The sequence below is a fragment of the Enterobacter sp. KB-221C9 genome, assembly GCF_041320715.1.
GTDB classification, from domain to species: domain Bacteria; phylum Pseudomonadota; class Gammaproteobacteria; order Enterobacterales; family Enterobacteriaceae; genus Enterobacter; species Enterobacter asburiae_D.
Genome location: NZ_JBGIWG010000012.1, coordinates 56,596 through 114,266, shown reverse-complemented (window position 1 = coordinate 114,266; position 57,671 = coordinate 56,596). Strand labels below are relative to the sequence as shown.

At 56.2% G+C, this 57,671-nt stretch carries 47 protein-coding genes and 2 pseudogenes (2 of these 49 only partly in view); 10 read left to right on the top strand and 39 right to left on the bottom strand.

The window, feature by feature from the left end:
- The 8 genes from iolC to AB8846_RS17575 form a co-directional block, all read right to left on the bottom strand.
- Positions 1-344, bottom strand: the beginning of a protein-coding gene (gene iolC, locus AB8846_RS17610; RefSeq protein ID WP_370733291.1) for a 5-dehydro-2-deoxygluconokinase. The gene continues 1,561 nt to the left of window position 1, outside the view; 344 of the gene's 1,905 nt are visible here — the first part of the coding sequence; the start codon lies at positions 342-344; its stop codon lies off the left edge, out of view.
- 12 nt (positions 345-356) lie between these two features.
- Positions 357-1,490: a Gfo/Idh/MocA family protein gene (locus tag AB8846_RS17605; RefSeq protein WP_370733290.1), complete on the bottom strand. Its 1,134-nt coding sequence runs from the start codon at positions 1,488-1,490 to the stop codon at positions 357-359.
- 8 nt (positions 1,491-1,498) lie between these two features.
- Entirely contained in the window at positions 1,499-2,527 is a 1,029-nt protein-coding gene (locus AB8846_RS17600) for an ABC transporter permease (RefSeq protein WP_028014045.1), read from the bottom strand.
- Between the two features lie 11 nt (positions 2,528-2,538).
- The gene (locus AB8846_RS17595; protein ID WP_370733289.1) at positions 2,539-4,086 is read right to left on the bottom strand and encodes a sugar ABC transporter ATP-binding protein; all 1,548 of its coding nucleotides are present in this window, start codon (positions 4,084-4,086) and stop codon (positions 2,539-2,541) included.
- Positions 4,087-4,134: 48 nt separating this feature from the next.
- Entirely contained in the window at positions 4,135-5,064 is a 930-nt protein-coding gene (locus AB8846_RS17590; RefSeq protein WP_023333011.1) for a sugar ABC transporter substrate-binding protein, read from the bottom strand.
- A 31-nt stretch (positions 5,065-5,095) separates the two neighbouring features.
- Positions 5,096-6,082, bottom strand: a complete 987-nt coding sequence (iolG, locus tag AB8846_RS17585) for an inositol 2-dehydrogenase (protein ID WP_370733288.1) — start codon at positions 6,080-6,082, stop codon at positions 5,096-5,098.
- 290 nt (positions 6,083-6,372) lie between these two features.
- The gene (gene iolD / locus AB8846_RS17580; protein ID WP_370733287.1) at positions 6,373-8,298 is read right to left on the bottom strand and encodes a 3D-(3,5/4)-trihydroxycyclohexane-1,2-dione acylhydrolase (decyclizing); all 1,926 of its coding nucleotides are present in this window, start codon (positions 8,296-8,298) and stop codon (positions 6,373-6,375) included.
- An 11-nt stretch (positions 8,299-8,309) separates the two neighbouring features.
- A complete protein-coding gene (locus tag AB8846_RS17575; RefSeq protein ID WP_370733286.1) occupies positions 8,310-9,815 on the bottom strand; it encodes a CoA-acylating methylmalonate-semialdehyde dehydrogenase in 1,506 nt (501 codons plus the stop codon).
- A gap of 292 nt (positions 9,816-10,107) precedes the next feature.
- On the opposite strand from AB8846_RS17575, the gene AB8846_RS17570 reads away from it, so the two are divergent.
- Complete coding sequence (locus tag AB8846_RS17570) at positions 10,108-10,941, top strand: MurR/RpiR family transcriptional regulator (RefSeq protein ID WP_023338648.1); 834 nt, start codon at positions 10,108-10,110, stop codon at positions 10,939-10,941.
- A 71-nt stretch (positions 10,942-11,012) separates the two neighbouring features.
- On the opposite strand, the gene AB8846_RS17565 is transcribed toward AB8846_RS17570, so the two are convergent.
- The 5 genes and pseudogenes from AB8846_RS17565 to AB8846_RS17545 all read right to left on the bottom strand — a co-directional run bounded on the left by AB8846_RS17565 (position 11,013) and on the right by AB8846_RS17545 (position 14,731).
- Positions 11,013-11,393, bottom strand: coding sequence for a DUF1641 domain-containing protein (locus tag AB8846_RS17565; RefSeq protein ID WP_370733285.1), 381 nt, complete (start codon positions 11,391-11,393; stop codon positions 11,013-11,015).
- Complete coding sequence (locus AB8846_RS17560) at positions 11,393-12,589, bottom strand: NAD(P)/FAD-dependent oxidoreductase (RefSeq protein WP_370733284.1); 1,197 nt, start codon at positions 12,587-12,589, stop codon at positions 11,393-11,395. Before AB8846_RS17560 ends, AB8846_RS17565 begins: the two co-directional genes overlap by 1 nt.
- 217 nt (positions 12,590-12,806) lie before the next feature.
- Entirely contained in the window at positions 12,807-13,169 is a 363-nt protein-coding gene (locus AB8846_RS17555) for a YcgJ family protein (RefSeq protein WP_370733283.1), read from the bottom strand.
- Between the two features lie 341 nt (positions 13,170-13,510).
- Positions 13,511-14,269, bottom strand: a complete 759-nt coding sequence (locus AB8846_RS17550) for a hypothetical protein (RefSeq protein ID WP_370733281.1) — start codon at positions 14,267-14,269, stop codon at positions 13,511-13,513.
- A 106-nt stretch (positions 14,270-14,375) separates the two neighbouring features.
- Positions 14,376-14,731 (bottom strand): annotated as a pseudogene (locus tag AB8846_RS17545) (type II toxin-antitoxin system VapC family toxin).
- A 19-nt stretch (positions 14,732-14,750) separates the two neighbouring features.
- On the opposite strand from AB8846_RS17545, the pseudogene AB8846_RS17540 reads away from it, so the two are divergent.
- Positions 14,751-14,912: pseudogene (locus AB8846_RS17540) on the top strand (IS110 family transposase); the annotation flags it as partial.
- Here AB8846_RS17540 and AB8846_RS17535 read toward each other — a convergent pair.
- The 4 genes from AB8846_RS17535 to AB8846_RS17520 form a co-directional block, all read right to left on the bottom strand.
- The gene (locus AB8846_RS17535) at positions 14,912-15,280 is read right to left on the bottom strand and encodes a hypothetical protein (protein ID WP_370733279.1); all 369 of its coding nucleotides are present in this window, start codon (positions 15,278-15,280) and stop codon (positions 14,912-14,914) included. The pseudogene AB8846_RS17540 and the gene AB8846_RS17535 overlap by 1 nt on opposite strands.
- Before the next feature lie 177 nt (positions 15,281-15,457).
- Complete coding sequence (locus tag AB8846_RS17530; protein WP_370733278.1) at positions 15,458-16,096, bottom strand: hypothetical protein; 639 nt, start codon at positions 16,094-16,096, stop codon at positions 15,458-15,460.
- A gap of 883 nt (positions 16,097-16,979) precedes the next feature.
- Positions 16,980-17,588, bottom strand: a complete 609-nt coding sequence (locus AB8846_RS17525; protein WP_370733277.1) for a hypothetical protein — start codon at positions 17,586-17,588, stop codon at positions 16,980-16,982.
- Positions 17,588-18,871, bottom strand: a complete 1,284-nt coding sequence (locus tag AB8846_RS17520) for an AAA family ATPase (RefSeq protein ID WP_370733276.1) — start codon at positions 18,869-18,871, stop codon at positions 17,588-17,590. Before AB8846_RS17520 ends, AB8846_RS17525 begins: the two co-directional genes overlap by 1 nt.
- A 384-nt stretch (positions 18,872-19,255) precedes the next feature.
- On the opposite strand from AB8846_RS17520, the gene AB8846_RS17515 reads away from it, so the two are divergent.
- Positions 19,256-19,474 carry a hypothetical protein gene (locus AB8846_RS17515; protein ID WP_370733275.1) on the top strand — a complete coding sequence of 73 codons (219 nt, stop codon included), beginning with the start codon at positions 19,256-19,258 and terminating at the stop codon, positions 19,472-19,474.
- 145 nt (positions 19,475-19,619) lie between these two features.
- Here the strand turns inward: AB8846_RS17515 and guaA are convergent, their stop codons facing one another.
- Together guaA and guaB are read right to left on the bottom strand one after the other, a co-directional pair.
- Entirely contained in the window at positions 19,620-21,197 is a 1,578-nt protein-coding gene (gene guaA / locus AB8846_RS17510; RefSeq protein WP_370733274.1) for a glutamine-hydrolyzing GMP synthase, read from the bottom strand.
- A gap of 68 nt (positions 21,198-21,265) precedes the next feature.
- Positions 21,266-22,732, bottom strand: a complete 1,467-nt coding sequence (guaB, locus tag AB8846_RS17505) for an IMP dehydrogenase (protein WP_063143434.1) — start codon at positions 22,730-22,732, stop codon at positions 21,266-21,268.
- Positions 22,733-22,891: 159 nt separating this feature from the next.
- Between guaB and xseA the strand changes: the two genes are divergently transcribed.
- The 3 genes from xseA to AB8846_RS17490 are packed head-to-tail and all read left to right on the top strand — an operon-like array spanning position 22,892 to position 25,694.
- Positions 22,892-24,265 carry an exodeoxyribonuclease VII large subunit gene (xseA, locus tag AB8846_RS17500; RefSeq protein ID WP_370733273.1) on the top strand — a complete coding sequence of 458 codons (1,374 nt, stop codon included), beginning with the start codon at positions 22,892-22,894 and terminating at the stop codon, positions 24,263-24,265.
- A 58-nt stretch (positions 24,266-24,323) separates the two neighbouring features.
- Positions 24,324-25,343: a M4 family metallopeptidase gene (locus AB8846_RS17495; protein ID WP_318591979.1), complete on the top strand. Its 1,020-nt coding sequence runs from the start codon at positions 24,324-24,326 to the stop codon at positions 25,341-25,343.
- On the top strand, positions 25,344-25,694 hold the full coding sequence (locus tag AB8846_RS17490) for a protealysin inhibitor emfourin (RefSeq protein WP_024908659.1): 351 nt from the start codon (positions 25,344-25,346) through the stop codon (positions 25,692-25,694).
- On the opposite strand, the gene AB8846_RS17485 is transcribed toward AB8846_RS17490, so the two are convergent.
- From AB8846_RS17485 to AB8846_RS17390, 20 genes are all read right to left on the bottom strand, one after another.
- Positions 25,691-25,912 (bottom strand): zinc ribbon domain-containing protein, encoded by a 222-nt coding sequence (locus AB8846_RS17485; protein WP_370733272.1) that lies wholly within the window; start codon positions 25,910-25,912, stop codon positions 25,691-25,693. The genes AB8846_RS17490 and AB8846_RS17485 overlap by 4 nt on opposite strands.
- A gap of 50 nt (positions 25,913-25,962) precedes the next feature.
- Entirely contained in the window at positions 25,963-26,997 is a 1,035-nt protein-coding gene (locus tag AB8846_RS17480; protein ID WP_370733271.1) for a Gfo/Idh/MocA family oxidoreductase, read from the bottom strand.
- Positions 26,998-27,055: 58 nt separating this feature from the next.
- Positions 27,056-28,600 carry a peptide MFS transporter gene (locus AB8846_RS17475; RefSeq protein ID WP_370733270.1) on the bottom strand — a complete coding sequence of 515 codons (1,545 nt, stop codon included), beginning with the start codon at positions 28,598-28,600 and terminating at the stop codon, positions 27,056-27,058.
- 516 nt (positions 28,601-29,116) lie between these two features.
- Entirely contained in the window at positions 29,117-29,584 is a 468-nt protein-coding gene (locus AB8846_RS17470) for a DUF6392 family protein (protein ID WP_370733269.1), read from the bottom strand.
- Positions 29,581-31,254: an S-type pyocin domain-containing protein gene (locus tag AB8846_RS17465; RefSeq protein ID WP_370733268.1), complete on the bottom strand. Its 1,674-nt coding sequence runs from the start codon at positions 31,252-31,254 to the stop codon at positions 29,581-29,583. Before AB8846_RS17465 ends, AB8846_RS17470 begins: the two co-directional genes overlap by 4 nt.
- 36 nt (positions 31,255-31,290) lie before the next feature.
- A complete protein-coding gene (locus AB8846_RS17460) occupies positions 31,291-31,776 on the bottom strand; it encodes a hypothetical protein (RefSeq protein ID WP_370733267.1) in 486 nt (161 codons plus the stop codon).
- Between the two features lie 596 nt (positions 31,777-32,372).
- Positions 32,373-33,845 carry a ribosome biogenesis GTPase Der gene (der, locus tag AB8846_RS17455; RefSeq protein ID WP_023308811.1) on the bottom strand — a complete coding sequence of 491 codons (1,473 nt, stop codon included), beginning with the start codon at positions 33,843-33,845 and terminating at the stop codon, positions 32,373-32,375.
- A gap of 112 nt (positions 33,846-33,957) precedes the next feature.
- Positions 33,958-35,136 carry an outer membrane protein assembly factor BamB gene (bamB, locus tag AB8846_RS17450; protein WP_063143429.1) on the bottom strand — a complete coding sequence of 393 codons (1,179 nt, stop codon included), beginning with the start codon at positions 35,134-35,136 and terminating at the stop codon, positions 33,958-33,960.
- A 10-nt stretch (positions 35,137-35,146) separates the two neighbouring features.
- On the bottom strand, positions 35,147-35,767 hold the full coding sequence (locus AB8846_RS17445) for a YfgM family protein (protein ID WP_370733266.1): 621 nt from the start codon (positions 35,765-35,767) through the stop codon (positions 35,147-35,149).
- Between the two features lie 13 nt (positions 35,768-35,780).
- Positions 35,781-37,055 carry a histidine--tRNA ligase gene (hisS, locus tag AB8846_RS17440; RefSeq protein WP_023333028.1) on the bottom strand — a complete coding sequence of 425 codons (1,275 nt, stop codon included), beginning with the start codon at positions 37,053-37,055 and terminating at the stop codon, positions 35,781-35,783.
- 80 nt (positions 37,056-37,135) lie between these two features.
- Positions 37,136-38,254, bottom strand: a complete 1,119-nt coding sequence (gene ispG, locus AB8846_RS17435; RefSeq protein ID WP_023308814.1) for a flavodoxin-dependent (E)-4-hydroxy-3-methylbut-2-enyl-diphosphate synthase — start codon at positions 38,252-38,254, stop codon at positions 37,136-37,138.
- 26 nt (positions 38,255-38,280) lie between these two features.
- A complete protein-coding gene (rodZ, locus tag AB8846_RS17430; RefSeq protein ID WP_063143427.1) occupies positions 38,281-39,294 on the bottom strand; it encodes a cytoskeleton protein RodZ in 1,014 nt (337 codons plus the stop codon).
- A 293-nt stretch (positions 39,295-39,587) separates the two neighbouring features.
- Positions 39,588-40,754 (bottom strand): bifunctional tRNA (adenosine(37)-C2)-methyltransferase TrmG/ribosomal RNA large subunit methyltransferase RlmN, encoded by a 1,167-nt coding sequence (locus tag AB8846_RS17425; protein WP_063143426.1) that lies wholly within the window; start codon positions 40,752-40,754, stop codon positions 39,588-39,590.
- Positions 40,755-40,923: 169 nt separating this feature from the next.
- Positions 40,924-41,355: a nucleoside-diphosphate kinase gene (gene ndk / locus AB8846_RS17420; protein ID WP_003860625.1), complete on the bottom strand. Its 432-nt coding sequence runs from the start codon at positions 41,353-41,355 to the stop codon at positions 40,924-40,926.
- Positions 41,356-41,476: 121 nt separating this feature from the next.
- Positions 41,477-42,352, bottom strand: coding sequence for a 4Fe-4S binding protein (locus AB8846_RS17415; RefSeq protein ID WP_370733265.1), 876 nt, complete (start codon positions 42,350-42,352; stop codon positions 41,477-41,479).
- Positions 42,352-43,140 carry a dimethyl sulfoxide reductase anchor subunit family protein gene (locus AB8846_RS17410; RefSeq protein WP_370733264.1) on the bottom strand — a complete coding sequence of 263 codons (789 nt, stop codon included), beginning with the start codon at positions 43,138-43,140 and terminating at the stop codon, positions 42,352-42,354. Before AB8846_RS17410 ends, AB8846_RS17415 begins: the two co-directional genes overlap by 1 nt.
- Positions 43,133-43,762 (bottom strand): DMSO/selenate family reductase complex B subunit, encoded by a 630-nt coding sequence (locus tag AB8846_RS17405; RefSeq protein ID WP_120157703.1) that lies wholly within the window; start codon positions 43,760-43,762, stop codon positions 43,133-43,135. Before AB8846_RS17405 ends, AB8846_RS17410 begins: the two co-directional genes overlap by 8 nt.
- A complete protein-coding gene (locus tag AB8846_RS17400) occupies positions 43,759-46,137 on the bottom strand; it encodes a DMSO/selenate family reductase complex A subunit (protein WP_370733263.1) in 2,379 nt (792 codons plus the stop codon). The genes AB8846_RS17405 and AB8846_RS17400 overlap by 4 nt, the downstream gene beginning before the upstream one ends.
- A gap of 85 nt (positions 46,138-46,222) precedes the next feature.
- Positions 46,223-48,550, bottom strand: coding sequence for a peptidoglycan glycosyltransferase PbpC (gene pbpC, locus AB8846_RS17395; RefSeq protein WP_370733262.1), 2,328 nt, complete (start codon positions 48,548-48,550; stop codon positions 46,223-46,225).
- A gap of 1 nt (position 48,551) precedes the next feature.
- Positions 48,552-53,504, bottom strand: coding sequence for an alpha-2-macroglobulin (locus AB8846_RS17390; RefSeq protein ID WP_370733261.1), 4,953 nt, complete (start codon positions 53,502-53,504; stop codon positions 48,552-48,554).
- A 286-nt stretch (positions 53,505-53,790) separates the two neighbouring features.
- Here AB8846_RS17390 and AB8846_RS17385 point away from each other — a divergent pair, with 286 nt between their 5' ends.
- The 4 genes from AB8846_RS17385 to AB8846_RS17370 form a co-directional block, all read left to right on the top strand.
- Positions 53,791-55,335: a PTS transporter subunit EIIC gene (locus tag AB8846_RS17385; RefSeq protein WP_370733260.1), complete on the top strand. Its 1,545-nt coding sequence runs from the start codon at positions 53,791-53,793 to the stop codon at positions 55,333-55,335.
- A gap of 12 nt (positions 55,336-55,347) precedes the next feature.
- Positions 55,348-56,715: a 6-phospho-alpha-glucosidase gene (locus AB8846_RS17380; protein ID WP_370733259.1), complete on the top strand. Its 1,368-nt coding sequence runs from the start codon at positions 55,348-55,350 to the stop codon at positions 56,713-56,715.
- A 90-nt stretch (positions 56,716-56,805) separates the two neighbouring features.
- Positions 56,806-57,651: a 3-mercaptopyruvate sulfurtransferase gene (gene sseA, locus AB8846_RS17375; RefSeq protein WP_370733258.1), complete on the top strand. Its 846-nt coding sequence runs from the start codon at positions 56,806-56,808 to the stop codon at positions 57,649-57,651.
- Positions 57,651-57,671, top strand: partial view of a MurR/RpiR family transcriptional regulator gene (locus AB8846_RS17370; RefSeq protein ID WP_047652683.1) — the start only. 750 nt of this gene lie beyond the right edge of the window; the window shows 21 of its 771 coding nt (coding positions 1-21); it begins with the start codon at positions 57,651-57,653; its stop codon lies off the right edge, out of view. Before sseA ends, AB8846_RS17370 begins: the two co-directional genes overlap by 1 nt.

Genomic DNA, 57,671 nt, shown 5'->3' with positions numbered 1-57,671 from the left:
TCCGCGCAGTTATCGCGATAAAAAATCAGTGGAAAGGTGTCCCGGTCTTTAATGCCGAGTAGCACCAGCGCCGTGAGGCGTTGTTTATCGGTAATCAGATGGCTGGTATCGCAGCCCACCTGGTTGAGTTCTTCCCGCAGGAAGTGACCCATATGTTCATCGCCGACGCGCGCCAGCATCGACGAGCGCAGGCCCTGACGTGCGGTGCCGTACGCCACGTTGCCGGACGACCCGCCGAGATATTTGGCGAAGCTCGACGCGTCCTCCAGACGGGCACCAATCTGCTGGCTGTAGAGGTCTACCGCCACGCGGCCCATGCATATCACATCAAACTGCTTTTCCACGTTGATACCTCATCAGACAATGTCGTTCACGTTCAGCCAGCGGCCTTCCCGGTGCGAAAGTGCAATCGCGTCCAGCACGCGCGACACCTTCCAGCCCTCTTCGAAGTCCGGCCACATCGGCGCGTCGGCGGCAATCCCGTCCACCAGGTCGCGCACCTCCACCGTTTTTTGATCGTTAAAGCCAATCCCGTGTCCCGCGCCCATGCAGAACGCGGCGTAGTCCGGGTGTGACGGGCCAACGAGCAGCGTGCGGAACCCCTGACGGTTCACCGGATCGTCATGCAGATAGAGCTTCAGCTCCGCCATGCGCTCCTGGGTAAAACTGATGGCGCCCTTCGTTCCGGTAATGACATACGACAGCCCCATCTTGCGGCCGCAGGCAACGCGGGAGGTTTCAATCACGCCCTGCGCACCGCCCGCAAAACGCACCATCGCGTGTGCCTGATCCTCGTTTTCGACGGCAATCATCTCCGACGATCCGGCCTTCGCCGGGCGCTCCGGGACCACGATCTTCAGGTCGCCGCAGACCTGCTCGATATCCCCCACCAGGTACTGAGCCATATTGACGATATGCGCCGCGAGGTCGCCCAGCGCCCCCAGCCCGGCGGTCTCTTTAAAGCAGTGCCAGTGAATGGGCGACAGCGGGTCGGCCATATAGTCTTCGTTGTGGGTGCCGTAGAAGTGGATCACCTCGCCAATCTCGCCGCGGGCGATAATCTCCTTCGCCAGCTGCGCGGTCGGGTTCTTCATGTAGTTGAACCCCACCAGCGTTTTCACCCCGGCCCGCTTCGCGGCGTCGACCATCTCGCGCGCGTCGTGGGCGTTAAGCGCCAGCGGCTTCTCGGAGTAGACGTGCTTGCCGTGGCGGATCGCCTCCAGCGCCATCTCCTTATGCAGGTGGTTGGGTGAACAAATATCCACCACGTCAATGGCCGGGTCGGCCACCAGCGCCCGCCAGTCCCCGGTGGAGCGGTTGAAGCCAAACGCCTGCGCGCGCTCTGCCGCCAGCTCCGGCGTGACTTCCGCCACCATCTCGCGCACCAGCCTGCCGCGCAGGTTGAACACCGTCGGGGCCTGGGCATAGGCGATAGCGTGCGCCTTGCCGATATACCCGGTGCCAATTAATCCAATACGAACCTCTTTCATCGTGATCCTCACAGTGCGCCGCGACGGCTTTTGGCATAGGTATCGAATGCCACCGCCAGAACGATAATTAATCCGGTGATAATTTGCTGGTAGTAGGCCGAGACGTTCATCAGCACCAGGCCGTTAATCAGAATGCCCATAATGATGGAGCCGATAATGGTGCCGCCGATGCGCCCGTAGCCGCCCATCAGCGAGGTGCCGCCGATCACCACCGAGGCGATGACGCGCAGCTCAAAGGAGATCCCGGCCACCGCCTCGGCGCTTCCCAGTCGCGCGCTCAGGATGAAGCCCGCCAGCCCCGCCAGACAGCCGATCAGCACGTAGACGCTGACCAGCACGCGCTTGACGTTGACCCCCGCCAGGCGCGCCGCCTCCGGGTTGCCGCCGATGGCGTAGACGAAGCGGCCCCAGCGGGTTTTATGCAGCGCCAGATAGCCGCCGACGGCGACGATGGCGAAGATCCAGATAGGAATAGAGATGCCGAGCAGCTCCCCGCGCCCCCACCAGCGGTAGCCAGGGTCGAAACCGGCAATCGGCGCGCCGTCGTTAATCACCAGCGTCAGGCCGCGCCAGATGGTCATCCCGCCGAGGGTAACGATGAACGGCGGCAGGCGCAGGCGGGTGACGCCCAGTCCGTGCAGGAAGCCAATCGCCGTGCCCATGGCCAGACAAATCCCCAGCCCGATCAGCCAGCTCATGCCGCCCCAGGCGTTCGGGTCGACGGTGGTGAAGTTGTCGCCTTTGATCACGTACGCCGCGGTCATGGCGCACACCGCCAGAATGGAGCCGACGGAGAGGTCAATCCCGGCGGTCAGAATGACGAAGGTCATCCCCACGGCCATGATCCCGTAGATGGAGACTTCGGTCAGGATGTTGAAAATATTGCGTTCAGAGAAAAAATTGCTGTTCTGCGACTGGAAGAAGATCAGCAGCAGGATCATGAAAATCAGCACTCCGAAGCGCTCGAAGAAGGCGATGGGATCGATGCGTCCGGCGCGTTTGACCGGGGCCTGCGTTTTAGAAATCATCTGCGTCATGAGAAACTCCGTTATGCCGCGTTCAGGGCGTTGTGGTTGATGGCCATCATCGTCATCAGCCGTTCTTCGTTAGCGTCGTCACCGTGGATCTCGCCGGTCACCCGGCCTTCGCTGAGGGTGATGATCCGGTCAGACACCGCCATCACTTCAGGCAGATCGGAGGAGATCACGATCACCGCCACGCCCTTTTTCGCCATGTCAAACAGCACCTGGTGCACTTCCGATTTGGTCCCCACGTCGATGCCGCGCGTCGGCTCATCGACGATCAGCACCCGCGGGTTAAGCGCCATGCAGCGCGCGAGGATCACCTTTTGCTGGTTGCCGCCGGAGAGCTTTCGCACCTCCTGCTCGCTGTTGACCATTTTGATCTGCAGCGCCTGGCGGTAGGACTCAATCAGGTCGTCCTCTTTGCGGGTGTTCACGAACCAGCGCCACTGCAGCAGCGAGGAGAGGCAGGAGAGCGACAGGTTGTCGCGGATCGACAGCCCCAGCACCGCCCCCTCTTTTTTGCGATCTTCCGGCACCAGCGCCAGGCCCTGATCGAGGGCATACAGCGGGTCGCGCGGCTGGTACGGCACGCCGTCCAGCTCAAAGCTCCCGGAGGTAAAGGCATCAGCGCCAAACAGGCAGCGGGCGACTTCGGTACGTCCCGCGCCCACCAGCCCGGCAATGCCCAGAACTTCCCCGGCGTGGACGTGGAAGCTGATGTCGTGCAGGGCAATACCGTGCGGATCGAGCGGCGGCTTTTCGCGGCTCAGCCCCTTCACCGCCAGGCGGACGGGTTTGTCCTCATGATGGGTTTCGCTTGCAGGGCGACGGTTAAAGGCCACGTCGCGTCCGACCATCAGGCGAATCAGCTGTTCGACGTTGGTCTCCGCCACCGCGCCGGTGCCGGTGAAACGGCCGTCCTGGAAAACGGTAAAGCGATCGCAGAGCTGGAAAACCTCGTGCAGACGGTGGGTAACATAAATAATGCTCACGCCGCGGTTTTTAAGCTCCCGCACCACGCGGTGCAGGCTTTCCACCTCGCTGTCGCTCAGCGCGGCGGAAGGTTCGTCCATAATGATTAACCGGGCGTTGAGGGTCAGCGCCCGGGCGATCTCCACCATCTGCTGTTGGGCCACGCTCAGACGGGCGACCGGCGTGGTCGGGGCGACGTTCAGCTGCAGGTAATCGAGAATGACCTGCGCCTCCTGGTTAACCGCCCTTTCGTCGACGATCAGGTTACGCCTGCGCGGCTCGCGCCCGAGAAACATGTTTTCCGCGACGGTCATGTTGGGCAGCAGGTTGAATTCCTGATAGATGGTGATAATGCCCTTGTTCTGGCGCGCCACCGGGGAGTCGTCCACCGGCAGCGTTTCGCCGTTGAACCAGATATCCCCGCGCGTTTGCGGCTGTGCGCCCGCGAGCGCCTTCAGCAGCGTGGATTTTCCCGCCCCGTTTTCCCCCAGCAGGGCGTGAATTTCTCCGCTGCCGACGGTCAGCTGAGCGCTGCTCAGCGCCCAGACGCCGGAAAAGCTTTTTGCCAGGTCGGTCACTTTCAGTAAGGGTTGCGACATCAGTCTGCTCCTCCTCATGATGAGCCGCCAGAGGCGGCTCGGGACATATTAGTTACCGGCCTCACCGATACGCTCAGCCTGCTGCAGGTTCTCTTTGGTGATCAGCGTCGGCGGGTAGTCGGCCCCGGTGATGGCTTTCTTCTCGCGAACGTTGGCCACCAGCTGGCTCATTGCCGTCTGCACCGCAAAGCCCGGACGCTGATCCGCCGTTACCGCCAGCCAGCCGTCGCGCACGCGGGCCAGCGCTTCCGGCACCGCATCAAAGCCGGTTACGAGGATTTCACCCGGCTTCACGCCCTGGCTCTGCAGCGCTTCAATCGCCCCCAGCGCCATATCGTCGTTGGCGGAGAGGATCACCTGCGGGCGCTTCGGCAGCGAAGGCAGCACGCTTTCAACGATGCGCATCCCTTCCGAACGCATCCAGTTGCCGGTCTGATCGGCGACGATCTTGTATTTGTCCCCGCCCGCCTTCAGGCTGTCGCGGATCCCTTTGGTGCGTTCAATATTGGAAGAGGAGCCCGGCTGGCCGGTGAGGAGAATGATGTCCGCGCCGTTGGGGAATTTGGTTTTGACGAAGTCGCCAACCGCCTGGCCGCCCTTGTAGTTGTTGGCGCCAAAGTGCGGCACTTTCTTCTGGCTGTCGACGGAGCGGTCAAGGGTGACGATCGGCAGCTTCGCATCCTGAATTTCATCCACCGCGCTGGAGACCGCATTGACGTCGTTCGGGGAGACGATAAAGCCCTGCGCCCCGCGAGTAATGGCGTTTTCCAGGTCAGCCACCTGCTTCGGCGAGCTGCCCTGTCCGTCCAGCACCTGAAGCTTCACGCCCATCTCTTTTGCGGCCTTCACCGCCGTGCGCTGCATGTGAACTTCAAACGGCATGGCCAGGTTTGGCGTACTGAAAACAATTTGCTCGTTTTCGGCGAGGGCGGCCCCGGACGTCATGGCGATGAGGGCGGCTACGATCAGTTTTTTCATTATTATGTCTCTCTGTGTAGGGTTGTTGTGTTTAGAGGACGATCTCGCGCTGGCTACGCAGTGACTCCAGCGCTTTATCCGCAAGGTACAGCGCACGTTCACCATCATCGCCGCTGCAGTCTGGTACCGCTTCGCCGCGCAGGACCGCAACAAAGTGTTCCCATTCCGCGGCGTAAGCGGATTTGTAACGCTGCAGGAAGAAGTGTTCCGGCAGCGCGCTGGCGCAGCCCTGTTTGCCGTAGTGCTGCACCTGGTTTTCAAGAATATTGCCCGCGCACAGCAGCCCTTCGGAGCCGTGCAGCTCCAGTCGCTGGTCGTAGCCGTAAGATGAGCGGCGGCTGTTGACGATGGTCGCCATCGCGCCGGAGGCATATTTCAGAACGATAAACGCGGTATCGATATCCCCCGCCTCGCCAATCGCCGGATCCACCAGGTTGCTGCCCTGGGCATACACCGACACCGGCTCTTCGCCCATGATGAAGCGGGCCATGTCAAAGTCATGAATGGTCATATCGCGGAACATGCCGCCGGAGACGCGCACGTACTCCGCAGGCGGCGGAGACGGATCGCGGGAGATGATGAGCAGCGATTCCGGTTTGCCGATGCGCCCGGCCTGCACGTCGGTTTTCACGCGGCGGAACTGCGGGTCAAAGCGGCGGTTAAAGCCGATGAACAGCGGCACGTCGTACTCTTTGACCACCTTCAGGCAGTCGCGCACGCGGGCGAGGTCAAGGTGTACCGGCTTTTCGCAGAAGATGGTCTTGCCGTGGCGGGCGGCCATTTCAATCAGATCCGCGTGGGTATCGGTTGCGGAGGCAATCAGCACGGCGTGAACGTTAGGGTCGGCCATCGCCTCATCCAGGCTCTGCTGGCGGGCCTGATACTGCGCGGCGAGGCGGGTGGCAAATTCCTTATTCGGGTCAACCACGGACCAGAGCGTGGTCGCGCCGTGGCTGGCGATGTTAGCTGCATGTACCTGGCCAATTCGGCCAGCGCCCAGTAAAGCAATGTTAAACATAACGGCTCCCGGTGTTGGTGAATGCGGTGAACTAACGACCCTATAAATAAAACATTTATTTCATTTTTATAAATAGTGAAAATTATGTTTTTGAGTGCGGGTTAACACTTTTGAGATGAATGAGATAAATTTTGTTATCAATCTCACAACATGGCGGGAGGGATGCCCCTCCATTACACAGGGGCGAGGGAGAAAAAACCGCACCGATCCGTCCCCCTCTCCCTGAGGGAGAGGGTTAGGGTGAGGGGAAAAACAAAAATGAAATGAAAATTTCGTTACGGCAGGAAAACTCAATACTGGCGGGCTTTTTTCACCTGCGCCTGCGTTTGCTCAGCGGCCTCACGCACGGCAGACGACGTCGCCACCTGCGCATCACCGGTTCGCCACCATGAGGCGTAGTCGTGGGTCATGGTCTTCGGCAGCACCTTGATGTCCAGCAGCGTCGGGCCCGGATGCGCCCGAGACGCCTCAAGCGCCGCCAGCAGGCTTTTCTCATCGTTCACCCGCCACGCGCGGCAGCCGTAGCTTTCCGCGTTTTGCGCAAAATCGACTTTCACCAGCGGTCCGTCAAGCCGCCCGGTTTCCGGGTTGCGATGGCGGTTTTCCGTGCCAAAGCTGCCCATGCCGTGCCCCATCTGCAGGTTGTTAATGCAGCCGAAGCTGGCGTTATCAAACAGCAGAACGGCGATCTTAATGCCCTCCTGAACGGCGGTTTGCAGCTCGGAGTGCAGCATCATGTAGGAGCCATCCCCCACCATGGCGTACACCGGCAGTTCGGGTCTGGCGAGCTTCGCGCCGAGGGCCGCCGCAATCTCGTAGCCCATGCAGGAGTAGCCGTACTCCAGGTGATAGCTGTCCGGCGTTTTGACCTGCCAGAGGCGCTGTAAATCGCCCGGCAGCGAACCGGCCGCGCCCACCACAACGGCGTTATCTTCAATATGCTGGTTGATCAGCCCCAGCACCCGCGTCTGGGTCAGGCGGGTGTTGAGCGTCTCACCGTATTCCGCCAGCTGCGCGTCCAGGTGCCCCGCCACTTCGGGCGCGTCGTCAGGGCGCCACTGGCGTTCCCAAAGCCGACGGCACTCGTCGCGCCAGGCGGATTTCGCCTCGGCGATCGCCTCTCCCCAGCCGCTGCGATAATCCCCGAGCGCGTGGGTTAAGGCCTGCAGCCCGGTTCGGGCATCGGCAACCAGCGCGGTCGCGTCCAGCTTCAGGGCATCAAACTCGGCCACGTTCAGCAGCAGGAATTCGACGTCCGGATGGGAAAAGAGCGCCTTGGAGCCGGTGGTAAAATCGGTCAGGCGCGTGCCGATGCCAATCACTAAATCGGCCTGTGGCGCGAGCTGGTTGGCGGCCATTCCCCCCGTCACCCCTACGCCGCCCAGGTTAAGTGGGTGGTCACTTACCAGCGCCCCCTTTCCGGCCTGGGTTTCGGCAAACGGCAGCCGCAGCGTCTCGACAAACTCGCGAAACGCCTCATGCGCGCCGGAATAGCGCACGCCGCCGCCGCACACCACCAGCGGGCGACGCTTGCGGGCGATCAGCGCCCGCGCCTGCGCCAGACGCTGCGGGTCAGGCGGACGACGCTCGATGTGATGCACGCGACGCGCGAAGAAGCTCAGCGGGTAATCCCAGGCCTCCCCCTGCACGTCCTGCGGCAGGCAGATGGTCACCGCCCCGGTATTGGCGGGGTCAGTAAGCGTTCGCATCGCGCTTAGCATGGCGCTCATCAGCTGCTCGGGGCGGTTAATGCGGTCCCAGTAGCGGGAGACCGGACGGAAGCAGTCGTTAGTGCTGATGCTGAGATCGTGATACTGCTCGATCTGCTGCAGCACCGGGTCCGGCTGGCGGCTGGCGTAGATATCGCCCGGCAGCAGCAGCAGCGGGATGCGGTTCGCCGTGGCGGTGGCCGCGGCGGTCACCATATTGGCGGCGCCCGGCCCGACGGAGGAGGTGACGGCAAAAATGCGCTGACGGCGGTGCTGTTTGGCGAATCCCGTCGCCATATGGGCGATGCCCTGCTCGTTGCAGCCCTGCATCACCTGCAGATGGCCCGGGTCCTGCTCCAGCGCCTGGCCGATACCCAGCACGTTGCCGTGTCCAAAGATAGTGGCCACGCCCTCCACGAAGGGCGTTTCATTGCCATCCACGCTGACGTACTGTTGATTAAGGAACCGGACCAGCGCCTGGGCCATGGTCATACGTTCGGTTTGCATAAAACCTCCTGTCAGCCCAGCGTTGGCATGGAGAACGCAGCGCCTGTCTCCTGCTGCATTTCCGGCCAGCGCGCGGTAATGGTTTTCATTCGGGTATAGAAGCGCACGCCGTCGCTGCCGTGAACGTTGAGCGCGCCAAAAATCGAGCGCTTCCAGCCGCCGAAGCTGTGGAACGCCATCGGCACCGGGATCGGCACGTTGACCCCCACCATGCCCGCCTGCACCTCTTCGCAGAAGCGGCGCGCGCAGCCGCCGTCACGGGTGAAGATTGCCGAGCCATTACCATATTCATGACGGTTAATCAGATCCACCGCGCTGGCGTAATCTGCTACGCGCACCACAGAAAGCACCGGGCCAAAAATCTCTTCTTTATAGATGGTCATCTCCGGGGTGACGTTATCGAACAGCGTCGGTCCGACGAAGTAGCCCTGCTCGTGGCCCTTCACCCTGAAGCCGCGACCGTCCACGCGAAGTTTCGCTCCCTGTGCTTCCCCGCTGTCGATGTAGCCCAGCACCTTGCTGCGGTGTGCGGAGGAGATAAGCGGCCCCATTTCGTTTTCCGGCGACTGGTCCAGGCCCGGCCCGACGCGCAGCGCGGCAATCTGTTTTTCCAGCCTGGCGCAGAGGTCATCGGCGGTTTTATCCCCCACCGCCAGCACCACCGAGAGCGCCATGCAGCGTTCCCCCGCCGCGCCGTAGGCCGCGCCCATGATGGCGTTGGTCGCCATCTCCATGTCGGCGTCCGGCATCAGGATGCAGTGGTTTTTCGCGCCGCCCAGCGCCTGACAGCGCTTGCCGTGGGCGGACGCGGTCTGGTAAATGTATTCCGCAATCGGCGTGGAGCCGACAAAGCTCACCGCCTGCACGCGCGGGTCGGTCAGGAGCACGTCAACGGACTCTTTATCGCCCTGCACCACGTTGAACACGCCGTCCGGCAGGCCGGCCTCTTTCAGCAGCTGCGCCAGCGCGAGCGCCAGAGAAGGATCTTTTTCCGACGGCTTCAGCACGAAGGTATTGCCGGTCGCCAGCGCAATCGGGAACATCCACATCGGCACCATCGCCGGAAAGTTAAACGGCGTGATCCCTGCGCAGACCCCGAGCGGCTGCATCAGCGAGTGGCTGTCGACGCCGGTGCCGACGTTCGCAGAGTGTTCACCCTTTTGCAGATGCGGGATGCCGCAGGCAAACTCCACCACTTCCAGGCCGCGGGTCAGTTCCCCCACCGCGTCGGAGAAGACCTTGCCGTGCTCTTCGCTGATGATGCGGGCCAGTCGCTCCATGTTCTCTTCCAGCAGCGCCTTGAAGCGGAACATCACGCGCGCGCGCTTAAGCGGAGCATGGCGCGCCCACGCCGGAAACGCCTGCTGCGCGGCGGCAATCGCCTGTTCGGTTTCCCGCGCCGTACTCATCACCACCTGGCGGATCTGCTCGCCGGTGGCCGGGTTGAAGATCGCCTGAACGCGCTGGCCTGAACCGGTGACACATTCGCCGTGAATAAAATTCGCTACCGTCTCCATCCTTAACCTCTCGCTGTTGATACGTGACTGTTACCTGAACACTGTGTACTGAACACTATATATGAAACAAATATTCCATTTTAAGTTGAAATAAAATAAATGATGATTATTGTGATCAAGGATGGATTTTTATGTTAACAGCCAACAACACTGACGCAGCGTGCGCTATTAAGGGATTTCGGGCGAGGAAATGACTGAAGTTTCTGTTTCATTTTTGCTGCCAGATGGATGGCCGACATTTAAAAGACGCGGTTTTGCGTTTAGAATCATAAGACTGTACTTGGGGGATAAGATGACGACAGCAACCAGCCTGAACGAACTGCAGCAGCAAATCCGCGATCGCTACGATAGCCTGAGCAAGAGGCTGCAGCAGGTCTCCCGCTACGTGCTGGATAACACCAACAGCGTGGCCTTTGATACGGTTGCCGTCATTGCCGAGCGCGCCGACGTGCCGCCCTCGACGCTGATCCGCTTTGCCAACGCCTTTGACTTCACCGGCTTCAATGAAATGAAACAGCTGTTTCGCATGAACCTGGTGGAGGAGACCGCCAGCTACAGCGACCGCGCCCGGCTGTTCCGCGAAATGGAGAGCGAGGCCGTGCCGGAAACGCCGCTCGATATCCTGCAGGAGTTCGCCCGTTCAAACGCGCAGGCGCTGCAGCAGCTGGCCGCCCGCGCCGAGCCGGAGATGCTGGAGCGTGCGGTACAGCTGCTGGCAGATGCCGACACCATCTACATCGCCGGACTGCGCCGCTCCTTTAGCGTCGCCGCGTATCTGACCTACGCCCTGAGCCACCTCGAGTGTCGCCCTATCCTGCTCGACGGCATGGGCGGGATGCTGCGCGAGCAGATCAGCCGCATTAAGGCGCGCGACATCGTGGTATCGATCAGCTTCTCGCCGTACGCGGAAGAGACGGTGATGGTGAGCGAAACCGCTGCCAGCGTCGGCGCGCGGCAGATCGTGATTACGGACAGCCAGATCAGCCCGCTGGCGACGTTCAGCGATCTCTGCTTTGTGGTGAAAGAGGCGCAAGTGGATGCGTTCCGGTCACAGTCGGCAACGCTGTGCCTGGTGCAGTCGCTGGTGGTGGCGCTGGCGTATCGGTTGGGTGGCGGGGAGAAATAGCCCCAGTGCAGCTTGGTGGGCCGGGTAAGGTATAGCCGATACCCGGCCGCCTGAAGAGCATCAGCCAGACATTAACGGCTCCTTATCTCGGGGCAATCAGAATAACTGACGGAAGAGAGGGAATTCAGACGTTGCCCCGTAATCTGTAACACCCGCAGCAAAAGCATGATGCCGCGGCGGGTATCAGGATCGTTGAGCATGGCAAACACCTGCCGGAGCGAGGTATCCCCTTCCCGGTTAATTTGCTCTCCCCACGCCATGCGTAGCGCGGTTCCCCCTTCCCAACCGACGGTTACCACATCTTCAAACACGCCAGCCAGTTTTTCGACCATCGCGCTGTCGGTCATTTCCAGCATGTCTGCTGCTAAGGCCAGCAGATCAACCAGATTATTCAGGCGATTGCCTGCCATCAGCGGGGCAAGGCTTTTAAGTAACTGTTCCTGTTCACTCATCAGAACATCCCCCTCACGACACCCCAATAGAGACCACGGTTAAAACCGTTTCGCAGCATGCCGCCGAGTTTCGTCGCAGGCATGGGCGTCACGTCATTGCGATAGTCATACACCAACGGCATACCGGCCCAGAGCCCCATCTGCGCAACGGCCTGAACCCGTCCATCATAATGGTTACCGCTTCCGGGTGGTCTGCCGTACAGCTCCGCCACAATGTTATCGGCAACGATCGGCGCCTGGTTGTGGCACGATCCCCCGGCTTTACTGATCGGGAGGTCAACGGTATCGCCGATCACATACACCCCTTCCAGGCCGTAGACGCCCAGCGTTTGGTGATCCGTCGGCAGCCAGCCTTCACCGTTATGAACCTCACTGAGTCCCGTATTACGCACCGCTTCGACCGCCCTGATGGGAGGGGTTGCCATCAGGATGTCGAAGTTTTGTGAATCGCCCTCGGCGGAATAGGCAATTTTGCTGTCAGGATCGACATGGCTTAAGGTAAAGCCGCGCTGGTGTTGTATTCCTTTGGCAGCAAAAATATCGCCCAGCGCCTCCCCAACCGGACGCTGCAGGAACAGGCAGTTTCGCAGCAGCTGCGCGACGGTCGGATAGGTGTAAACGATCTCAACCTGATTACGTACGCCGCGCTGGCGAAGATAGTCGTCAACCATAAGCGTGGTTTCAATGGGGGCGATGCCGCACTGATGGGGAACATTAGGCGTTTCCGGGAAAGAGACGGTAATAAATATTCGCCCCTTTTTAATGGTGGAGAGCTTATGCGCTAATTGTCTTGCCGCCGCGTATTGATAAAAATGGTCACCCGCTTCGGCAAGGCCAGGGATTTTTTGCGGGAAAGGCGTGCAGCCGGTTGCGATAACCAGCAGATCCCAGTCGTAATGTTGCTTACTGGCACCGTACAGTCGACGCTGTTTAAAATCGAACGACTCAATCTTATCGGTAATAAATCGAATTTCCGGACTCAGTAACTGCCGTTCAGGCCGGGCCAGCTCATGATGATGGAAGAGGTTAAACGCGACGTACATAAACGCGGGTTTGTAGTAATGCACCGGTGATTCGGAAATCAGTACCAGCTCTACCTGACCGGCAGCAATTTCACGTCGTAATTTTCTGGCCAGCAGGTTGGCAACAATGGTTCCTCCCGTGCCGCCGCCGACAATCATTATGCGGTTTTTCATTCCTTTATTCGCTCATGGTAGTGAATGGGAATTCACGTAACCAGACCGCTTCACTGTTACGCTCAGCTAAAGGGTAGTAACAGAGCAATATTCCGCAATACAACTTTTAACGAGAAATTTAATTTTGACAATTACATCATCATTTATAATGTACGCTACAAAATATAATTTATATCCCTATAACGTAGCCTCTTCCTGTGGTCTCTTTTCATCACCATTATTCGGCAAAGAGCAGCTTTGTATACTTTTTAGATACAGCCCCGGAGCGCTGCCCGTTCGCGCCATAATAGCGATCTTCGCGGCACAGTCGTTCCTTCACATCGCAGAAAATACCGTTGGCAAAGGTGAATTCGGTCAGATCGACATTGCTCGACGTGAACACCTCGTTTGCAGCAGCCTTCTTACCGAGATACGTCTCTGTCAAATCGCGGGATAATCCCTTGTCATTGGCGCAAACATATCGGTCGCAGAGCACGCCCGATACTGGCGACTTGAGCCTGCCGGGGGTCCTGGCCTGAGCGGACATGGCGGACACGGCCAGCAGCGCGGCCACAGAGTATGAGAGGATTGCCTTGTTCAAAATGATAATCTCCGTTGGTGAATGCGTGTCGACTTTGCAGCGGCGCGGTGGAACCATTCATAAGGGGTGTAATATCCTGGATGGTTCTGAGTTTCAGCAGGAAACGCCCAGTTTAGCTTTTTGGTGACCTAACAGTTGTCGCAAGTTCGGCTCGGAGGCAATTGTAAGGGTCCTATCCAGGTGAGTCATGCGATTTTAGAGACCCGAACGACTATGCTCTACACGGAGTGGGCTTGTGGGGCGGGTTAGGTCCGGTGTGAGCGATGAGCGGAAGTTCGCAATTATTCTAACAATTGTGAATGCATGGCTAACATTGAGCTATCTTAATCAACGGGAGCAGGTCAAGGACTGCTTAGAGATTTTAAGTGAGTGCAACTCATCTGCGCTTGATAAGTGCGAACTGCAGTGTCCAGTTCATTAACATAGCGCTCAAATTCACCGACGGCATACATCAGAAACCGATCATCCATAAGTACGTTATTAGATATGGTAATTGACACACCGGCGTTCTCATCCATAGCACGAGGAATTGCACGCAGGAGGCGTTTTTCATATTCAGTTTTTTTTGTTTTTTTACAGGAAAGAGTCTTATAGTCGTCTGCAAAACCATCGCTATGGGCCATGATGTTTCGGATCACTGCTAGGTGATCGACATCCTTGATGCTTTTACCGCCAAAATTGCGTTTGAGACGCTTGTGGCAATCCTCAACCGTCTTGTGCGTTTTGTCTGTAGTCATGCACGAAAGGTCGTCCATAAGTTCGAGACAATCAACCATACGGTGTTCGAACAGACCAAAAATGGTAAGAAATACGGAGCGGCGGGTCAGCTGCGCGATCAGATGTTTGTATTCAGACCTAACTTCTTCCTCATCATAGCCAATGCTCGAGCCGCATGAATAGTAAGTGCATTGAAACGTTGTAATTCGGCCATCTTCGTGATGATATTCATCCGGATATTCTCCTGACTCAACTGCTTCTGGCTTATGAGCATCAATTAGAGCACGGGATATATTCGCTTCTGCCTGCTCCGCAAGCATTTTCATGACGGGTATCGAAGAGATTGCTCCCCATAACTTTAAGCTAAAAAATAATTTTGCCACGTCCTGATTTTCCCTTTTAAATAAATCGATTAGCTCAGATTTTAGCAATAACCTAATTTTATCCCAATTTAAAGTAATCAAGATGATAATTAAATAAAATGATACGCTATTGATAGTGTAAATTCCTCATCCAGCCCACCACCCGCTCAAATTCCCGCGTATTATTCGTCACTAGAATGGCTCCGGCTGCAATGGCATGCCCAGCAATGACCGTGTCGTTTGGACCGATTGGTGTCCCGGCTGCGGCCAGTGTGGCATTAACCTCCATGGTGGCATCCACCGCAGCCCGGTCCCATGGCAGAACGGTATCAAGGCGGGCGCAGAACGCATCAACCAGCTCCCCGTGGCGTGGCGAGGCTTTCTTTCTGACAGCCCCGAACTGCATCTCGGCATAGGTGATGGTCGAGACCACGATACGATGGTTGCGCTGCGTTTAATCACTGTTTCCGGATGCTCACGCATGATGAGCGAGCAGATATCCTGTATTATCGGGATGGTGGCATGTTCCTGTGCACATTACTGTGCAAGGCTTTTCAGGCAGTATGCTCATGGACCTCGTCTGATGGCTGAAAAGTTTGTATCGCCTTACCGCATGGCAGGTAAATCAGAAAAGAATGATGCTGCCGATGCTCAGGCTATCTGTTAGTTAAAACCGAATGAATTAAGTTCCATTTTAAATTTATCGACCATTTTTTCAACTTCGGCCACAATTCCGTCAAGCACATCTTTTCTGTTCGGGTTAGAACTGAGTTCTAAATAGGCTTTATTTAAAGCATAACTAGACAGACTATTTCTAATATCTTCACCGAATCTACTGGTGTAACCATTGGTTAATACGATACTGGTATGTCGAGGGTTGAAAGGATGTTTGTAGTAGAGCTTTGTTAGCCGTTTTAGCTGCTTTTCATCCTTGATCACTCTCGCTTTGTTACCTGTAATGTTAAGTTCCCAGCCGACAAAACCAAGCAACGAGGAATTGAACTTAGCCACTTCCTCGGCTGCTTTTTCCATGTTCAGCCCAATGCTGTCGGCAGGGGTTATTGTAAGACCACAGAACTGCGAATGTAAGCCTATGATGCCTGTATATATTATTGATATTATGTGTTAAACCATCAATAACCATTTGATCAACACAAAACTCTACGCCTTTTCGGTATTCGTTATTAAATATATCAGCGACATAAGAGTCTAGGTAATGAACTTTCGATATGGCATCTTCAAAAAAAATTCATGTTCGAAGAAGTTGTATTTGTTTAGGTGGCTGTAAAGTTTCTTTGCGTCGTAGGTTTTGTTATTGTCGACATTAAGACCGAAAATAGCGATCAGCAGACTTACTTTTGGGGTGATATTGTTGCGCAACTGTTCTATGTAAGATCTCTTTTCATTATCAGCCGATGACGGCAGATAGAAGTCTTTATCTAAATAATTCAGCATTAAAATAATGTGGTTAACATACTTAATATAAGTAGGTTTTTTAGTTGTATGGTAATAAATGCCCTTGATGGTATTAATACCCAATTTGACATTGTACTGACTGTCATCCAGTAAGGTCTTGTTAACATCCTCAAGTAATTTATTGTGCTGTTCAAGTAATATACCGTACCATTCCTTAAAAGAGGCTTTTTTCATTTCAAGAAGTGAAGCCGCCGTCAGCCTAGTCGCCTCCATTGCAGCCTTTGCACTATGTCTTGCCTCGTAAGCGGCCCATGCAGTGGCTAAAAAGGCTAGCGACGTGGCGAGCGTACCTATAACCTCTACATTTTCCTTGACTGCATCCCAGAAAATAATCATCACTGTCCCAAGGATGGGGATTAACAAAACAGGCATATTATCAGTGTCTTTGGTTAATTTTGGAATTGAATTATACCTAATCGACCATGCCAATTCAGCTAGTTTAGGGGGTTATGGCCAACCATACAGTAAGAGGGATATTTCCCGATTCGTCGACAAGAACGTCTGTTAAATGCCAATTTTCGTTTAAAATGACACTATTTTGAGGGGATTTTGCAATGGCTATTATGTGTTGATATATCAGAAATTTACTTCGTTAGCGTACGTTTTCGTTCATTGGCCTTCGGGCCCCGATACCGGAAATCCGTACCAAGAAAGCCGTAGGCCAGATAGCCGATATCCGTCGGGACGGAAAACACTCCGTGCGCAAAGCTTATTTTTAATGAGACATGACAGGCAGCTTTGAGCGAAGAGTGAACATTGGCCTTAGATAATACCTGAACTGTTCACTGAAAATACTCTAAAAATGAATGGCTTGGTTAAGCGGGATGCTTACACTTTACTTCTGTATTCACTTATCTACTGCTTTTTGTACTTATACTGCTGTGTTGCCGCGGCTTAACGTACTTACAGTTGTGCAGGATCAAAAACCGGAGTGGCCAGACCTAGCTGACTCCCTCGGGCCCCCGGAGTACCGGGTTGTCAGCCCGACTGCGCTTACCGGCAGGCCGGTAAGCTCTGCCGAACCGCGCGAGCGCGTTTCGGGCATTGTTGTTAAGGTCTGTTGGCGAATAGATAAAATATTTAAATCAAGTAAAGATTTGTGACAGCAAGAAGCAGATTCCTGAAAACTTTCATGCCTGAGACGTTTTAAACGGTCCTGAGTGAATCTCAGGAGAGCAGCGGTGCGTTATCGTTCTTCCTGAGTTGTGCCTAGGAAAACGGGACGCTGGCAACGTCCCGCTTCTTCCGTCATACCTTAGGCAGCACCTTGATTTTGTCTTTCCCTTTTCTCGACCGCTTCTGCAATCAGCGGTGCCATAAGATAAAGACCGTCAAGTGTCAGTTTTCCTTCCTCATACATCTTTAACCACGTCCTACGTTGACGTAAAACCCGCTCGTCATCGCGCAAATGCAACCGTGTGATTGTTGTCTCTGCAATAGACTGAAAAGCGGGCGGAATATTCGCGGAAATTGCTACAAGCTGCAGTGAAGGTAACAAAATTTCATACCAACCATTTTCCACAAGGAAAGGATCCAGAACGTCAGGCGTTTTGTTTTTGCTGCTGTTTATCCACGAAGATAAATACCTGTAATTTGTCCATTCATAGGCCAGGCTTTCATTTTCATTAACTGAAATGAAATGGTCTACGGTTCCGACTGGTTCGTACATAGCGCAATACGCGCACAAATCCTTAGAAGCATCGGACAAATCGCCTTTGAAAGGTGACCAGAAATCCTTTGGACGGTTGTTGGCGGGGTTTCTTTGTGCTTTAGGATGTTTTTCAAGCCATTGCTGGCCTTTGACTCGACAATCCTGATCGAATTTTGCAGGTTCAACGAAAGCTGACTGATCTATTTTTTTCATTACGCCTCCGGTAATGCTCCTGGAACCTGCTTCGTGCTCACCAGCCATCTTGGCCAGAAGTCATCATGACCGGCTAAAACACGTTTTAACTCTTTATGAATATCTTCCTTCGACTTAAGCCCATCAGGAAGGGCGTCGGTATCTCCCCTCATCAATGCCTCAGCCGCTTCAATCGCTTTTTCAGCTTCGATAGATCTGGCCTGTTGAAGACCAAAAATATCCGAGACCAGCCAGTTAGCAATATCACCCTGCTTAGACCACGGCTCCACGCTTATTTTTGCTTCCCGGTTTTCCATTTTGATATTGAAAACTCTATCCAGATTCTCATCAAATGTCGGTTCTACAGAAGAAAGAACGAGAGGTGAATGCGTCGCGACGATAATTTGTACAGATACTTTTTTGCCTGTTAATGCCTCCATAACCTTCAGCAGAGCCGGTACGACTCGTCTCTGCCATTGTGGATGCAGATGGCATTCAATCTCATCGATAAGAAATATCACTTCTTTAGCTTTACTTCTTCCAGATCTTTCACTGGCAAGTAAGTGCTCTTTCCATGTCCAGACCAGTAAATATGCTAACGCGGTAATACGGCGCATGCCGGCTGAAGCATTAGATAAAGCAACTTCCTGCCCATATGGCATTAGTAAAGAAGGATACTCTTTGACATCGTATCCAGACCGGACAGGTTTGCCAGGCGTCAGCAGTTCAGTATCCGAAGGAGAAAGCACTTCCAGCACTTTAATCAGGTCAGTAAAGGCCGGATCAGAACGACTCTGCCATAAAACCCAGTCGCTGATTAACCCGTTGCAGAAAGATGTCCCATCTGCACCCCTAAGTCCATCCCAAACTTGTTTAGGGCTAAAGTCGAAAGAACGCTGACGTCCATTGCTCTCCTCATCGAGCCAGAAATTTCGACTGGGATCCCATACGCTAAAACTGCCATCTACTCCGGCATAAATCACCACGCCAGGGATGGCTGGTCTGCCCTTTTTAAGTGGCCACTGCCAGCTCTGATCTTCTCTTTTGAAAGTGATGGAATCTTTTACGTCACCGGAAGTTGTTTTGCTGTAACTGTATTTGATTGTTGGCTTTTTTACTGACGCATGAGGAACGGCAGCATTATTCCGTGCCCATGTACGTGTCAGCGAGGACCAAGCAATATCAAGAATAAAACTTTTGCCCAGACCGTTATCACCTGTGATGAAATTCAGCCTTGGCGAAAATTCAACCGGTCCAAAAGTCGTGGCGGGCCCGACCCCTTCAAGCATCAGATGTTTTAACATGACAAACCTCCTCGCAAAAACAGGATGTTACCATTTCTCACGAGGTAGCATATAGTTCAAATTTATTAATCATGTAGCTCTCTTCGCAAACGTTTATGTCTGGTCTAAGCGCGTAACCATGAAGGGAGGAGGCTACGCGACGCAATTCGTGGAGAGGTGGCATTCGTTAGAAGGGCAATTTTTTCTGTAGCATGGTCTCATTGACGAACACATGTAGCTTAACCATTTCCGCTCATGGCATGGAGCAGATCTGCAAACTGGTCAAGGTCTGCTTTGAGCGAGATGCAGACGCTGACCTTTCATATTTGTACGATTTACTCTCTGGCCTGATCTGACGTATGTATCATAGATACAGGAACTCATTAGCATGATCGGAGATTGCATATGCTGATATATAACGTTTTTGGACGGCATATTGGCGTTCAACGTAAGCATGATCGGTGGCTGGTATTTCGTGCTGAACTGACGGAGAGAAAGTTTTTTCGACTCTATGACATCGCTATTCCAGACGATATGCCTGAAGGCGAGATTGCCGGCTGGCTGGGTGACATTTTCCATGAAGCCGCAACCGATCGTTATCCAAATGTGGAACGTATTGAATAAGAATTTAATGGATAGCCTTACATTGTGCCCGGTCCAGGCACTAACCTGGCATGATGTCGCCAGCCATGGCCCAAAAAAAGCCCGCAATCCGCGGGCTTAGAGATAATTTAGAACCTGTTAGTACCAGACGTTTCCGGTTGGGAAATCATTCCCACTCAATCGTAGCCGGTGGCTTACCGCTGATGTCATACACCACGCGGGAAATACCATTCACTTCGTTGATGATGCGGTTAGACACGCGCCCTAAGAAGTCATACGGTAGGTGCGCCCAGTGCGCGGTCATGAAGTCGATGGTTTCCACCGCACGCAGGGAAACAACCCAGTCGTACTTACGGCCATCGCCCATGACGCCGACGGAGCGAACCGGCAGGAACACGGTGAACGCCTGGCTCACTTTGTTGTACAGGTCAGCTTTGTGCAGCTCTTCGATGAAGATAGCATCCGCGCGACGCAGCAGGTCGCAGTACTCTTTCTTCACTTCACCCAGCACGCGCACGCCCAGACCCGGACCCGGGAACGGGTGACGGTAGAGCATGTCGTACGGCAGACCCAGTTCCAGACCGATCTTACGCACTTCGTCTTTGAACAGCTCGCGCAGCGGTTCTACCAGACCCATCTTCATCTCTTTCGGCAGGCCGCCCACGTTGTGGTGAGATTTGATGACGTGTGCTTTACCGGTTGCGGAGGCCGCAGATTCGATCACGTCAGGGTAGATAGTGCCCTGCGCCAGCCACTTGACGTCTTCCAGCTTCAGCGCTTCTTCGTCGAACACTTCCACGAACACGCGGCCGATGATCTTACGTTTCGCTTCAGGATCGTTCTCGCCTTTCAGCGCGTCCAGGAAGCGCTGCTCGCCTTCAACGTGAATGATGTTCAGACCGAAGTGGTCGCCGAACATGTCCATGACCTGCTGGGCTTCATTCAGACGCAGCAGACCGTTGTCCACGAACACGCAGGTCAGGTTTTTGCCGATGGCGCGGTGCAGCAGCATCGCGGTCACGGAGGAGTCCACGCCGCCGGAGAGGCCGAGGATCACTTTGTCATTGCCAACCTGCTGGCGAATACGCTCAACGGCGTCGTCGATGATTTTTGCCGGGGTCCACAGGGCTTCACACTGGCAGATGTCACGCACGAAGCGCTCCAGCATGCGCATACCCTGACGGGTGTGGGTCACTTCCGGGTGGAACTGCACGCCGTAGAAGCGTTTTTCTTCATTCGCCATGATGGCGAACGGGCAGCTTTCGGTGCTGGCAACGGTCACGAAGTCAGACGGGATGGCGGTAACTTTATCACCGTGGCTCATCCACACGTCCAGCAGCGGTTTGCCGTCTGCGGTCAGGGAATCTTCGATACCGCGCACCAGCGCGCTGTCGGTGACGACTTCTACCTGTGCGTAGCCAAACTCGCGCTCGTTGGAGCCTTCTACGTGGCCGCCCAGCTGCATTGCCATGGTCTGCATACCGTAGCACACGCCGAATACCGGCACGCCAGCTTCGAACACGTACTGCGGCGCGCGCGGGCTGTTCTCTTCGGTGGTGCTTTCCGGGCCGCCGGACAGGATGATGCCGCTTGGATTGAATTCGCGAATCTGTGCTTCCGTGACATCCCACGCCCACAGCTCACAGTAAACGCCCAGTTCACGTACGCGACGCGCCACCAGCTGAGTGTACTGCGAACCGAAGTCCAGGATGAGAATGCGATGTTTATGAATGTTTTCCGTCATTGACGCTAATTCCGAGGCAAGTGAAACAGATTAAATAAATCGCCCGACACAAGGTCGGGCGAAGAAAATCAGGAGCCCAGACGATAGTTCGGGGACTCTTTGGTGATCGTCACGTCGTGAACGTGGCTCTCCTGGATACCCGCACCGCTGATGCGTACGAATTCCGCTTTAGTACGCAGCAGGTCAATGGTACCACAGCCGGTCAGACCCATACAGGAGCGCAGGCCGCCCATCTGCTGGTGGATGATCTCTTTCAGGCGGCCTTTATAGGCAACGCGACCTTCGATACCTTCCGGCACCAGTTTGTCTGCGGCGTTATCGGTCTGGAAGTAACGGTCAGAGGAACCTTTAGACATCGCGCCCAGGGAGCCCATACCGCGATAAGATTTGTAAGAACGACCCTGGAAGAGTTCGATTTCACCCGGGGATTCTTCGGTACCGGCCAGCATGGAGCCAACCATTACGGCAGCGGCGCCCGCGGCGATCGCTTTGGCGATGTCGCCAGAGAAGCGGATGCCGCCGTCAGCGATAACCGGAATACCGGTGCCTTCCAGCGCTTCAACCGCGTCAGACACGGCGGTGATCTGTGGAACGCCCACGCCGGTCACGATACGCGTGGTACAGATAGAGCCAGGGCCGATACCCACTTTCACCGCGCTGCAGCCGGCGTCAGCCAGCGCGCGAGCGCCTGCGCCAGTGGCTACGTTGCCGCCGATGATCTGCAGATCGGGGTATTTGGCACGGGTATCACGAATACGTTGCAGAACGCCTTCGGAGTGGCCGTGAGAGGAGTCAATCAGCAGGACGTCAACGCCCGCAGCAACCAGCGCGTCAACGCGCTCTTCGTTACCGGCACCTGCGCCAACCGCAGCGCCAACGCGCAGGCGGCCATGCTCGTCTTTACAGGCGTTAGGCTTACGTTCTGCTTTCTGGAAGTCTTTAACGGTGATCATGCCGCGCAGGTGGAAGCTGCTGTCAACAACCAGCGCTTTTTCAACGCGTTTTTCGTGCATTTTTGCCAGCACCACGTCGCGGGTTTCGCCTTCGCGAACGGTAACCAGACGCTCTTTTGGCGTCATGTACACGCTGACAGGCTGGTTCAGGTCAGTCACGAAACGCACGTCACGACCGGTGATGATACCGACCAGTTCGTTCTCTTCGGTCACAACCGGGTAACCGGCGAAGCCGTTACGTTCGGTCAGGGCCTTCACTTCGTGCAGCGTGGTGGTTGGCAGAACGGTCTGTGGGTCAGACACGATGCCGGATTCATGTTTCTTCACCAGGCGAACTTCTTCCGCCTGACGTTCGATGGACATGTTTTTGTGGATAAAGCCAATGCCACCTTCCTGTGCCAGGGCGATAGCCAGGCGCGCTTCAGTCACGGTGTCCATTGCCGCAGAGAGCATAGGAATGTTCAGGCGAATGGTTTTCGTCAACTGCGTGCTGAGATCGGCAGTATTCGGCAGAACGGTGGAGTGAGCGGGAACGAGGAGGACGTCGTCAAACGTCAGTGCTTCTTTAGCGATACGTAGCATGGGCAATATCTCTGACCTGGGTGGTTAAATATTGCCGTGGCATTATACAGAGCGTAACCGATTGCATCCACACTTTTTTAAAAAAAATGCTTGCGATTGCCTCTCAGCAGGTTACTATCGACTGAATAACTTGCTGATTTAGAATTTGATCCCGCTCACATGTTATCCTCTCAATCCCCCTCAATTTATACCGTCAGCCGCCTTAATCAGACGGTGCGTTTGCTGCTTGAGCAGGAAATGGGGCAGGTCTGGATCAGCGGTGAGATCTCTAACTTCACGCAGCCGTCCTCCGGACACTGGTACTTTACCTTAAAAGACGACACCGCCCAGGTGCGCTGCGCGATGTTCCGCAACAGCAACCGCCGCGTGACGTTCCGTCCTCAGCACGGCCAGCAGGTTCTGGTTCGCGCCAATATCACCCTGTATGAGCCGCGCGGTGACTATCAGATTATCGTCGAGAGCATGCAGCCTGCGGGCGAAGGCCTGCTGCAGCAGAAGTATGAACAGTTAAAAGCCAGGCTCTCTGCCGAGGGGCTGTTCGACCAGCAGTTCAAAAAACCGCTGCCCTCCCCCGCCCACTGCGTTGGGGTCATCACCTCGAAAACCGGTGCGGCACTGCACGATATTTTGCACGTGCTGAAGCGTCGCGACCCTTCCCTGCCCGTCATCATCTACCCGACAGCCGTTCAGGGTGACGATGCGCCAGGCCAGATAGTTCGCGCCATTGAGCTGGCGAACGCCCGTCAGGAGTGCGACGTGCTCATCGTCGGGCGCGGCGGCGGCTCGTTGGAAGACCTGTGGAGCTTTAACGACGAGCGCGTGGCGCGGGCAATCTTTGCAAGCCTTATCCCCGTGGTGAGCGCCGTCGGCCACGAAACGGACGTAACGATAGCCGATTTTGTCGCGGATCTGCGGGCGCCTACGCCGTCCGCGGCGGCGGAAGTGGTCAGCCGCAACCAGCTGGAGCTGCTGCGTCAGATTCAGAACGGCCAGCAGCGCCTTGAGATGGCGATGGACTACTTCCTTGCCAACCGTACCCGTCGCTTTACCCAGCTTCATCACCGACTTCAGCAGCAGCACCCGCAGCTGCGTCTGGCGCGTCAGCAGACCGTGCTGGAGCGCCTGCGTCAGCGCATGAACGTTGCGGTGGACGCGCAGCTTAAGCGCGCGGTGTCGCGCCAGCAGCGCGTAACGCAGCGCCTGAACCAGCAGAACCCGCAGCCAAAAATTTATCGCGCGCAAACGCGTATTCAGCAGCTGGAGTATCGTCTGGCGGAGACTATCCGCGCCCGACTGAGCACCACCCGCGAACGTTTCGGCAATGCGGTGACCCATCTTGAAGCGGTCAGCCCCCTCTCCACGCTGGCGCGCGGCTACAGCGTGACGACGGCGACGGACGGCAAAGTGCTGAAGCAAACCAAACAGGTGCATACCGGCGATGTGCTGACGACGCGTCTGTCAGACGGCTGGGTAGAAAGCGAAGTGAAATCAATTAAACCGGTGAAAAAGACGCGTCAGCGTAAAACCGGATAATTCTTCGCCGGTTACTTACTATACTGCTGCTATTCCCTTTTTTAATAAGGAGAGCAGCATGCCCCATCTTCATAGCGTTATTCCCCCTTATATTCTTCGTCGTATTATCGAAAGCGGTTCCGAGCCGCAGCAGCGCTGTGCCCGTCAGACCTTAACCCACGTCCAGACGCTGATGGCCCACATGCCCGGCAAACCCGCCGCGCCGCACGTGAATAAAGCCGGACAGCTGGAGCGCGATATTTATGACGCGAAGCAGACCCAGGAGCTGCCGGGTACGCAGGTGCGTTACGAGGGTCAGCCATCCAACGGCGATGTGGCGGTGGATGAAGCCTACGATTATTTGGGTATTACCCATGATTTCTTCTGGAAAGAATATCAGCGTGATTCGCTCGATAATAAAGGGCTTATTTTGACCGGCACCGTGCATTATGGTCGGGAATATCAGAACGCCTTCTGGAACGGTCAGCAGATGGTATTCGGCGACGGCGACGGGGAAATATTTAACCGCTTTACCATCGCCATCGACGTGGTGGCGCACGAGCTCAGCCACGGCGTGACCGAGACCGAAGCCGGGCTAATCTATTTTGAACAGTCGGGCGCGCTGAACGAGTCTCTGTCGGACGTGTTTGGCTCGCTGGTCAAACAGTACCATCTGAAGCAAACCGCCGATAAAGCTGACTGGCTCATTGGTGAAGGGCTGCTGGCGAAAGGGATCAACGGCAAAGGGCTGCGCTCAATGTCTGAACCCGGCACCGCCTATGACGATCCTCTGCTCGGCAAAGACCCGCAGCCTGCCCACATGAAAGATTTCATTAAAACGCGCGAGGACAACGGCGGCGTGCATCTGAACTCCGGCATCCCCAACCGGGCATTTTACCTGGCCGCGACGGCGATCGGCGGCTACGCCTGGGAAAAAGCGGGTTATGCCTGGTACGACACGGTTTGCGATCGCAAACTGGCGCAGGATGCGGATTTTGAGGCCTTCGCAAAACTGACGATCGCGCACGGAGAGAAACGCTCCGGCGGCGACGCTGGAGCGGCCATTAAACAAGCCTGGGAACAGGTGGGAGTGCTGTAAATGCAGGTTCCGGAACTGACGGATGACGCCGTGGTTGAGCTGGCCCGGGAAGGCGGCGTCGCTTTTATTCCCAAGCTGAGCGGGCAGCGCACCATCGCGCTTTCGTCGCTCAATGAGGCCCAGCGCCAGCGGCTGGTGAGCATCCTGGAGCAGGCTTTTCCACGCGGCCAGCCGCCCGGGCAAGCCTCTTCACCCGGCAGCGGCGACCAGCGCTATTTCCGCATCCAGATTATCTGGACCGGACAAAATCAGGCGCACTACGCCGATATCATCGTGCTGGTGCCCGAGCAGGAAGCGCCCGAGTCGCTGGTCGAGCTGTGGAAGAAAGGCGAAGGCTGCGTGTGTGATTAACGTTCGGCCCGAACAAACTCCACGCGTTTTTTAGAGATAAGACCGTGGCCGTTCTGGCAGAAATAGTCCACCGCCCCGCAGGCTTTTAATACCTGGAGCGGCTGATGGCACTCCGGGCAGCGGGCTTCGAGCGCAATATCCTTGTTACAGCTCTCGCAGTGCACTACCCCATTCTGAGGCTCAAGCGGTGCCTGGCAATCCGGGCAGGTAATCGTCATGGTGACTCCTTTAAAGCGTTCAGGTCTGCAATAATTTTACCACGTTGCGTTCAGTGCGGGCCACGCAGCTGCTGCTGTAACGTTAGAAGTAGCGTCACTTCATCTATCCTGCGGCGCGTCGTGCGGCTCACCTCGTGCGGATCCCGTTCAAACAGGCTGTTGGCGCCCAGGATATGCTCTGCAAGACAGCGCTCGTAGATCGTGCCGGGAATGTTCCAGCGTTGGCGCGTGTCGCCATTCATCAGCTCCAGCACATCTTCAGCGCCGCGCCGGTCGTAACTGATGGTCCGCCCGTCGCGCAAATAGAGCCGTAAGCCTTTTTGCCCGCCCGCAGGTCCCGCGTATTTGTTAAGCCAGATATCCACCGGCACGCCGCTGATGCTTCCCTGAAGATGCGCCTCGCCTTCCGCCGTGGTCAGGTCGCCTTTTGCAATATTGCGCCCCAGGCGATCTTTAGCCGTGACGACCCGCAGCGTCATCTCATCATTCCCGCCCAGATAGCGCACCGTTTCGCGCAGCATCGCCAGCACGTGCGTACCGATATCCAGAATCACGCCATCAGGGTGGCGAAGCGTACGCGCGTCCGGCTCACCCGTGGCAAAGTTAAGCGCGACGGGTTCTCCGGCGGCGTTATATCCGCTCGGCTCCTGCAAAAAACCGTCGATTTTGACGATGTCAGAGATGCTGCCAACCAGCGACCGCTTCACCGTTTCGATACGCGCCATCCAGTGATCGAGCGCCAGCACGCGGGAGGCGACGTCGGGGTCCGCCAGCAGCGCGTTGAGCTTTTCTGTTTGGGGAAGCGTGGCGACAATCGGTTTTTCAACCACGATGCGGGAAACCGATGAGGCGAGAGCGTGTTCAAGCACCTCAAGATGGTGCAGCGACGCCGTGGTAATAAACAGGGTATCAAGCGGTTGGGAGAGGAGTTCAGCCAGTGTGGCACAGCGCGTTACGCCCTCGGGCTGTTTTACGGGCTGGATATCAAAGCCTAAACAGCGAGGGAGATTATCAAAGCGTTTTCGTATTGCGGGCAGGTAAGCTGTTTCAACGACTGCGCCAAGACCAACAAACCCTAACAGCATGTTCTTACCTCGTCGAATAAATTGCCGGGGCATAACGCCGCCCCGGCAAGCTCGAGGTTTAAGAGGCGTTAGCTGCCGGTTTAGTCTGCGCATTTTCCAGCATGCGGCGCACCGGAACAATGAGGACGATCAGTACCGCAGCGCAAATCAGCAGCGCGACGGAGCAGCGGGCAAAGAGATCCGGCAGCATATCCAGCTGATCGGCCTTCACGTGGCCGCCAATCAGGCCCGCCGCCAGGTTACCCAGCGCGCTGGCGCAGAACCACAGCCCCATCATCTGGCCGCGCATTCTTTCCGGCGCAAGCAGCGTCATGGTCGCCAGGCCAATCGGGCTCAGGCACAGTTCGCCAAGCGTCAGCATCAGGATGCTGCCCACCAGCCAGAACGGCGACACGCCCGCCCCACCGCTGCTCAGCACGTTCTGTGCCGCCAGCATCATCAGGCCAAAGCCCGCCGCCGCGCACAGAATACCAATAACAAACTTGGTGATGCTGCTCGGGCGAATGTTTTTGCTCGCCAGCTTCGGCCATGCCCAGCTAAACACCGGTGCCAGCAGGATGATGAACAGGGCGTTGATTGACTGGAACCACACCGCCGGGATTTCAAAATCACCAATCATGCGGTTAGTGTAGTCGTTGGCAAACAGGTTGAACGAGGTTGGCTTTTGTTCGAACGCGGACCAGAAGAACGCCGCGGAAATCAGCAGAATAAAGCAGACCAGCAGCCTGGCGCGCTCTTTACGGTTCAGCCCCGCAAAAACAAACAGATAAATGAAGTAGAGGGCAACAGACGCCGCAATCACGTAGACCAGCACGCTGGCTACCGCGACCGGGTTAATCACAATCATGCCCTGCGCAATCAGCGTCACGATCGTTGCCACGCCTGCCGCCAGCGCCAGCAGCCAAACGCCCACGCCGTTACGCTTCACCACCGGGCTGTTCCAGGTAGAGTCGAGGCCGACTTCGCCGTCATAGCGTTTCATTGCCGGAACGGCAAACGCGCGGAAGATAATCAGCGCCACCAGCATCCCGATGCCGCCAATACCAAAGCCCCAGTGCCAGCCGTGGGTTTTGATCAGCCAGCCGGAAATCAACGGCGCGATAAACGAGCCCATGTTGATGCCCATATAGAACAGCGAGAAACCGCCGTCACGGCGCGCGTCGCCTTTTTTATACAGGGTGCCGACCATCACCGAGATACAGGTCTTAAACAGCCCGGAGCCAAGCACGATGAACATCAGGCCTATAAAGAACAGGTTGTTCCCCATCACTGCGGAGAGCGCGATCGACAGGTGTCCGAGCGCAATCAGGATCGAACCGTACCAGACGGCTCTCTGCTGACCGAGCCAGTTATCGGCCAGCCAGCCGCCCGGCAGCGCGGCCAGGTACATGGTACCGGCAAAGATACCGACAATCGCCGAGGCGTTTTCACGCGCCAGGCCCATCCCGCCGTCATAGACGGTGGCGGCCATAAACAGGATCAGTAACGGACGGATGCCGTAAAACGAGAAACGCTCCCACATCTCGGTGAAGAACAGGGAACCGAGCGGATACGGATGGCCGAAGAACGTTCGGCTCTCTTTTTGATTAACAGTGGATTGCATAATTCTCCCGAAAGGTATGTGTCGTGCTTGTAAACACCAGCAGGTACGCCGGCCAGTTACGTATCTGGCCGATTTTTTACATGCGGCGAAAAATTAGTTAACCATTTGATAACCAGGCGCTAGTTTTGTCTAGTACCGGACCCTGGACTTTAAGATGAAAACTCGACGATTGTCTACTTTTCTGGATTTAAAGATGGTTAGGAGTGAATAGTGATTGACTTCACACCGGGTTAGCCATTGCTGTGAAAGCGCGAAAAAAAACCGCGACAGAGGCGGGTTATAGCGGGCTCAGCTAAGGTTTTTGCTTTGCTTAATGTGAAAGAATATTAAAGGCAAAAATTATTGTTTTATAAATCTTTTTCAATACAGATCAATCAATGTGTACACACTTGGGTACATCATTTTCATTGGTACCCATAAAGAGAATTAATTTTCACACTTAAAACTATCGACCGATTCCACCAGCCAAGACGAAGGATCCTGGCTGGTGTTTTGTTGCGGTAAGTATCTCCGATGTTACCAGCGAAGTTCTGACGTTGGCATGAAGGTTACAGACCTCACGCTATCCGCTACGTCATAACTAATCTGCATGCTCGTAGGATTTACATACCCTTTTGCCTCATAAAGATCCGTCCATCCAAAAGAACGCTTCATAATCACCTTAGGAGGAGTGCTTCTTAATGGCTCACCAATATTTTCATGTACCCATTTCCGGTTCATCTTTTTAGCTAATGGCTCAGGCAGATTGTTTGGAAACACCCAATCGGCTTTGTCATCGTCCTGAATGGTTAAAGTCAGTGCCTTCAAAATCCGTCCTTCTCGCCAAAAAGATAAAAATACCCCTTCTTTGGACATATCGAGACTTAGAACTGGAGAGCCGGACGCACCTTTAGGAGGTGACTTGTATATGATTAATTCAGAATCAAGCAGCTCTTTGTAACTTTTCCCTAACCCCTCAATTAGTGCATTAACGTTTATTGTCATTTGTATAATCCCTGTTCACTGTTCAGTCTGTGCATTTTCGCCCTCGCCGCCTCAATTTGACTTTCTGTTGCTCCATTTGCTTTTAGCGCTGGTTCGATAGCATCCAGGTTGCGATCAAGCGCCGCGCGCAAGTTTCTTGAATCGAGATCGATTTGTGCCGGAGTATTACGGCCTCCATACGTTTCACTAATTTTTTGATGCACTTCTTTAGGAATTACTATTGCTGCCACATCATCAGCTAATTTACTGATATCTTTTGGATCAACATCAGGATAAAGCGCCGTTAAATATGCTTCAACCGCCGCTCTTGACGGCATATGATCCGCCTCATAAATCCCCTGCCGCGAACGGCGTTTAAAGTCACTGTATAGCTCGACTTCCAGAAACTCCACCGGTGGTTTGCTCAGGTAAATATAAATCGGCGGCAGGTCAGGGAACGGCAGGATCAGAATGTAATCCGCAAAACTCTTCTCCTCCGGTGCCGGGCTGGTGGTCGCCGTTATGCTGGTGTTATCAGGCAGCGGGTCAACAACCACCGGGTTCGGCAGCACCGGCCGCGCCTGGTTGCCGGTATTCCACGGCGTTTTCTCGTCTGTCCGGTCAGGCGTCCACACGATGGTTATGTGCGGTTCTTCCTCCGTGGTGAACGTGTACGCCTGCGCCCTGCTGTCGTACTCCATTTTTCTGACGCGCACACTGTCCCGGCCAGGTGGCGTGTGCCAGCCGTGCGGCACCGGGTTCCCCCTGCTGTCGTTCTCCCACGTATAGCGAACACGGCTTGGGGCGTCACGCATCTGCGCCAGGCGCATACGGTCGATAAAGTCCTGTTCGCCGTCGTTCAGCCTGCCGGGCATCATTCCCACCAGCAGCCCGGCCACGGGGGCGCCCGCTCCGGTGGCGGCCACCTCACCCAGCCCGGCAGCGCCACGCACCGCCCAGGTGCCGTAGGTCAGCGCCCTGCCGCTTATCAGCTCCAGCAGGCTTGCACCTGCCGTGGCCGTCTGCGCGCGTGCAGCAGCAGAAGCGGCAGCAACGGCCGCCTGATAATCCATTTCCTCATGGTTGCCGTTCCACCAGCGATAAAGGGCGCTGCGCTTTTTCGGTTTGGGGATGTCCTCTGGCTTTTTCTTTTTTGCGGTCTGTGCGTGCTGCGGGGCGTCTGAATCGGTTGCCGGGTCGCTGGCGGGCATGGCCTGAAAAAATGCCATATCAGCAAAATGGGTGTGGGGTTCACGCTGGTCACCGGCATCATTGCACCCATTACCGCGCAGGCAGGACTTCGCAAATACGCGGTTGCGCTCCCTTTCCTCCTCTCTGCGTTTTTCCTCCCTCTCCTGCTCTGCCCTGCGTTCGGCCATCATAGCGGCGTGCTTTTCCCTGGCAATTTGTTCCGGTGATGGTCCACTACCCAACCATTCGCCAATGGGAGCGATTATAAAATTTGTTCCCGGAGGACAGTCGCACCTGACTTCTGATCCATCAACTGCGGCGGCAATCCCGTGGAGTATCACGCTTGGCTCACCATCGAGAATAGTTCCGGGTTTCCCGCAGTTTTTACATGGCGTAGTTTTATCACCAACACGAACAACTACGCGCCCATATTCAGTGCAGTTCGGGAGTGAACCAATACAGGTAGCACCGGTTGAGGTTTTATCTCCAGTCAGGGCCATTCCTCGGCCCATAAGGTCCGTTCGGTATCCCATGCGTTACGCTCCCGTAACTGTCAGAAAATCCGCCCCGGATACAGTCCCTTCACGCGTGACCAGGTATGTATGGCCTTGTGGGGTACTGATAATTTCGTCGCCGTTATCAAGCACGCTGCCCACCAGCGCAACGCCAACCCCCTTCCACATGCTGGCCTTTCCGGCGCTGGTGACTATGGCTGCCGTGCTGCCGTCAGGATAGGTAACGATATCCCCGGTGGTGGCTATACTGACGTAGCGGCCATTGTCCAGCAGCAGTTTTGATTCACGTTCCACCGGGGCAACAATCCCCCCACGGCGGGTGATGCTCCCTTCCGTTGCTATTCGCCAGATAGCTTTCACAGGATGTTTCCGTTCCAGTTCCCTTCCCTCTACGATTATCGCGCGTGCTCCATCGTCCATTGCGGCAATTTCTTCCGCTGTAAATGGCGACGCTTCAAGCCCTGCTAATATTTCTGGCGTTAATTTATTGGTATATTGCTTATTCATGTAAATCCCCTTTAATTCCATTTAATTAAAAATTCAAATAATTCTACTACGGATAAGGGTTTATCATTTTTATTCAGCATTTTTGGTTCATATCGAATAATCAAATAATTTCCTGACAATAAATAATTACCGTGAATATTGATATGTGATTTCCAACGGTAATTGAATTACCCTTTACGCTATTAAGTATCCTCTTGCAGTGATTGCGGCGTACCGCTGCCGCAGCGCGCCTCCACCGCGTCTTTCGTTATAACCACGAAATAAAAATAGCTCCTGTTTTAACGGGCTAACTTAAATTAAGGGATTTCTTTCTGCCCGATTGCCATCGGAACATATTCATTTACAAGCACGTTGAATTAGCGGCGGCCCCATTTGGCGATGAGTTAGCGATGGCATAACTTAACGGCCATCTCGCAGCACAATAGTACCGGCCCCTGACCGTCAGCCAGGGCGTGCAGTTCATTCCATACATGCCGGACATGCAACTCCCGAAACCATCGAAGATGGCCGCGATTCGTTATGCTATCTCAGACAAAAAAACCCGCATGGTTAGCGGGTTTCGGTAATGCATCAAACTTGGTGCGGCCTGATGAAAGTTATTTGCTTTTCTTAATGTGCTTAATCAAGCGCTTACGCTTACGCATCTGGTTTGGCGTCAGGGTGTTGCGCTTGTTGGCAAACGGGTTTTCCCCTTCCTTGAACTGGATACGGATAGGCGTGCCCATCACGTCCAGCGATTTACGGAAGTAGTTCATCAGATAGCGCTTGTAGGAATCCGGCAGGTCTTTTACCTGGTTGCCGTGGATCACCACGATTGGCGGGTTATAACCACCGGCGTGGGCATATTTCAGCTTCACGCGACGGCCACGCACCAGCGGCGGCTGATGGTCTTCTGCAGCCATATTCATGATGCGCGTCAGCATCGCGGTGCTCTGACGACGGGTGGAGCTGTCGTACGCTTCACGTACGGATTCAAACAGGTTACCGACGCCGCTGCCGTGCAACGCAGAGATAAAGTGCACGCGGGCAAAGTCGATAAAGCCCAGACGGAAGTCGAGGGTCTCTTTCACCTGCTCGCGCACTTCATTGCTCAGGCCATCCCACTTGTTGACCACGATAACCAGTGAGCGCCCACTATTGAGGATAAAGCCGAGCAGAGAGAGGTCCTGATCGGAGATACCTTCACGCGCGTCGATGACCAGCAGCACAACGTTGGCATCTTCGATCGCCTGCAGGGTTTTGATAACGGAGAATTTTTCCACCACATCGGTGATTTTCCCGCGCTTACGCACCCCGGCGGTGTCGATGAGAACATACTCGCGTTCATCGCGCTGCATAGGAATGTAGATACTGTCACGGGTGGTGCCCGGCATGTCGTAAACGACCACGCGCTCTTCACCCAGAATACGGTTAGTAAGCGTAGACTTACCTACGTTTGGACGACCCACGATAGCCAGCTTGATCGGCAGATCCTGCGGGTTGAAGTCGTCTTCAGGCTCTTCTTCGCCCTCTTCTCCGTCTTCGAACTGCGCCCAGTATTCAGCGTCTTCGTCTACTTCTTCCGGCGGGTTCACTTCGTCAACCCACGGCAGCAGAACGGTTTCCAGCAGGCTGGTGACGCCGCGGCCATGCGATGCCGCAATCGGGTAGATTTCACCCAGGCCGAGAGACCAGAAATCCGCGACGGCCTGATCGGCATCGATACCGTCAGTTTTGTTCGCCACCAGGAAGGTCGGCTTTTCGCGTGAACGCAGGTGTTTGGCAATAGCGGAGTCCGCCGGCATCAGGCCAGCGCGCGCATCCACCATAAACAGCACCACATCCGCTTCTTCAATCGCCAGCAGCGACTGTTCCGCCATGCGGGTTTCAACGCCGTCTTCTGTGCCGTCAATACCACCGGTATCAATACAGATGAACTCGCGTCCTTCCACCTCTGCACGACCGTACTTACGGTCACGCGTCAGCCCCGGGAAATCCGCAACCAGCGCATCACGGGTGCGTGTTAAACGGTTAAAAAGAGTGGATTTTCCAACGTTAGGGCGCCCGACAAGCGCGACCACAGGTACCATGTTTGAAGCCTCATAAAATTCAAAATAACGTCGCTTTTGCGGCGTTTTTAAAAATGTCAAAACGGCTCCTGAGTGAACAGGAGCCGTTTAGTATACTACAACCGCCGGGTAATTAACGCGTGATCGCGTACAGCGTGCCGTCTTTTGCCTGAATCAGCAGTTTGCCGTCGGCCACAACCGGATCGGTCAGGAAACCAGAGCTGTCGACTTTTTGCTGTGCAACAAAGCGGCCGTTATCCGGATCGATCCAGTGCATATACCCTTCGCTGTCACCGACTACCAGGCTACCGTTGTACAGCGCTGGTGAAGTCAGCAGACGGTGCAGCAGATCGCTTTGCGTCCACAGCGTCACGCCGCCTTCGGTGCTCAGCGCCAGCAGACGGTCGTTCTGGTCAACCATATAGATGCGGTTACCTTCAACGACGAAATCGTTCACAGAACCCAGCTCACGTTTCCACATGATCTGGCCGCTGCGCAGATCCAGCGCGGTCAGGTTGCCGTTATAGGCCAGCGTGTAAACCACACCGTTAACGATGACCGGCGTTGTGTCTACGTCGCTCAGACGATCAATTTCCGTTGAGCCAGTGGCCTGAGAGATACGCTGCTGCCAGATCATCTGGCCCTGCTGCATCAGCACTGCGCTCACGCGACCGTTGTCGCCGCCCACAATGGCAGCACCAAATGCGGTAGCCGGCGCGGATTCGCCGCGCAGAGAGAGCGCAGGCATATCCAGGTTAACGGTCCATTTCACCAGACCGTCCGCTTCGTTCAGCGCCTGCAGCTGGCCGTTGCTGGTATGAATCAGCACCAGGCCGTCGCTCACCACCGGACGAGACAGGGATTCACCCGCCACGGTTGTTTGCCAGGCAATGGAGCCGTCGCTGCTGTTCAGCGCATAAACCTGCGCTTTTTCGCTGCCCACGTAAACATGACCACCGGCGACGGTCAGACCGCCAGACAGCAGTGCAGGTTTACGGGAGAACCAGCCGTCTTTTTCCGCCAGGTTAACGGACCAGACTTCTTTCCCGTCATCGGCGTTCACCGCTTTCACGGTACCTTTACGGTCAGCGGCATAAACAACGCTGTCTGCATACGCCGGATGAAGGTTGGAATAGAAATCACCAATCCCATTGCCCACGGAGACATCCCACGCGGTGGATGGGGTAAACTGGTTTTCAACCGTCGGCAGTGGGGACATTTTCACAACGTCTTCTTCGCCACTGAACAGTGAACAACCACTCAATAACGTAACAGAAAGCAGTCCTGGCAGAAGTAATTTACGCAATTGCATCGGGTCCCTCTCAGACGGACAAATTATTTATTTTCATCTGCATCATTTCGCTCAGCGCAGGTGAGGCATTGCTCTCTACGCCAGCTTGCCACGCTTTACGCGCGCCCGCTTTGTCACCTTTGCTCAGCAGTGCTTCACCGCGCAGATCGGCAACGATGGCAGCAAAACCTTCGCCTTTGATGGTATCGAGCGTTTTCAGCGCATCGTCAACTTTCTTCTGCTGAACCTGAATACGAGCCAGGCGCAGATTGATCACCGCTTTCAGGTTCTCATCGCTGGCCGCAGCAAGGCCCTGAGAGAGCTGAGCAGCGGCTTTATCCAGTTCGTTCTTATCAACGTACTGCTGAGCCACTTCCAGCGCAGCCAGTGCACCGTAGGTGTTTTTGTTGTCAGCCGCAAATTTTTCTGCCGCAGCCAGCGTTTGCGGCTGATCGGCACGAATTGCGCTAACGGTAGTTTCATAGGACAGTGACGCGCCGCGCGCGGAATCCGCCTGATGACTGTTCCAGTAACGCCAGCCCATCAGCGCACCGACACCTAAAATAACCCCAACAACCAGCGCTTTGCCGTTTTCAACAAAGAAGCGTTTAATCGCGTCGACCTGATCGTGTTCGTTCTCGTAAATTTCCACGCAGTCCTTCTCCTTAGCCCAATAGAGTGCGCAAGTGCGCCGCAACGCCGTCCTGCGTTACCGTTGTCTGCTCACCAGAGCGCAGGTCCTTCACCACCACTTCGCCGTTAGCCACTTCGGACTCGCCCAGCACCAGTGCAATACTTGCGCCCCACTTATCGGCACGAGCAAACTGTTTTTTGAAGTTGCCGCCGCCATGGTTGGTCATCAGCTTAACGCCCGGCAGCGCATCGCGCACGCGTTCGGCAAGCTGCATCGCCGCAGACTGCGTTTCCGCGCCTGAGGCCACCAGGTATATATCGACAACGGATTCTGCTTTAAATTCCGGATTAACTGCCTGAACCAGCAAAACAAGTCGCTCAAGGCCCATTGCGAAGCCAACAGCAGGCGCAGCGCGACCGCCAAGTTGCTCAACCAGACCGTCATAACGGCCGCCCGCACATACGGTACCCTGAGAGCCGAGGCTGGAGGTCACCCACTCAAACACGGTACGGTTGTAGTAGTCCAGACCGCGCACCAGGCGCTGGTTCACGGTATAAGCGATACCTGCCGCTTCAAGCAGCTTGCAGAGGCCAGCGAAGTGTTCGCGAGATTCTTCATCCAGGTAGTCACCCAGCGCAGGCGCATCGTTCAGCAGTGCCTGAACGTCCGCGTTTTTGGAATCCAGTACGCGCAGCGGGTTACTGTACATACGACGTTTGCAGTCTTCGTCCAGCTTCTCTTTATGCTGTTCCAGGAACGCAACCAGCGCATCGCGGTAATTAGCGCGTGCTTCCAGAGAACCAATAGAGTTCAGCTCAAGGGAAACGTGATCGGCGATACCGAGGGCGCGCCACCAGCGGGCGGTCAGCATAATCAGTTCAGCGTCGATGTCCGGGCCCTGCAGGCCAAAGACTTCCACACCCAGCTGATTGAACTGGCGATAACGCCCTTTCTGAGGACGTTCGTGGCGGAACATCGGGCCGATATACCACAGGCGCTGCTCCTGATTGTACAGAAGACCATGTTCGATGCCGGCGCGTACGCAGCCCGCCGTACCTTCCGGACGCAGGGTCAGGCTGTCGCCGTTGCGGTCCTCAAAGGTGTACATCTCTTTTTCAACCACGTCGGTGACTTCACCAATCGCGCGTTTGAATAACGGGGTCTGCTCTACAATCGGCAAACGGATTTCGCTGTAACCGTAGCTGCCGAGCACCTGCTTCAGCGTGCCTTCAATGCGCTGCCAGATGGCGGTTTCGCCAGGCAGATAATCGTTCATGCCGCGGATGGCTTGAATGTTTTTTGCCACGTTTATTCTCTTTCTATATACAAAAAAAACCCAAAGAATGGGTTCAATCATACATGGGAAGCGGCACGCTTCCCATCACGTTATTTTTCAACCTGCTGAACGCTGATACGCTGTGTTTCGTCCATCATGGCGGCTTTGGCGCGGATGCGGGCTTCAAGCTGGTCGATCATGTCGCTATTATCCAGACGATCTTTACGAACGCCATCTTCATAGAGACCACTTTTCTTGTTACCGCCGGTGACGCCCAGGGTTGACACCAGTGCTTCACCCGGACCGTTTACCACGCAGCCGATGATGGAGACGTCCATCGGGGTGATAATGTCTTCCAGACGTTGCTCCAGGGCATTCACCGTCCCGATCACATCAAACTCCTGACGTGAGCAGGTTGGGCAGGCAATGAAGTTGATCCCACGCGCGCGAATACGCAGTGATTTCAGGATATCGAAACCGACTTTGATCTCTTCGACCGGATCGGCCGCCAGCGAGACGCGCAGGGTGTCACCGATCCCTTCAGAGAGCAGCAGCCCCAGACCGATCGCGGATTTTACAGAGCCGCTGCGCAGGCCGCCCGCTTCGGTGATCCCGAGATGCAGAGGCTGATCGATCTGCTTTGCCAGCAGGCGATAAGATTCAACCGCGAGAAATACGTCGGACGCTTTTACGCTGACTTTGAACTGATCGAAGTTGAGACGATCGAGATGATCAACGTGGCGCATCGCGGATTCGAGCAGCGCCTGCGGCGTTGGCTCGCCGTATTTTTCCTGGAGGTCTTTTTCCAGTGAACCAGCGTTAACGCCGATACGGATAGGAATATTTTTATCGCGGGCGCAGTCCACTACCATGCGGATACGCTCTTCGTTACCGATGTTGCCCGGGTTAATGCGCAGGCAATCGACGCCGTATTCGGCCACTTTCAGTGCGATACGGTAGTCGAAGTGGATGTCAGCCACCAGCGGAACGCTGACCTGCTGTTTGATCAGCTTGAACGCCTCAGCGGCATCCATGGTTGGGACGGAGACGCGAACAATATCCGCGCCTACACGTTCTAATGCTTTGATTTGATTGACCGTCGCTTCCACATCGGTGGTGCGCGTGTTGGTCATCGACTGAACGGCGATAGGTGCACCATCGCCGATTGGCACATTCCCAACGTAAATCCGTTTCGATTTTCTACGTTGAATCGGAGCCTGGTTATGCATGAAAAATCTCCCGCGTTGCCCGTCTGTTACTGTGCTGCTGATTGTTCGGCATTAACGGTAAGACGTGCAACCTGGTTAGTTCTGATAAAGCGGCTCAGGTCGACAGGTTTTCCTTGATACTGGATCTGTACCGCTGCCGGAGCGCCGATTTTAAGTTTATAGGGAGCCTGGCCAGTTAGGTTTAACGTGCCATCTTTACGCTGCAGGCCGCTGAACAGTTTTTTACCTGTTGCGTCAGTCACTTCCAGCCAGCAGTCGGCGCTGAAGTTCATCACCAGCGCGTTGGGATCGGCTGCTGTGGCGGTACCCGCCGGGCTGGTTGGCAGAGAGGCTGCGCTATTGTCTGCAGGCTGAGTAGCCGCAGGTGCGTTCGCCGCAGTATCAACATTCGCTTGAGAAGGGGCAACAACCGCGTTTTGATCCTGAGCCTGCGGCGCAGCGGTGTTAGCCGTTGCTGCCGGGGCCTGTGCTGCACCGGTCGCCGACGCGTCTGGCGCTGCGGTCTGCGGTTCGCTGGAAGAAGCTGCACCGTCGGTATTCAACGGCACGCTCTGGCCGTTCTCACTTCCGGCCTGGTTGAGTTCAGCGGAGGACTGATCGGCCATGGTGGTGATCTCTTCCTGCTGCGCCTTGTGGTTTTGCCACCACCATGCACCGGTCAGACCGATCACCACAAACAGCACCAGCCAGGTAAAGCTCATCAGCCAGCCATCACGTTTTTTACGACGTTTCCCCAGGGAGAAGGTCTGCATCGGCGCAACTTTTGCTGCACGGACCGGGGCCTGCTTCTCCATCATTGGCAGTAATTCGTTTTCGGGGATATGCACCAGTTTTGCGTAAGAGCGGATATAACCGCGCAGGAAAGTTGAAGCCAGATCGGCAGGTGCCTTATCTTCTTCAATATCGCGAACCGTGGAAACCTTCAGGCACAAGCGTTCCGCAACGGCTTGCTGGCTGAGTCCGAGTTGTTCACGGGCGTTGCGAAGACGAACGCCAGTGGAGAGTGCTTCATGTTGGTCGTGAGTGGCTTCAGTATTCATTCGCTACAACTACTGGTACGTGAAAAATAAGGGTTCAGGTGCCGGTGAGTCACAATGCCACCCGCACCGCGAAACTTCTGGTCAGTTAACCTTGAACAGAGAGTATAAGACTGTCAGCCCGGAGATGACAGTACAGCCCTGCCCGTACGGCTAAACTGTTGTTACGTCGTTACATACTGCCCGAAAGTCGAATGAAACGCACCGTAATTATTGATCAGTCATCACGAATCTGACTGATTATTCAGTAAGGTTATGCTACACGGCGCAGATAATGCGCCGCGAGTGCATAATAATCAAACAGCTTTAACCGCGATCGTCTCGCCCTGCATGCGTTTACGCAGGGTACGTTTGGTACGGTCAATGACATCACCTGCCAGCTGTCCGCATGCTGCATCAATGTCATCACCACGGGTTTTACGCACGATGGTGGTGAAACCATACTCCATCAGCACCTTGGAGAAACGGTCGATACGGCTGTTCGAGCTACGGCCATACGGCGCGCCCGGGAACGGGTTCCATGGGATCAGGTTGATTTTGCATGGCGTATCTTTCAGCAGTTCAGCCAGCTGATGCGCATGTTCAGTACCGTCGTTGACGTGGTCAAGCATCACGTACTCGATGGTCACGCGGCCCTGGTTGGCGTTGGATTTCTCCAGATAGCGACGCACCGCAGCGAGGAAGGTTTCGATATTGTACTTTTTGTTGATCGGCACAATTTCGTCACGAATTTCGTCGTTTGGTGCATGCAGGGAGATCGCCAGCGCAACGTCAATCATGTCGCCAAGCTTGTCCAGCGCAGGCACAACGCCAGAGGTAGACAGCGTGACGCGACGCTTGGACAGACCAAAACCGAAGTCATCCAGCATGATTTCCATCGCCGGAACCACGTTGGTCAGGTTCAGCAGCGGCTCACCCATCCCCATCATCACCACGTTGGTGATAGGACGCGTACCGGTCACTTTTGCCGCGCCCACGATTTTCGCGGCACGCCAGACCTGGCCGATAATTTCTGACACGCGCAGGTTACGGTTAAAGCCTTGCTGCGCGGTTGAGCAGAATTTGCACTCCAGCGCACAGCCTACCTGAGAGGAGACGCACAGCGTGGCGCGGTCTTCTTCCGGGATGTAGACGGTTTCAACGCGCTGATCGCCGACCGCAATCGCCCATTTGATGGTGCCATCTGCGGAGCGCTGCTCTTCCACCACTTCCGGTGCGCGGATTTCAGCCACTTCTTTGAGCTTGTTGCGCAGGACCTTGTTGATGTCAGTCATGTCATCAAAATTGTCGCTGCAGTAATGGTACATCCACTTCATGACCTGATCGGCACGAAACGGCTTTTCGCCCATCTCTTTAAAGAACTCGCGCATCTGCTGACGGTTCAGATCCAGCAGGTTGATTTTTCCATTTTTAGTGGGAACCGCAGGAATGGCGACTTCGGAGGTATTCACTAGTTCAGACATAATATTTTCCGGCCTCGTTGTTACACGTTATGGCCCATGGAGGGTTGAATAGAAACGCCCCGGAAAGCAGTCTGCTCGTCCGGGGCGTTGCATTGTACAAAGTCTGGCGCAGGGATGCCACGTCTGGACGCGGCATTTACGAAAATAATGTGTAAACGAAACCGTTAAATTAACGGGTACGTGGACACACTTCGCCTTCAGCGAAGAAGAAAGCGATTTCGCGTGCAGCAGATTCAACAGAGTCAGAACCGTGGGTACCGTTCTCGGTGAAGCTGTCCGCATAGTCAGCGCGCAGAGTACCTGCCAGCGCGTTGTCCGGGTTGGTTGCGCCCAGCAGATCGCGGTGACGCTGTACTGCGTTTTCGCCTTCCAGCACGGATACCACGATTGGACCGGAGGTCATGAACTCAACCAGGCCGTCAAAGAATGGGCGACCTTCGTGCTCAGCGTAGAAGCCGCGAGCCTGCTCAACGGTCAGGTGCAGCATTTTGGTGCCAACAATTTTGAACCCTGCAGATTCAAAGCGAGCGAAGATGCTGCCAATAACGTTTTTTGCCACCGCGTTTGGTTTGATGATGGAAAAAGTACGTTCAATAGCCATGATAACCTCTGTCAATGTTCTGTTGTTTTGCATACCTGAGTATGGTGTGGCGCGGATTATAATGAGCAATAGCGCCATTGCCTATGGTTCTGCATAACATTTTTTTAAAATGAGACGAAGATTAGCAACAGGTCGAATTTCGCATACCGTAACGATGGCGTAAACAGAGCGGGCAGTGCTTTTCATCAGACGTAAACGACCAGAAATGACGGTGACACGTCTGGCAAACTGCTTCAAATGCTGGAGTGACGGTGCTTTTCGCTATCCCTTCCCTATGCGTCACGCTTATCGCGTCATGCTGGCATACCGCTTCGCACCCTCCACAGCCGGTACAGCGTCCGGTTTCCACGACCAGCACGCCGTTCTCGAAACGAATCGCGTTTTCCGTACAGCTTCGCCAGCATGCCCCGCACAGTACGCACTTCCCGATCTTGAGGACGATATCTGACTCGCTGAAGCCTGAGAATGCCCTCCGCAGCTCTCGCTGACCGGGCATTACGGTGCACCCTCTCACATCTTCCCGTGGAACGTGCATAAGCGCACGGCGGGCAATATTAACCTCATCGTTCGGGACAGGCTTAAACGTCCAGGACCTTTCACCGCGGCGTCGGAGCACAAGATGAAGCCGGGCAAGCGCCAGCATCCATTCAGGGTGCTGCTCCGCCTCGATACTGATAAAACGAACGTGGTATTGCGCATGCCATAGAAGCAGCTCATTTACCCCTGGTGCACGTTCAGTAAAAGGCCCAACAAGAATATCCTCACGCAGAAAGCGTTTTCGCGGCGCGATACCGATAATGGCCTCGGTGGGACAAACAAACAGGCAGTCACCGCATTCAATACAGCGGCTCTCATCAACCGAAACGCCCTTGTCCGTAAAAGAAAAAACCTGCGCAGGACAAGCGTCCGCACAGGCGCAGCAGGCAGCGCGGCGAAAACGGCGACGGACGCACGCATGCGTCACGTCCATCGCCGGGGCAAACGTTAATCCACCCATCAGCCAATACTGAAGAAAATGAAGCGCAGCATCAGCTCACCCACAATCAGCAACGCGCTTCCCAGCAGCACCGGGCCGCGTGCCGCTTTCAGACCGCCCGCAGCAAAGCACAGCATACCCGCAACGGAAACGCACCAGCTCAGCAGATGCACGGTGCGCAGTTGCGCCAGCATCTGTAGCGGAGCGTGAGGGAAAGTCACCACGGTATTGTCCACGGCAGCCAGGTCTGCCAGCCAGACTTGCTGCATCACCAGACGCACGAGGACCAGCAGCGTGATAATGACCACCGCCGCGCGCAGGGCAGTTTGAGAACGCGTCACAACGGCCATGCAGGCTGAACCGATAATTCCCACCGAGCCGATAAACAGCACCAGCGTATTAATGTGTTGCCAGGTCACCACGGACGTATGCATGTAAATCTGCGCCATGCAGAACACATCCACCAGCCCGACAAGGCCCGCCACAGCCAAAAGCAGCCTCCCTCCTGGCTTTTTCGCAAACAACAGCAAAATCGCAAGGCCAAGCGATCCGAGATAAAGGCTGGCAAAGACAATTTCACGGCTCAGCCAGGAGCTGGAAACATGACGCAGCGCGTTCAGGGCATTGAGCGGATACCCTATGTGCAGCGCCGAGGCGAGCAGCCCGAGGCACGCCAGCATAAACGCCCCGACAGAAGGCAGCAGCGCGCTGCGCGGTGAAGCATGTTCACCCCCGAATGCCAGCCAGAGCGTCACGCCAACCGAGCCCTGCAGGAACAGCGTAAATATCAGCAGCGGTAACTCATGCATGACGCTTCTCCTCTTTCTCTGCGCCCTGATGCGCCTTGATCACCAGGTTTGGTTTTGTGAGGGAAGAATCAGGCAGCCCTTTCACGTCACAGACCGCACCGTATTTCGCCCGAAGTTCATCTATCGGACCGAATTTGATTGCCTCCAGCGGACAGGTTGCCACGCATACCGGTGGTTCCCCCTTTGCCTGCAGATCCACACAGAAATCGCATTTCGACATCTGTCCGGTCTGCTCGTTGAGCTGCGGCGCGCCGTAAGGGCAGGACCAGGCACAGTAGCCGCAACCGACGCATTTATCCGTATCGACGCGCACGATGCCGTCGCCCGGACGCTTGTGCATTGCAGTGGTCGGACAATTTTTGGTGCAGATCGGGTCCGCGCAGTGGTTACAGGAAATAGAGAGCGTGTAGGCAAAAACGTTATTGCTGACGCCGCCCTGCCCGGTTGGGATGAAATTCCCGCCGTTGACTTCGTACACGCGGCGGAAACGACGTCCGACTTCAAGATTATTTTTATCTTTGCACGCCACCTGACAAGCTTTGCAGCCCGAGCAGCGTGAAGAGTCGATATAGAAGCCCAGCTGTTTGTCGCTCACCGGCGCATAGTGTTTAAACTGACTCATGCTTTAGCTACCTCCACCAGCATGGTTTGATGTGAATTCCCTTTCGCCAGCGCGGTAATACGGGCTGAACTGAGCACGTTCGCACAGCCACCTTTATCAATACCCCGGTCGTCAGGCTGCCACCAGGCGCCTGCCTGCATGGCCACAACGCCTGGAATGATGCGCGGCGTAACCTCCGCCGGGATCTCACAAATGCCGCGCGCGTTATGAATACGCACGATATCCCCTTGCCCAATGCCGCGCTGTTGCGCGTCCTGAGGATTGATCCACAGCTTTTGCTGCTGGGCTTCAACCAGCCAGGGGTTGGCGTACTGGGTAGAGTTAGCGCGATTTTTCCCTTTCCAGGTAATCAGCTGGAGCGGGAAGGTTTTCGCCAGCGCGTCCTCCGGCCCTTCATGGGCGGGTACGTAGTGCGACAGCGCCGGAATTTCCGGGTGATGCATGTCGTACAGACGCTTAGAGAAGATCTCAATTTTCCCGGACGGCGTCGGGAACGGATGTTTTTGCGGATCGCGGATGTTGTCTTCAAAGGCGACGAACGGCTCGCTTTTGAAAAGATGCTGACGCGTCTTCTGGAGCGTCACGAAGTCCGGCAGGTTTTCCTCCGGCATGGACAGCCGCGTCTGCTCCCAGATGTGTTCAATCCACCCTTTTTCGTCACGACCCTCGCTGAACGCAGGCTCAATGCCGAGCTTTGCAGCAACCTCACGCAGCCAGTCGTAATCCGAACGGCGTTCGAATTCAGGTTCAATCAGCTTTTCAGACAGGATCAGATAGCTTGCGGTACCCCAGGTTTCGCCGATATTCCAGCGCTCCATAAAGCTGGTTTCCGGTAACAGTAGATCGGCATATTTAGCGCTCGGCGTCATGAACAGATCGCTTGCGACGATAAACTCGATTTTCGACTCGCCTTCCAGGACACGGGTGGCCTGATGAAGATCCGGGTTTTGGTTAGCCAGATAATTACCCGCCAGCGAGAACAGGATGCGAATATTGCTGTCCAGCTTCTCTGCCTCTTTCAGGCCGTCCTCTGCCGTCACCCTGGTGGCATCGTCAGCCGCCTGCACCCAGTTCATTACCGAAATTTTGGCTTTGACCGGGTTATCCGGCATCTCCGGCCCGGTAGCGAATTTTCGGTTAGCGCAGCCGCCATAGCCTGCCGCCCAGCCGCCTTTCACCCCGACATTACCCGTCAGCGTGGCCAGCAACGTCGAGCCACGCGCGGTGCGCTCGCCGCAGTTATGACGCTGTGGACCCCAGCCCTGGATCAGCGCGGCGGGTTTGGTGGTTGCGTAGTCCCGCGCCAGCTGGCGGATGGTCTGCGCAGGCACATGGGTGATTTTCTCTGCCCACTCTGGCGTTTTCGCCATGCCATCTTTTGCGCCGGTCAGATAAGCCATCAGGGATTCATTAGCCGGAACCCCTTCCGGCATGGCGTCTTCGTCAAAGCCCAGGGTATAGCGCTGAATAAACTCGCGATCGTGCAGATTTTCCGTAACGATCACGTACATCATCGCATCCATCAGCGCGTTATCGGTCGTCGGGAGCAGCGGGATCCACTGGTCGGCCAGCGATGACACCGTGTCCGAATAGCGCGGATCGACAACGATAAAGCGGGTGCCGTTTTGCTTCATCTTCTGGAAGAAATAGTTACTGTGACCAAAGATCGTCTCAGTGGGGTTATGCCCCCAGAGGATAACCAGCTTAGTGTCCAGCAGCGTGTCCAGCGAGCTGCCGCTGGCGGCGGTGCCGTAGGTATACGGCGTTGCTGCAGCCGTGTTGCCCATGCTGACCGAGTGATAGCTTTCGAGATACCCACCCGTTAAATTAAGCAGGCGACGGACCATTTTATCGCCGGAGAAAGTTCCCCCAGAAACTGCAGTGCCAACATGCACATAACGCGATGCGGCGCCGTATTTTTGCGTAATGGTTTTTAATTGACTGGCAATAAGCGTGGTGGCTTCATCCCAGGAAATACGTTCGAACTTTCCTTCGCCACGTTTTCCTACGCGTTTCATTGGATATTTCAACCGGTCTGGATGATAAACAAATTTTCTGTATGCGCGCCCACGAACACAAGCACGCATCACCGGCATTTTAGGATCCAGTTCATTATCCGGACGCGTGGAGATTCGCGTTACCACACCGTCGCTAACGTGCGCCCGAATATCGCACTTTCCCCCGCAGTCAAAGGTGCTGCAGGTTTGAATGACGTTTTCTTCTGGAGCATTCATCGCAGCCGGCGAAGCTGTCGCCTCTGCTTTGCCGGCTTTCACCACAAACGGCAGGGCGGCAAGTGCGGACCCGGCCTGAATAAAGTGACGCCGGGAGAGAGCCGGATTAAGACTCTCTCTCAGTTTCTTATTTTTCTTCATTGTTCGTTCCTTCAAATAAAAACGCATTCTCGATTTTTTGAAAGAACGAACATTGATAATTATCAAGCTAACTCTTCAGGCTTAATTAATAATCCATTTCGAAATTTACCGTCGCCATTTGCCCTGTTTCATCCATAACAATTAATTGATACTTACCAGGTAAATATAATTTAAGTGAATAATTATAATGATGGCCTTCTAAAGGCTCGCCATTTAAAAACCACCATCGCTGCCCCTCTCCACCACTGGTAGAGAGCGAAAGCGTTATATTTGTCTCACCCGGAAGATGTTTGAGCACGGCCCCCTCCCTGACACCCGACAGCATAAGCGGTGCGATATTGCCGTTATCAAGCGGCGGGCAAACCGTTGATGCAGCAGGGAGACGCGCCGCCCTTTTTTCCGCGGCGGGCAGCCACGGCTCCAGCGGCAGCGGCCAGACATCAAGGACTTTTTCAGCTGCATCAGGGCAATCTGACGCCACACGTTTACCCGTTTTATCCAGCCAGACCGGGAAGCGAATGCCGCGTATACCTTCCTGTTCGGGCAATAGCAGCGTGGGCGGTTCACTCCCTTCCAGCAGCCAGGTCGACAGGCGACGCCGACAGTTTTCACTCCCTTCCGGCAGCGACTGGCCGCCAGGCCAGCAGATCACGCCCCGCCCAACGCTCTCCGGACGCGGGTCGCGCGGCAGGCGGGCTTCGTCTACCGTCGAGCGTGACTGAAGCAGGTTATTCACCTGGTTTAATAGCGGAACCGCGCTGGCGAAACCAAACTGCCCCGCCACCGGCGTGCCATCCGGTCGTCCGGTCCAGATGCCAATCACGTAACGGGCATTCAGACCGATGGCCCAGGCATCACGGTAGCCGTAGCTGGTGCCGGTTTTCCACGCCAGAGGCGCGATTTGCGGCAGCGCATTATCCGGGAGCGGCTGCGCCTCGTTCGCCAGAATACGACGAATAATCCACGCCGAGCCTTGCGATAACAGCGGACGTTCAATCAGCGGATCGCCCGGCTGTAACCGTAGCCTTCCCGCCTTACCGTGTCGGGCAAAGGCGCTATAGGCCGCGGCGATATCGGCCAGCCGCGCGCCTGCCCCGCCCAGGATCAGAGAGAGATTCGGCTGCGCCCCCGCGGGCAGGATCAGCGGCAAGCCTGCGTTGCTTAGCATCCCGGCAAACCGTTTTGGCCCGTAGGCTTCCAGTACCTGTACTGAGGGCAGGTTGAGGGAGCGCACCAGCGCTTCACTCATGCTGACCGGTCCGTGGAACCCGCTGTCAAAATTCCCTGGGCGATAATCACCGGTTTTTCGGGGAACGTCCTGGAGCAGCGAGGCGGGATGGATCAGGCCATCGTCAAGCGCCATACCGTAGATAAAGGGCTTCAACACCGATCCTGGGGATCGGATCGCATTGACCATATCCACATGGCTGAAACGCGTGTCATCGTTGATATCCACCGAGCCGACCCAGCCACGCACTTTCATATCGGTGTGATCCACGACGATCATCGCCAGCGAGCTGCGCGCAGGCAGGCGCGATTTCCAGTTCATCGCCAGCTCTTCCAGCTGCCGCTGTAGCCCGGCATCCAGCGTGGTGACTATTTTAGTGTCGCGGCTTTTACCGAGCATCATGCGCGCAAAGAGCGGTGCCAGCTGCGGCATCTGTCGGGGCGCCAGCCATACCGATTCTTCCCGCGATTCCTTAACCTGCTTCGCAGACCAGACGCCCTGCGTGACCATGCGGTCGAGCACTTTATTGCGCGCCGCTTCGGCCCGCTCAGGCCAGCGGTCCGGACGTAAGCGGCTGGGCGCCTGCGGCAGCACCGCCAGCAGCGCCGCTTCGGAATAGCTGAGCTGCGACGGCGGTTTGCCGAGATAGGTCCAGCTTGCAGCTCCGACGCCCTGCAGCGTGCCGCCAAAGGGGGCACGGTTGAGATAGAGCGTCAGGATGTCGCGTTTAGAGAGGTGCCACTCCAGCTGCATCGCCCGCCAGAGCTGACGAACTTTGCCGCCAAAGGTGCGCGGATGCGGGTCCAGCAGGCGTGCCACCTGCATGGTCAGCGTACTGCCGCCAGAGACGACTTTGCCGGAACTGAGATCCTGCCAGGCGGCGCGCAGGACAGAGAGCGGGTTTACGCCAGGATGGTCCCAGAACCAGCGATCTTCGTACTGGATCAGCGCCTCAAGATAACGGGGAGAGACCTCTTCAATCGTAACCGGGTAGCGCCAGATACCGTCGCTGTCCGCAAAGCGCCACAGCGGCGTGCCCTGTTCATCCACCACCACCCGTGCAGGGTTAACCTCTTTCAGAGGCAACGGCCACAGGCGGTCGGCGACGACAATCAGCCCCCATAAAACGAGAAGCGCTCCCGCCAGCCATAGCCAGCGGGAGCGTGTCAGACGTGCCATTCGCATATTATGGAACAACAATCAGCGGGCCGCTGGCCGCCCCCGTTGCCCGCCACTGCGGAACGTACATAGACTCCACCATCGGCACCGGCACCTGGTAGGTTCCCGGCGTCACGGCTCGGGCCAGGTAAACCAGCGTGACCGGCTGACCTTCGTTTACCGGCACGGCAGCCACAAAGCGGTCATCGCGGAATTCCATATGCTGAATATCCGCCTGCTGCATCTGGCTGAGCAGGTTCTGTACCTCACTGCCGCTATCCTGCAGGCTGGCGCTGCTGCTCGCCAGGTTCTGGTTTTCCAGTTCCAGACCCGCAGGGAGGAGATCCACCACCAGCGCATCCGGCACGTTCTGGCTGGCTTTTACTTCCAGCCACACCAGCACCAGTTCGCCGCTCTTCAGGGAAGAGAGCGATTTACTGCTGCCGTCGGTTGCCAGGATATGACGTTCAACCTGCAGCACGTTCGAGCTCGGCTGAGGGGCATATTCCGGATAACCCGTACTGTCCAGACGTACCCACAGCGGTGTCGTTCCGGTATTGGTTACCTGCAGCGCGCCAAGCTGGTCGCCGCTCACGTTTTCTACCTGTGACTTATCGCCGCCTGATGCGGTCTCAGACAGAGACGTTTTCGCCTGCCACGTACCGGACAAGGTTTGCAGCGAACGTCCCGCCAGGAACAGCGCATTGCTCTCCTGCGTTGACAGCCAGCGCTGGCTGAAGGCCTCTTCAGACAGCGCATTCAGCAGCGTATTTTGCGCATCCGGCAGCAGCTTGTACTCCTCCAGAAGGGAGAGCATCAGCGCGTTATCGCGAAGCGTGCTGCCGTAATCGGCCATCCAGGTTTTGCTGTCGTTACGCGGCGTTTTGAGCGCCAGGTCCAGCGCCTGCTGGCTGCGCGGCGCATCGCCCATCAGTTTGAGCGCCATGCCCAGCTGCATCAGCGGCAGCCCGGAAGCCGCCTGCCCGTGACGATCCCAGATTTCACGCAGCGCGCCCAGCGGCGCTTTCTGCTGACGCGCCAGCACCAGCGCGGCATAGGCCTGCACGGCAAACTTGCTGGCCTGAGTATCATCGCTATAGCGAATGGACATCATGCCCGGGTCCTGCAGGTAGCGCAGCAGGCGGCTATTGGCGTTATTCACTGCATCGGCAGGTACGCTGTAACCCTGCTCGCCCGCGCGCACCAGGAAGTCGGTCACGTAGGCCGTCAGCCAGTACTCTTCCGGACCGTTTTTATCCCACAGCGCAAAACCACCGTCTTCACGCTGCATCTGCAGCAGACGGGAGATGCCAATATCAATCGCTGCACGGCGCTTGTCATCGGTGTCGCCCTTGATGCCCAGTGCAGCAAGCTGCGCCGCGTTGGTGTAGAGCGACGGGAACAGGCCACTGGTGGTCTGCTCCAGGCAGCCATACGGATACGCCTGCAGTTCGCGAATATAGCGCGCCAGGTTGAGGGGGGGTTTGCCGCTCAGCAGCAGTTGTCCCTGCAGGGTGGCAGGAGAGAAACCGTTGCTGTGCTGCGCAGGTGCGGTCCAGGACTCACCGGGATTCAGCATGGCACCGGTATTCACCGTCTGCGCCGGGAACGCCGGACGCACGCCGATTTTCCAGCTCTTCTGCTGCGGGGCGAAAGTCTCGCCCGGAAGCCGCAGACCAGTCACCTGAGCGGTCACCTCACCGTCACCATAACCTTCCAGCGCACGCACCGGGATAAACAGGGTGCTGCGCGCGCCAGGAGACAGCTGAACCGGCTGCGGCTGTGCGCCCTCCAGAGACAGTTTGCCCGTTGCGGTCAGGGCGACGTTCAGCGTTTGTGGCTTGTCGGTCAGGTTGGTGAGATCCAACGTCAGCCGCGAGGTGTCTCCGCTTGCCAGGAAGCGCGGCGTATTAAGCTCGGTAATGACCGGCGCGGCCACCACAACCTTGCTTTCACTGCTGCCAAAATCGTCTTCCGTCCAGGCCTGCGCCATCAGACGCAGCTCGCCGTTGAAATCACCAATCGGTAGCGTAATCGTGCCTTCTCCGTTGGCATCCAGCGTCACCGGCTGTGCCTGCTGGGCAATAATAGTGACGTGGTTCACCGGCGGTTTGCCGCCGCGCTTCAGCTCATCACCGTCACCACCAAAGCGCAGCGCGGCCAGGCGGCCCTGCCCTTCAATGACCTGGCCGTAGATATCGTAGATATCCGCGCCGTAGCGCTTCTGGCCGAAGAAAGCCTGCCACGGATCGGGCGTAACGTAATCGGTGATGTTCAGCACGCCGCTGTCCACCGCCGAGACCAGAACGTTCACTTTCTGCGGCACCGCACCCTCTTTCACGCTGGCTTTCACCTTCACCGAGAGCGTCTGGTTTGGACGCATCTTCAGCGGGTTATCGAGCGCAATATTCAGGCGGCGATTTTCGTCGCCCATCGGCAGGTGCAGCAGGCCGACCGCGCGCTTCGGCGTGGCGGATTTGGATTTATCCCCAGGACGTACCACCAGCGTACTCAGGTAGAGATCGTGACGTTTCCATGCTTTGTCGACCGGGATAGCGAGATCAAGCCCGTTTGCCGGTACGTCGATCTCTTTCCACCACAGCGGCCCTTCGCTGGACTCGATCATCGCATAGCCCTTACCTGCTGCCGGCGCTGCAATGTGCAGGTTGATGGTGTCGCCAGGCTGATAGGCTGGCTTATCCAGCTTCAGCGTCACGCGGTCAGGGCGCGCAGCCCCGGTGCCGTCGCTGTTATCCTGCCAGCTATACCCCGCCCAGAAGCGCACGCTGCTGACCATCTCATCAGGCGCTTTAACCTCCAGACGATATGAGCCCCACTCCACCGGGAAGGTAACTTTACCCGTCTCGTCGGCCTTGAGCGTCAGCTCCTGCTCGCCTTCAACCAGGTCTTTCTGATCGAACTGAGACTGCCAGCCTTCGCTCTCAGACCAGTTCCAGAAGTAGTCACGGCGCTCGCGGATCAGGCGAACCTGCAAACCGGACACCGCTTTTTTCGCGCCGCTGGCATCAGCGTAAACGATGTCGAAGCTGGCGTTGCCGTTCTCGTCAACAATCGGCTGGTTGACGGTGGTATCGGTGCGGTAGTCGTAAACGGCTTTACTGGCGAACTGAGGGCGAATACCCGGCAGCTCAGCCGCCGGCCAGATGGCCTGCTCAGCGCGACGCGTCACCGAACGGCCGCCGGACTCCAGCAGGCTGGCCTGCAGGATCAGCTGCAGCGGAGAGTGCACCTCTTTCCACTGGCTTTCGGTAGAAACCTGTCCACGCCCCTGCTCGTCAAGCGTAAGCTGAACTTCATCCAGACTGCGGCTCAGGTTCTCCTCGGCGATATCGCCAAACTGGAAGCCCGGCAGCGCAGCCACCGCGTCACGCAGAGGACGCAGGAAAAGCTGGCCCTGTAGAGAATTACCGTTGGCCGGGGCGCCATACAGGTAATAACCCACCACGTCAAAGTCCACGTTATCCTGCGGTGAAACCGGCGTTTTTTGTCCGCTCAGGTTGAGCGCCATACGCTCTGGCATGAAGTCTTCGACGTGGAAGTCCCAGAGGCGCTGCAGGTTATCGCCCGTGTTGGCGCGGATATGCCACATACCGGTCTGCGCCCCGCTGTCCAGCGGATAGTTAAAGCGATAGAGACCGTTCTCTGGCTTGACGACAATCGTACGCGCGACCTGTCCATCCGGACGCAGCACGTCAAGCTTCACAGGCTGATCCGGAAGTGGCTTACCGTCACTGTCGCGCAGGAGACCGTTGAGGATCACCGTTTCACCCGGGCGGTAGAGATCGCGCGGGCCAAACATGAAGAATTGCTTGCTGTAGCCCGGGCTCCCTGCGATATCAAACTCCGCCAGGTCGAGGGCCGGTAGCTTGAGATCGAGCAGCGTGGTCTGGCCATCTTTACTGGCCAGGATCAGCGCGGCCTCTTTGTCGGTTTCAAGCTTCGCATGGCCGTCGGCATCGCTGTTTGCTTCGGCAAGCGTCTGGCCTTTGTCATTCAGCAGGGTGACGGTCACGCCGGACTGCGCCGCACCGTTTTCCAGACTCTGGGTGAAGATGTCCAGGCGGTTGTGATAACGGTGAGCAGACAGTCCAATATCGCTTAAGGTAAAGAGCGTCGCGGCGTTGCTGTAGTTGTAGTGCCCTGCCTGGTTCATGACCGCGATATAAACGCCAGACTGCTGGAGCGGTTTAATATCCTTCAGAGGCAACAGCAATTTTTCGCGCGTATTGCGCGCCGGATTAAGATCGAATCGACCGGTGTAAACCAGCTCCGCCATCTTCAGCAGATTGTCGGATTCCCAGTTTGTCAGCGAGTTACGGTACTCCCACTGGCTGACAAGGGAGGCCAGCGATTCAGGCTTAACGCGGTAAAAGTTAACATCAACATTGTTGACGTTGAGCGCCATCACCGGCAGACCTTCCACCACTTTGCCCGGCAGCAGCGAGCCGCGGCTGGCAAAACCGACAGTGGGTTCAACGTCCCGGGTGGTCAGGGCTTTTTCATAATCAATGCCGAACGTCGCCTTGTTCAGCGCCTGCAGACCACGTTCAACGGTGACGACCAGGTTGCGGTTAGGCTCCAGATGGCGCAGGCGAAGCTCTTTCAGGTTAGGCGCAAGTTCCCACGCCCCGTCAACCTTGCCGCTTTTCTTATCCACGACATGCACGGTTTTCGCGAAATCCTGATCGGGATTCAGCGGAACAGAAAAGGTCAGCACCAGCGTGGCGGCACCGTCGAGCTGAACTTCTGAGGTATCCAGCAGCGTCAGCGCTTTTCCCTGACTCTGAGCAGCCAGTTTAGCCAGCGTTTCTGCACTGGGTTTTTCCGCGACTTTCGGTGTTGATGCGGTGGATGCCGCGGGAGCCGCAGCCTGAGATTTATCGTCGCTGTTATCACAGCCGACAAGCGTAAACGTGGTAAGCAGCGCAAGAGAGAGCGCGGCTAAGCGAAACGGTTTCATCCTTTGTCCCTGGCCCATGGAGCCTGTTGGTCGTCGTCCGGATAAGTATTATCCGCAAGTTTCATTAATTCAAAAAGTCCAATTTTAGAATCTGGAAAGCGCCTCGCAGAATGGCATCACGCCGCTACGTCGTGATGGAACCGCGATCACAGCACATAACGTCACATGTTACCTTTCACGTCATTTGTTTTTAAAACAAGAAGATAGATGGATAAGTGTGCCTGAAGACTGCTAGTTTTATGACCATGACGCACCCCGAGTGCGCGGTTCAAAAAGAGAGAAAGCCATGAAACGAGCCGTGAACGCCCTACAAAATTTCGGAAAATCATTGTATGGACCGGTACTTATCTTACCGATCGTCGGTCTGTTTATCGCCTTTGGTAACGTGCTGGGTAACGGTAATCTCGCTGAATACCTGCCGTTTCTTGGCCATCCCCTGATTCAGCATATTGGTCAGCTTATCGCGAAATCTGCCGTCTCGGTGCTGGTGAACCTGGCGCTGGTGTTTGCCGTCGGGATCCCGATTGGCCTGGCGACGCGCGATAAAGGCTATGCCGCGCTAATTGGGCTGGTGACCTTTGTCGTGTTCATCAACGCCATGAACGTCACGCTACAGCTGCAGGGCGCGCTGGCGCCAGCAGCCCAGATGAAAGCGGCCGGGCAGACCATGGTGCTGGGCGTGCAGGTGCTGGAGATGGGTGTCTTTGCCGGGATCCTGACCGGGGCGCTCTCCGGCTATCTGTACAACAAATACTCCGGCGTACAGTTTAACGGCGCGATGGCGATTTACTCCGGCCACTGTTTTGTCGCTATCGTCATGCTCCCCGTCTCCATGCTGCTCGGCGTGGTGATGAGTGAACTGTGGCCGTTTGCCCAACACAGCATTAGCGCCCTGGCGCTGGCCATCAAAGGCTCCGGGCCGTTTGGCGTGGCAATCTACGGTTTCCTGGAACGCATTCTGGTCCCCACCGGCCTGCACCATCTGGTTTATACGCCGTTCCTTTATACCGAGCTGGGCGGCACGCAGGAGGTGTGCGGCGCAACCTATCAGGGCGCGCGCAATATCTACTTCGCCGAGATGGCCTGCCCGGACGTGAAGCAGCTCAGCAGCACCGTGGTATGGGACGCGCGCGGCATCAGCAAGATGTTCGGCCTGCCTGCCGCCGCGCTGGCGATGTATATGACCGCAAAGCCGGAGCGTAAAGCCATTGCGAAAGCGATTCTGATCCCGGCGGCACTAACCTCGCTGCTGGTCGGCGTGACCGAGCCGATTGAGTTCTCCTTCCTGTTCGTCGCCCCGCTGCTCTTCGTGGTGCACGCGGTGCTGACCGGCATCGGCATGATGCTGTTCTCGCTGCTGGGCGTTCACGCCATCGGCGCCAACGGGATTATTGACTTCATCCTTTACAACCTGCCGCTCGGCACGCAGAAGTCCAACTGGCCGATGTACATCGTGGTCGGGCTGATCATGTTTGCCCTCTACTTCGTGGTGTTCCGCTTCCTGATCCTGCGCTTCAACATGAAGACGCCAGGCCGTGAGGATGACGATAAGGAGACGCGCCTCTACAGCAAGCAGGAGTACCAGGCCAAAGGCAATAACGACGGGCTGGGCGAATCCATCGTGGCGGGGCTGGGCGGCCGGGAAAATATTGAAGTGGTGGATAACTGCTACACCCGCTTACGCGTCACGGTGAAGGACGTCGCCATCATCGACGAGCCGCTGCTGAAGGCGACCGGCGCGAAAGGGATTATCAAACAAGGTAACAACGTTCAGGTGGTCTACGGGCTGCACGTCAAAAAAATGCGAGAAGCCGTTGAGACGTTTCTCTGAAAGGAGCTAAAGATGTTTACACCCCCCTTTATTCTGTCGATTGCCGGCGGCGGCAGCACCTACACGCCGGGTATTGTCAAAAGCCTGATGGTGCGCCTGCAGGATTTCCCGCTGGCCGAAATCCGCCTCTATGACATCGACGAGGCGCGTCAGAACACCATTGCGCCCGTCGTCGAGAAGGTTATTCGCGACCACAGTCAGAGCATCAAATTTACCGTCACCAGCGATCCGGAAGTGGCCTTCAGCGGCGCGCATTTCGTCTTCGCCCAGATGCGCGTCGGACAGTATAAAATGCGCGAGCAGGATGAGAAGATCCCGCTGCGTCACGGCGTGGTCGGCCAGGAAACGTGCGGACCCGGCGGGCTGGCGTACGGACTGCGCACGATCCTGCCGATGGTGGAGCTTATCGATCTGGTCGATCGCTACGCGCATGAAAAAGCCTGGATTGTGAACTACTCCAACCCGGCGGCGATCGTCGCGGAGGGCGTGCGCCGCCTGCGACCAAACGCGCGCGTGCTGAACATCTGCGATATGCCGGTGGCCGCGATGCGCAATATGGGCGCCATTCTGGGGGTCGATCGCCGCAGGCTGGAGGTGGACTACTTCGGCCTGAACCACTTCGGCTGGTTTACCCGCGTACTGGTGGACGGCGAAGACAAGCTGCCCGAGCTGCGTAAGCATATCGCGAAGTTTGGCCTGCTGACGGAAGATGCGGCCAAAACCGACCCGCAGCATTCCGATCCCTCCTGGGTGAAGACCTGGCGCAACATTAAGCCAATCATGGACAACTTCCCGGAGTATCTGCCGAACCCGTATCTGCAGTACTACCTGATGCCGAACCAGATTGTGGAGCATCAGAACCCGGACTATACCCGCGCCAATGAAGTGATGGACGGGCGCGAGAAAAAGCTGTTCGCCGCAGCCGAAGAATATAAGCGCACCGGGATCCTGCCGGATGCCTTCCACGTGGGCGTTCACGGCGAGTTTATCGTCGATGTCGCCTGCTCGCTGGCCTTTAACCTGCGGAGCCGCCATCTGGTGATGGTGGAAAACCGCGGGGCGATCGCCAACCTGCCGTACGATGCCGTGGTGGAAATCCCCGCTTATATTACCTCCGAAGGTCCGGAACCGATCCGCGTCGGCCAGGTGCCGCTGTTCCATCAGACCCTTTTGCAACAGCAGCTCGCCTCTGAACAGCTGCTGGTGGAAGCGACAATCGAAGGGAGCTATGAAAAAGCCCTGCAGGCGTTCACCCTCAACCGCACCGTGCCGACCATGGAACACGCGAAGGCGATTCTGGATGAGATGATCGAGGCCAACCGCGACTACTGGCCTGCGCTGCAAAAAGCCTGGCAGGACGGCGAACCGGTGAAAAAATAGGGGCTTGCTCGCGAGTTGAACGTGGTTTGCTTGTCGGTGTCAGAAAAAACACCGACAATCCTTTTTTACGGAAAAGAATGGAGGCAACCCATGTCCACCTCATATTTTGTCGCCGCCGACTGGCTGATTGAGCACGGCGACGATCCGGAAGTTCAGATTATTGACGCGCGTATGGCCCCGCCGGGGCAAGAGCATCGCGACGTGCCCGGTGAATACCGCGCAGGGCACCTGCCTGGCGCGGTATTTTTTGATATCGAAGCCCTCTCCGATCGCAACTCTCCCCTGCCGCACATGCTGCCGCGCCCGGAAGCATTTTCCGTGGCGATGCGCGAGCTGGGCGTCAGCAAAGACAAACACCTCGTTGTTTATGACGAAGGAAACCTCTTCTCGGCGCCGCGCGCGTGGTGGATGCTGAAAAACTTCGGCGTGGAAAAAGTCTCGATTCTGGCGGGCGGGCTGGCGGGATGGAAGCGTGACGAGCTGCCCCTTCAGCAGGGCGACGTGACGCTGCCGGAAGGCGAATTCGATGCCACGTTCGACGCGCACGTGGTGAAACGCCTGACCGACGTACTGGTCGTTAGCCATGAAAACACAGCGCAAATCGTCGATGCCCGTCCTGCTCCGCGCTTCAATGCCGAAGCGGATGAACCGCGTCCGGGGCTGAAGCGCGGCCATATTCCGGGCGCGCTGAACGTGCCGTGGGGCGATCTGGTGTTTGAGGGCGAACTGAAAACCACCGACGAGCTGCGCGCCATTTTTGATCGGGCAGGCGTGGATTTACATCGTCCGATTATTGCCAGCTGCGGCTCCGGCGTCACGGCCTGCGTGGCGATCCTGGCGCTCGCCACGCTCGGCGCGAACGACGTCACGCTATACGACGGCGCCTGGAGCGAATGGGGTGCGCGAGACGATCTGCCTGTCGAACCCGCGAAATAATGGATAACCGCCTGGCCACG

What these genes read in the sequence shown, in the direction of transcription:
- AB8846_RS17605 (WP_370733290.1), bottom strand. Translation starts at nt 1,490, where the DNA reads ATGAAAGAGGTTCGTATTGGATTAATTGGCACCGGGTATATCGGCAAG.
- AB8846_RS17600 (WP_028014045.1), bottom strand. Translation starts at nt 2,527, where the DNA reads ATGACGCAGATGATTTCTAAAACGCAGGCCCCGGTCAAACGCGCCGGA.
- AB8846_RS17595 (WP_370733289.1), bottom strand. Translation starts at nt 4,086, where the DNA reads ATGTCGCAACCCTTACTGAAAGTGACCGACCTGGCAAAAAGCTTTTCC.
- AB8846_RS17590 (WP_023333011.1), bottom strand. Translation starts at nt 5,064, where the DNA reads ATGAAAAAACTGATCGTAGCCGCCCTCATCGCCATGACGTCCGGGGCC.
- iolG (WP_370733288.1), bottom strand. Translation starts at nt 6,082, where the DNA reads ATGTTTAACATTGCTTTACTGGGCGCTGGCCGAATTGGCCAGGTACAT.
- iolD (WP_370733287.1), bottom strand. Translation starts at nt 8,298, where the DNA reads ATGCAAACCGAACGTATGACCATGGCCCAGGCGCTGGTCCGGTTCCTT.
- AB8846_RS17575 (WP_370733286.1), bottom strand. Translation starts at nt 9,815, where the DNA reads ATGGAGACGGTAGCGAATTTTATTCACGGCGAATGTGTCACCGGTTCA.
- AB8846_RS17570 (WP_023338648.1), top strand. Translation starts at nt 10,108, where the DNA reads ATGACGACAGCAACCAGCCTGAACGAACTGCAGCAGCAAATCCGCGAT.
- AB8846_RS17565 (WP_370733285.1), bottom strand. Translation starts at nt 11,393, where the DNA reads ATGAGTGAACAGGAACAGTTACTTAAAAGCCTTGCCCCGCTGATGGCA.
- AB8846_RS17560 (WP_370733284.1), bottom strand. Translation starts at nt 12,589, where the DNA reads ATGAAAAACCGCATAATGATTGTCGGCGGCGGCACGGGAGGAACCATT.
- AB8846_RS17535 (WP_370733279.1), bottom strand. Translation starts at nt 15,280, where the DNA reads ATGGAAAAAGCAGCCGAGGAAGTGGCTAAGTTCAATTCCTCGTTGCTT.
- AB8846_RS17530 (WP_370733278.1), bottom strand. Translation starts at nt 16,096, where the DNA reads ATGCCTGTTTTGTTAATCCCCATCCTTGGGACAGTGATGATTATTTTC.
- AB8846_RS17525 (WP_370733277.1), bottom strand. Translation starts at nt 17,588, where the DNA reads ATGAAAAAAATAGATCAGTCAGCTTTCGTTGAACCTGCAAAATTCGAT.
- AB8846_RS17520 (WP_370733276.1), bottom strand. Translation starts at nt 18,871, where the DNA reads ATGTTAAAACATCTGATGCTTGAAGGGGTCGGGCCCGCCACGACTTTT.
- AB8846_RS17515 (WP_370733275.1), top strand. Translation starts at nt 19,256, where the DNA reads ATGCTGATATATAACGTTTTTGGACGGCATATTGGCGTTCAACGTAAG.
- guaA (WP_370733274.1), bottom strand. Translation starts at nt 21,197, where the DNA reads ATGACGGAAAACATTCATAAACATCGCATTCTCATCCTGGACTTCGGT.
- guaB (WP_063143434.1), bottom strand. Translation starts at nt 22,732, where the DNA reads ATGCTACGTATCGCTAAAGAAGCACTGACGTTTGACGACGTCCTCCTC.
- xseA (WP_370733273.1), top strand. Translation starts at nt 22,892, where the DNA reads ATGTTATCCTCTCAATCCCCCTCAATTTATACCGTCAGCCGCCTTAAT.
- AB8846_RS17495 (WP_318591979.1), top strand. Translation starts at nt 24,324, where the DNA reads ATGCCCCATCTTCATAGCGTTATTCCCCCTTATATTCTTCGTCGTATT.
- AB8846_RS17490 (WP_024908659.1), top strand. Translation starts at nt 25,344, where the DNA reads ATGCAGGTTCCGGAACTGACGGATGACGCCGTGGTTGAGCTGGCCCGG.
- AB8846_RS17485 (WP_370733272.1), bottom strand. Translation starts at nt 25,912, where the DNA reads ATGACGATTACCTGCCCGGATTGCCAGGCACCGCTTGAGCCTCAGAAT.
- AB8846_RS17480 (WP_370733271.1), bottom strand. Translation starts at nt 26,997, where the DNA reads ATGCTGTTAGGGTTTGTTGGTCTTGGCGCAGTCGTTGAAACAGCTTAC.
- AB8846_RS17475 (WP_370733270.1), bottom strand. Translation starts at nt 28,600, where the DNA reads ATGCAATCCACTGTTAATCAAAAAGAGAGCCGAACGTTCTTCGGCCAT.
- AB8846_RS17470 (WP_370733269.1), bottom strand. Translation starts at nt 29,584, where the DNA reads ATGACAATAAACGTTAATGCACTAATTGAGGGGTTAGGGAAAAGTTAC.
- AB8846_RS17465 (WP_370733268.1), bottom strand. Translation starts at nt 31,254, where the DNA reads ATGGCCCTGACTGGAGATAAAACCTCAACCGGTGCTACCTGTATTGGT.
- AB8846_RS17460 (WP_370733267.1), bottom strand. Translation starts at nt 31,776, where the DNA reads ATGAATAAGCAATATACCAATAAATTAACGCCAGAAATATTAGCAGGG.
- der (WP_023308811.1), bottom strand. Translation starts at nt 33,845, where the DNA reads ATGGTACCTGTGGTCGCGCTTGTCGGGCGCCCTAACGTTGGAAAATCC.
- bamB (WP_063143429.1), bottom strand. Translation starts at nt 35,136, where the DNA reads ATGCAATTGCGTAAATTACTTCTGCCAGGACTGCTTTCTGTTACGTTA.
- ispG (WP_023308814.1), bottom strand. Translation starts at nt 38,254, where the DNA reads ATGCATAACCAGGCTCCGATTCAACGTAGAAAATCGAAACGGATTTAC.
- rodZ (WP_063143427.1), bottom strand. Translation starts at nt 39,294, where the DNA reads ATGAATACTGAAGCCACTCACGACCAACATGAAGCACTCTCCACTGGC.
- AB8846_RS17425 (WP_063143426.1), bottom strand. Translation starts at nt 40,754, where the DNA reads ATGTCTGAACTAGTGAATACCTCCGAAGTCGCCATTCCTGCGGTTCCC.
- ndk (WP_003860625.1), bottom strand. Translation starts at nt 41,355, where the DNA reads ATGGCTATTGAACGTACTTTTTCCATCATCAAACCAAACGCGGTGGCA.
- AB8846_RS17415 (WP_370733265.1), bottom strand. Translation starts at nt 42,352, where the DNA reads ATGGGTGGATTAACGTTTGCCCCGGCGATGGACGTGACGCATGCGTGC.
- AB8846_RS17410 (WP_370733264.1), bottom strand. Translation starts at nt 43,140, where the DNA reads ATGCATGAGTTACCGCTGCTGATATTTACGCTGTTCCTGCAGGGCTCG.
- AB8846_RS17405 (WP_120157703.1), bottom strand. Translation starts at nt 43,762, where the DNA reads ATGAGTCAGTTTAAACACTATGCGCCGGTGAGCGACAAACAGCTGGGC.
- AB8846_RS17400 (WP_370733263.1), bottom strand. Translation starts at nt 46,137, where the DNA reads ATGAAGAAAAATAAGAAACTGAGAGAGAGTCTTAATCCGGCTCTCTCC.
- pbpC (WP_370733262.1), bottom strand. Translation starts at nt 48,550, where the DNA reads ATGCGAATGGCACGTCTGACACGCTCCCGCTGGCTATGGCTGGCGGGA.
- AB8846_RS17390 (WP_370733261.1), bottom strand. Translation starts at nt 53,504, where the DNA reads ATGAAACCGTTTCGCTTAGCCGCGCTCTCTCTTGCGCTGCTTACCACG.
- AB8846_RS17385 (WP_370733260.1), top strand. Translation starts at nt 53,791, where the DNA reads ATGAAACGAGCCGTGAACGCCCTACAAAATTTCGGAAAATCATTGTAT.
- AB8846_RS17380 (WP_370733259.1), top strand. Translation starts at nt 55,348, where the DNA reads ATGTTTACACCCCCCTTTATTCTGTCGATTGCCGGCGGCGGCAGCACC.
- sseA (WP_370733258.1), top strand. Translation starts at nt 56,806, where the DNA reads ATGTCCACCTCATATTTTGTCGCCGCCGACTGGCTGATTGAGCACGGC.